The sequence below is a fragment of the Streptomyces sp. NPDC005963 genome (assembly GCF_040638655.1).
GTDB lineage: Bacteria > Actinomycetota > Actinomycetes > Streptomycetales > Streptomycetaceae > Streptomyces.
Window position 1 is genome coordinate 1 of the sequence record NZ_JBEXVD010000021.1, and the last position, 56440, is coordinate 56440.

The following is a 56440-nucleotide window of genomic DNA, read 5'->3' on the forward strand; positions in this document are numbered from 1 at the left end:
AAGATCTCATTGCACCCCTCGAGATCCTGGAAGTCCGCCAACGTCGGGTCCTGAGCCTGAAGCATCGTGCCCATAGCACCATCAGCAACAACGACTCGGGTGGCAAGTGCCTCACGGAGTGCCGCAATGCGGGTCCGGCTGTCGGCGGAGGGTACGGAGGGGGTAGGCGACGAGGCCATGGACGGGCTCCCTGGGATGCGACGGCTGTCGGCTTTGCGTCCTCGGTGGAGGGCGCACGGAGCCAGAGTAGCCGGGTGGCGGCGTCAAGGGGCGGGCCGTCCCACGGGACGGACCGCGCGGCGCGCCTGAAGCATCCGTTTTTGCACCCCGGTGGCCGCTCGGGGCAGACCACTACGGGGCAGGCCACCCCAGTAGATGCGTAACGGTACGCATCCACCGGTACGGGGCCGGCCGCCCGGCGGCGCCACAGTTCCCGCCGATCCGGTGCCCGCGAGATACTCACTCAGAGCACCAGGTCGACATCAACCGATAGCGTTCAGCATTGCCGAACAGTAGCCAGAAAGGCCGATCCAATGGCGAAGAACATCCAGTCGCTGGAGCGGGCTGCGGCCATGCTGCGGTTGCTCGCGGGCGGGGAGCGCCGGCTCGGTCTCTCGGACATCGCCTCCGCACTGGAGCTCGCCAAGGGCACCGCCCACGGCATCCTGCGCACCCTCCAGGCGGAGGGCTTCGTGGAGCAGGACCCCGCGTCCGGGCGCTACCAGCTCGGCGCGGAGCTGCTGCGCCTCGGCAACAGCTATCTCGATGTCCACGAACTGCGTGCCCGGGCCCTGGTGTGGACCGACGACCTGGCGCGTTCCAGCGGTGAAAGCGTCCATCTGGGCGTACTCCACCAGCACGGTGTCCTCATCGTCCACCATGTGTTCCGTCCGGATGACAGTCGCCAGGTGCTCGAAGTGGGTGCGATGCAGCCCCTGCATTCCACCGCCCTGGGCAAAGTGCTCGCCGCGTACGACCCGGTGGCGCACAGCGAGGCGGTGGAGGTCGTCCGGGAGCCCTTCACCCCGCGGACGGTCACGGAGCTGGCCGATTTCGAGGCGCTGCTCGACCACACGCGGGCGCGGGGGTGGGCCGCGGACGTGGAGGAGACCTGGGAGGGCGTGGCAGCGGTGGCCGCCCCCATTCACGACCGCCGCCGGATGCCGGTGGGAGCGGTCGCCATCACGGGAGCGGTCGAGCGGGTCTGTCTGAGTCAGGAAGTGCGATCAGACCTGGTCGCAGCGGTGCGGCAGTGTGCCAGGGCGGTTTCCCGCGATCTCGGCGCCGGGCGATTTTGACCACTTTGTCGCATCATCGGTAACGATCTGCTCTTCGTCGACTCCAGGTTCCGTGGTTCTCGTGGGTTGCGTCGATTTTCGGGCAGACGACGAGACAAAGCGTCTTGACGGCGTGTTGACCAGGGATAAAACTGCCGTCTAACGGTCGGCATTGTCGAACACCTACCGGCATTAGGGGTTAGAGTGTGGCAGCGCCAACGGCCGTACGCCCTCACCTGAGGGCACGGACCACCGGCGCGCCCGGGGTTCGCCTTCCCCTGGACGAAGGACAAAGGAGTCGCGGTGTCCAACTCCGACATCTTTATCGGCGAGACGATCGGAACCGCGGTTCTGATCCTCCTCGGCGGTGGCGTGGTCGCCGCCGTCACCCTGAAGAATTCCAAGGCCCGCGGTGCGGGCTGGCTCGCCATCACCTTCGGGTGGGGCTTCGCGGTCCTCACGGCCGTCTACATGACGAGCGGGCTCTCCGGTGCCCACCTCAATCCCGCCGTCACCCTCGGCATCGCCATCAAGGACGGGACCTGGTCCAACGTTCCCGTCTACCTCGCCGGCCAGATGCTGGGCGCGATGATCGGCGCGGTCCTGTTCGTGGTCGCCTACTACGGCCAGTTCATGACCCATCTGACCGACCGGGCGATCATCGGAGACCCCGCCGACAAGCCCGTCGAGGGCAGCCACAGCGCCAAGGCCGGCCCCATCCTCGGCATCTTCTCCACCGGCCCGGAGATCCGGATCGTCTGGCAGAACCTCGCCACCGAGATCCTCGGCACCGCGGTCCTGGTGCTCTCCGTCCTCACCCAAGGGCTGAACGCCGAGGGCAAGGGCCTCGGCCCACTGGGCGCCCTCATCACCGCCCTCGTCGTCGTCGGCATCGGCCTCTCACTCGGCGGGCCCACCGGCTACGCCATCAACCCGGCCCGCGACCTCGGCCCCCGCATCGTCCACGCCCTGCTGCCGCTGCCCAACAAGGGCGGCTCCGACTGGGGCTACGCCTGGATTCCCGTCGTCGGCCCGCTGGCTGGCGGAGCACTCGCCGCGGGTATCTACAACCTCGCGTTCGCTTGACCGTGCGCCCGTACGCCGTACGGGTGGAGCCACAGCCGTCTCCCCTTCGACCACCAGCAGGAGCACCCCGTGACTGACGCACACACCACCGGCGCCGCCTCACATGGGCACGGCCCGTTCATCGCGGCCATCGACCAGGGCACCACGTCCAGCCGTTGCATCGTCTTCGACAAGGACGGCCGGATCGTCTCCGTCGACCAGAAGGAGCACGAGCAGATCTTCCCCAAGCCGGGCTGGGTGGAGCACGACGCCATCGAGATCTGGACCAATGTGCAAGAGGTCGTCGCGGGCGCGATCGACAAGGCGGGCATCACCGCCGCCGATGTGAAGGCGATCGGCATCACCAACCAGCGCGAGACCACGCTGCTCTGGGACAAGAACACCGGTGAACCCGTTCACAACGCCATCGTCTGGCAGGACACCCGTACCGACGCCCTCTGCCGTGAACTCGGCCGCAACGTCGGCCAGGACCGCTTCCGCCGGGAGACGGGTCTGCCGCTCGCCAGCTACTTCGCCGGCCCCAAGGCCCGCTGGCTCCTCGACAACGTCGAAGGGCTGCGGGAGCGCGCCGAACGCGGCGAGATCCTGTTCGGCACCATGGACTCCTGGGTCATCTGGAACCTGACCGGCGGCGTCGACGGCGGGGTGCACGTCACCGACGTCACCAACGCGTCGCGCACGATGCTCATGAACCTCCACACCATGGCCTGGGACCCCAAGATCCTCAGTTCCATGCACGTGCCCGCCGAGATCCTGCCCGAGATCCGCTCCTCCGCCGAGGTGTACGGCACAGCCAAGGGCGGGGTCCTCGACGGCATCCCGGTCGCCTCCGCACTCGGTGACCAGCAGGCAGCCCTCTTCGGTCAGACGTGCTTCGCCGAGGGCGAGGCCAAGTCGACCTACGGCACCGGCACCTTCATGCTGATGAACACCGGCCACACCCCGGTCAACTCGTACAACGGGCTGCTGACGACCGTCGGCTACCGCATCGGCGAGGAGCGGGCGGTCTACGCCCTCGAAGGTTCGATCGCCGTCACCGGCTCGCTGGTGCAGTGGATGCGGGACCAGATGGGCCTCATCTCGTCCGCACCGGAGATCGAGACGCTGGCCCTGACCGTGGAGGACAACGGCGGCGCCTATGTCGTCCCCGCGTTCTCCGGACTGTTCGCCCCGTACTGGCGTCCCGACGCCCGCGGTGTGATCGCCGGTCTCACCCGGTACGTCACCAAGGCACACATCGCCCGTGCGGTTCTGGAGGCAACCGCCTGGCAGACCCGCGAGATCAGCGACGCCATGACCAAGGACTCCGGCGTGGAGTTGACCACGCTCAAGGTCGACGGCGGCATGACCTCCAACAACCTGCTGATGCAGACCCTCTCGGACTTCCTGGACGCACCCGTGGTGCGCCCCATGGTCGCCGAGACCACCTGCCTCGGCGCGGCCTACGCCGCAGGTCTGGCCGTCGGGTTCTGGCCGGACACGGACGCGCTGCGCGCCAACTGGCGACGGGCCGCCGAATGGACCCCGCGCATGGACGCCGACCAGCGCGAGCGCGAGTACAAGAACTGGCTCAAGGCCGTGCAGCGGACCATGGGCTGGCTCGAAGAGGAAGACTGACAGGAGTAATGGACATGACCACCCTGCAGAGCGTTCCGACCCTCGGTACGCACCCGGCATCCGGCTTTCTCCCGAGCCGGGCCGAGACCCGGGAGCAGCTCTCCAAAGCCTCGTACGACCTCCTGGTGATCGGCGGCGGCATCCTGGGCATCTCCACCGCCTGGCACGCCGCGCAGTCCGGACTGCGGGTGGCCCTGGTGGACGCCGGTGACTTCGCCGGCGCCACCTCGTCCGCCTCCTCCAAACTGCTGCACGGCGGTCTGCGCTACCTCCAGACCGGGGCGGTGAAGCTGGTCGCGGAGAACCACTTCGAGCGTCGCGCCCTCTCCCGCGAGGTCGCCCCCCACCTGGCGAATCCGCTCACGTTCTATCTGCCGGTCTACAAGGGCGGACCGCACGGCGCGGCCAAACTGGGTGCCGGCGTCTTCGCCTACTCGGCGCTCTCCGCCTTCGGCGACGGCGTCGGCCACGTCATCAGCCCGGCCAAGGCCCAGCGCGACGTGCCCGAGTTGCGTACGGAGAACCTCAAGGCGGTCGCCGTCTACGGGGACGACCAGATGAACGACGCCCGGATGGCGTTGATGACGGTCCGTGCGGCCGTCGACGCGGGCACGACCGTGCTCAACCACGCCGAGGTCACCGGGTTGCGCTTCACCCGGGGCCGTGTGACGGGCGCGGAGCTCAAGGACCGTACGGACGGCACGGAGTTCGGCGTGGACGCCCGGCTGGTGCTCAACGCCACCGGCCCGTGGGTGGATCATCTGCGCCGGATGGAGGACGCGGGCGCCGCGCCCTCCATCCGCCTCTCCAAGGGCGCGCACCTGGTGCTCAAGCGCACCTCTCCGTGGAAGGCGGCCCTGGCGACGCCGATCGACAAGTACCGGATCACCTTCGCCCTCCCCTGGGAGGACATGTTGCTGCTCGGAACGACCGACGAGGCGTACGAGGGAGATCCCGGCGAGGTCGCGGTGACCGAGCAGGACACCGCCCAGATCCTGGACGAAGCCGCGTTCTCCATCCGTGACCAGCAGTTGTCGCGCGATCTGATCACCTATGCGTTCGCCGGTCTGCGGGTGCTGCCCGGCGGCCCCGGGGACACCTCCCAGGCCAAACGGGAGACGGTGGTCACCGAGGGCCGTGGCGGAATGCTGTCGGTCGCCGGCGGTAAATGGACGACTTTCCGCCATATCGGTCGTACGGTCATGACCAAACTGGCGGCCCTTCCCGGGCAGCCGCTCACCGAGGACATGGAACCGATCGACCGGTTGCCCAGGAAGCTGCCGCTGCCGGGGATCGCCAATCCGAACGCGGTCGCGCACCGGTTGATGGCCGACGGGCCGGCGCCGGGCCCGCGGATGTCCGCGGACACCGCACTCCATCTGGCCACCCACTACGGCTCGCTCTCCTTCGACATCGCCCGGTTGGCCAACGACGATCCCGCACTGGCCGAACGAATCCACCCCGAGGCCCCGGAAATCTGGGCCCAGGTCGTCTACGCACGGGACCACGAGTGGGCCGAGACCGCGGACGACGTGCTGCGCCGGCGTACGACCCTCACCGTGCGCGGGCTGGCCACCGACGAGATACGGGCCGGGGTGGAAGGAATGCTCCGCCAGCGGCGCTGAGCCACGCCGGACGGCCCAGGGTGCCAGGCTCTGACGATCATGTCGAGGCCCGCCCCCGAGGATCACGCTCCAACCGCTCCCCCGGGAGATGCGGGCGTGATCGTCGGGGGTGCTGACCGTCCCGCACGGGGGAGGTACGCCAACTGGTGCCGCCCCGGCTGCGCCGCTGGTGGGAAGCAGCGCACGGCAACGCGTGCGCACGACCGCTTTCCAGCCGCTGTACACCTCATCGAAGTTCACCCGCCCGTGCACGAGGGCTGCGGCGCGGCACCTCGTAACCCGTAAGGTTGGTGCGTACGCGAGGGAACTTCGGAAGGAGGCACTGGGTGATCGAGCTCGAGGGGGTACCCGAGCTGATCGACCCGGTCATGGTGGCCGCGTTCGAAGGCTGGAACGACGCCGGCGACGCCGCCTCCACCGCGGTCGCACACCTGGACCGGGAGTGGAAGGGGGAGGTGTTCGCGGCCCTGGACGCCGAGGACTACTACGACTTCCAAGTGAACCGGCCCACGGTGTGGCTGGACGGCGGAGTACGGAAGATCACCTGGCCGACGACCCGACTGTCCGTGGTCCGCGTCGGCGGCGAGAAACCGCGCGATCTGGTGTTGGTGCGGGGCATCGAACCGTCCATGCGCTGGCGGTCGTTCTGCAATGAGATCCTCGGCTTCGCCCATGAGTTGGGCGTGGAGATGGTGGTGATCCTCGGCGCGCTGCTCGGGGACACGCCCCACACCCGGCCGGTACCGGTCAGCGGCATCACGTCCGACCCCGACCTGGCCAGGACCATGGATCTGGAGGAGACGCGTTACGAAGGCCCCACCGGGATCGTGGGCATCCTCCAGGAGGCGTGCACCCATGCGGGCGTGCCCGCGGTGAGTCTGTGGGCCGCGGTGCCGCACTACGTCTCCCAACCGCCCAATCCCAAGGCCACCCTTGCCCTGCTCAACCGGTTGGAGGATCTGATCGGTCTCCGCATTCCGCTGGGCGAACTGCCCGAGGACGCACGGGCGTGGCAACTCGGCGTGGACCAACTGGCCGCCGAGGACAGCGAGGTGGCGGAGTACGTCCAGACGTTGGAGGAGGCCAGGGACACGGCGGAATTGCCCGAGGCGTCGGGCGAGGCCATCGCCCGCGAGTTCGAACGGTATCTGCGGCGGCGGGACGGCGGGCCCGGCAGCGGTCCGGGGCTGGCGACCGACGGCGGTGACAGCGGGACCTACCTCCGTGATCCGTCCGGCGGGTTGAACCGGCCACCGAAGTCCGCCCGTCCGGAGTCGGGCACCGAAGCGAACGCCGAAGCGGAAGCAGACACCGCAGCAGATCCAGGCACCGCATCGAAACCGGACGTCACATCGGAAGCGGATACCGAAGCGGAAGCAGTTGCCGAAGCGGGCGCTGGAGACGGCGATGGGGACGGAGCGTCCGGCGAGGCTGCGGAGACGGATGCCACGGCGGCTGCCGACGACACGGTCTCGGGCCCCGACGAGGGCCGGGCGGACGGGCCGGACGCCGAGAACGCTAAGGACGCTAAGGACGCCGAGGAGGATCCTCCCGGGCGGTGAGTTGAGCGGGGCTCGCCCGTACTCCTGGGCGCGCCCCGGTACGGCGTGAGGGGCGGCGCGCGTTCGCGCGCCGCCCCTCACGTATGTACCTCGCCGTCCTTGAGCTACAGCGCCACGCCCAACAGCGCGTCGACCGTACGGGAGACGAGCCCGGGCGCCCCCTCGTCCGTACCGCCCTCGGCATGCTGGCGGGCTGCCCAGCGGTCGACGGCGAGCAGTGCGGTCGGGGCGTCCAGGTCGTCGGCGAGAGCCGCCCGAACCTCCTCGACGAGCGCCTCGGCGGACGGTCCGTCGGGACGGGAGACCGCCGCGCGCCAGTGCTCCAGGCGCTCGACCGCGTCCCGTAGGACCTGGTCGGTCCACTCCCAGTCGGCCCGGTAGTGGTGGGAGAGCAGCGCGAGGCGGATCGCGGCGGGGTCGACGCCTTCGCGGCGCAGGGTGGAGACGAAGACCAGGTTGCCCTTGGACTTCGACATCTTCTCGCCGTTCAGGGCGACCATTCCGGCGTGCACGTACGCCCGTGCGAAGGGGTGCTCGCCGGTGAGGGCGTGGGCGTGCGACGCGCCCATCTCGTGGTGGGGGAAGACGAGGTCCGAGCCGCCGCCCTGGACATCGAAGCCCATGCCGAGGTGGTCGAGGGCGATGGCGACGCACTCGATGTGCCAGCCGGGCCTGCCGCGGCCGAGGCTGCCGCCGTCCCAGCTGGGCTCGCCCTCACGGGCGGCCATCCAGAGCATGGGGTCGACGGGGTTCTTCTTGCCGGGGCGGTCGGGGTCGCCGCCGCGTTCGGCGGAGAGCAGCCGCATCGCCTCGGCGTCGAGGTGGGACACCTCGCCGAAGTGGGGGTCGGCCTCGACGGAGAAGTAGACGTCGCCTTCGAGTTCATAGGCGGCGCCTGCGTCGCGCAGCCGTTCCACCAGCGGGACGATGCCCGGTATCGCCTCGACGGCTCCGATGTAGTGCTGCGGCGGGAGCATCCGCAGTGCGGTCATGTCTTCGCGGAAGAGGGCGGTCTCGCGCTCGGCGAGCCGGGTCCAGTCCTCCCCGTCGCGGATGGCGCGCTCCAGCAGTGGATCGTCGACGTCGGTCACGTTCTGGACGTAGTGGACCTGGCGCTTGGTGTCGAGCCACACGCGCTGGACGAGGTCGAACGCGTTGTAGGTCGCCGCGTGTCCCATGTGGGTGGCGTCGTAGGGCGTGATGCCGCAGACGTAGATACGGGCGACGGGGCCGGGAGCCAGGGTGAGTGGACCGCCGGTTGCGGTGTCGTGAATCCGAAGGTCGCGGCCCGTGCCAGGCAGGGCGGGGACCTCAGAAGCGGGCCAGGCATACATGATCTGAGCCTAACCGGACGGGTGATCCGGATACGAACCGGATCACGCCGGTTGGCCGGTTGTGCACTCTTGTGAATTGTCCGCGCTCTGTGCTGGGCGCCCCATAGAGCCGTTGAATGAGCCGCGACGGGTCCATAAGTCGACACGGCGCTTCAAAGACTGGCGGCCTATCGATCCCCGATCCCATGCCCGACCCGATCCGGTCAGCCGTGCCGCTCGCCCCTCACACGGGCGGCCAGGGGATCGCCGGCCACTCGCCGGAGGGCACCGGGTGTCGGCCCGTGGCCCGTAGCGCAGCCACCCTGCTGCGGATCGCCGCCACCTCGGCCGGGGTCAGCAACTGCCCCAACCGAACGTCGAGCGGCTCGCCCACGGCCAACGCCGACGAGAGCGCCTCCAGGGCCTCCAGGGCCTCGTCGGGCAGCGGCTCGCCCGCCCACCCCCAGAGCAGGGTGCGGAGCTTGTCGTCCACGTGGAAGGTGACCCCGTGGTCGATGGCGTACAGCGCGCCCCCCTCGGCGGGCAGCAGATGGCCGCCCTTGCGGTCGCCGTTGTTGATCACCGCGTCCAGTACGGCGAGCCTGCGCAGTCGCCCGTCGTCGGCGTGGACCAGCAGAGCGGTGCGCCCCTCGCCCACCTCGGCGAAGCCGACCGGCCTCCAGCCCTCCCCCGCCTCCTCGCCCTCGACGAGCGCAAGGAGCTGAGCCGAGGCGTCGGCCTCGATCCACAGTTGGACCATGCCCTCGCCGTGCGGGCCGTCCCTCAGAACCGTCGGGGGCACCAGCCCCCAGCCCAGGGCCTCGGAAACCTCGTAGGCGGCCACTTCGCGCTGGGCCAGCGTGCCGTCGGGGAAATCCCAGAGCGGACGTTCCCCGGCGACCGGCTTGTAGACGCAGGCCGCCTCCTCGCCGTCGTGGACGACCGAGCAGACCAGGACCGCGTTGGACGCCTCGCGCACCTGGCCCCGCACCCGGAGCTCCCCCTTGGCCAGGAGGTCGAGGGCGGTCACGCTCCCCTGCGGTATCCGTTCTGGCGCGGGCACACGTGTCCTTCCGGATCGAGCGGCAGACTGCACAGCGGGCACGGGGGACGACCGGCGTTGACCACGTCCAGGGCCCGTTTGGCGAAGGCCCGGGCCTGTGCACCGGTCAGCCGCACCCGCAGCATGGGCGGGCCGTTCTCCTCGTCCCGCAGCAGCCGCTCTTCGGCGTCGGCGAGGTCCTCGTCGGACTCCGCCTCCAACTCGACCAGGGCCTGCGCCTCGACGATCATGCGCTGTTCCTCGCCGTCCCAGGCCAGGGCCATGGTGCCCACCCGGAACTCCTCCTCGACGGGGGAGTCAAGCGGGGCGGTGTCCGCGACGTCGGTCGGTGCCATCGCCGGCACGGGCGCATTGCCCCCGGTGCGGCGCACCACTTCGTCGAGGAGCTCGTCGATGCGTTCGGCGAGCGCGGACACCTGGGTCTTCTCCAGGGCCACACTGGTGACGCGTCCTCCGGCCGACGCCTGGAGGAAGAACGTACGGCGTCCAGGCAGCCCGACCGTACCGGCCACGAACCGGTCCGGCGGGTCATAGAGGAACACCTGACGGGACACGCTCTTAACTCCCTCAGAACTCGGGAACGACCTGGCATTGACCTGCAACGAGCTGTACGAACGGGCTGAAGTGCCCGGCGGTGGTGCGGGCGCACTCCAGCCCGTCCACCCTACTGCCAGGCGATCACACGGTGCCCGTGCCGCCACCGACGACGGCATCGCCGTCACCACCGGCGACGTCGGCGCTCCCGGCAGCACGGTGGTCCCGGTCGTGCGGTGCCAGTGAGCCCAGTTCACCTGTGTCCCCCAGGCGCAGAAGAAATGGCCGCGTACGGGTGTAACGGATCGCTGTCACGGAACAAGGTTCCACATGGACCCGCTGGAAGAGATCGAGATGCATGCCGAGTGCGTCCGCGACGATCGACTTGATGATGTCCCCGTGCGAGCAGATCGCATAGACCGCGTCCTCGCCGTGCTCTGCGTCGATGCGCTCGTTCCAGTCGCGTACGGCGTCGACCGCACGCGACTGCATCGCACGCATGGACTCACCACCAGGAAATACCGCCGCAGAAGGATGCTGCTGCACCACCTGCATCAGTGGTTCGTCGGCCAGTTCACGAAGCTTGCGCCCCGACCAGTCCCCGTAGTGGCATTCGCCGACCCGGTCGTCGGTCTGGAGGCGCAGTTCGGGCCGGGCGTCCAGCAGGGGTTGCACGGTCTGGAGGCAGCGTTCCAGCGGGCTGCTGACCACCGCGGCCAGCGGCAGCGCGGCGAGGCGCTCGGGCAGGGCGGCGGCCTGGGCGGCGCCGTGTTCATCGAGATGGACGCCGGGGGTCCAGCCCGCGAGTACCGCTGCGGTGTTCGCGGTGGAGCGTCCGTGGCGTACCAGGATCAACGTGGCCATGTCCGCCAGCCTAGGTCGTGTCGGTGCCGATCCGTCCCTGCGGGGCGCGGGAAGCGGCGGCCGGTGCCGGGGTGCGTCGGGCCGGCCCGCGCGGAAGAATACGCGCCGTGATCGTCGACTGCGCCATCTACCGCGACGGGCGCCGCACCGAGGGCCCTGCCGATCTCTCCGATGCGCTCGCCGAGGCCAGGGCGAGCGGCGACGCCTTCTTGTGGATCGGTATGCATGAGCCGACGGACAAGGAGTTCGACCTGGTCAAGCAGGAGTTCGGGCTGCATCCCCTGGCCGTCGAGGACGCTTTGCGGGCTCATCAGCGGCCCAAGCTGGAGGTGTACGACGACTCCCTGTTCATGGTCCTCAAGCCGGTGACGTACGAGCCCGAATCGGACACCGTCACCGCCGACGAACTGATGGTCTTCATCGGTGATTCCTTCGTGGTCACGGTCCGTCACGGCGAGAGTTCACCGCTGGCCGCCGTGCGCCAACGCTTGGAGGCGGAACCCGAGGTCCTGGCCCACGGCCCCACGGCGGTGCTGTACGCGGTCAGTGACGCGGTGGTCGACCGCTACATCGAGGTGGCCGCCGAGTTGCAGGTGGACCTGGAGGAGATGGAGGCCGAGGTCTTCGCCCCCGCCCGGAAGGAGGGCCGTCGCTCGCGGCGCTCGCGCAGGGCCGACCGGGCCGGCAGCGCGGCCGAGGCCAAGCAACCGACGGCCGGGCCGCCCACGGCCGCCAGGATCTACGTCTTCAAGCGCCAGGTGCTGGAGTTCCGTCGGGCGACCGGTCCGCTGGCCGCACCGATGGCCCGGCTGTCGAGCGCGGGGGTGCCCTTCGTCCATGAGCGTTCGCAGCCGTTCTTCCGCGACGTCAGCGACCATCTGACCCGGGCGAACGAGCAGGTGGAGGGTCTGGACCGACTGCTCTCGGACATCCTCGCCGCCCACCTCGCGCAACAGGGGGTCCGACAGAACGACGACATGCGCAAGATCTCGGCCTGGGCCGCCATGGCGGCCGTGCCGACGATGGTCGCCGGGATCTACGGGATGAACTTCGCCCACATGCCCGAGCTGGGCTGGGTGTGGTCCTATCCCGCGGTGCTGGTACTCATGGGCGGCACCGTCTACAGCCTCTTCCGGCTGTTCAAACGCCGGGGCTGGCTGTAGACGGGGCCGGCCGTACGAACGACCGGCGGCCGTACGTCCGCCCGAGCCGACGGGAGGGTCAGAAGGCGGGGGCGACGGTGGGCGGCCCGTCGAGGGCACCGCGTCGTTCCGGCATCCGCAGACTGATCATCCGGTGCCAGCCGCCGAACCTCTCGTAGCCGTACATGGCCTGGATACCGGCCGAGAGCGCTGCCGACTTCGCTCGTGGCCAGCGCAGCACCCGGCCCATTTCCGCCATCACGGCGAGGCTGACGTCGCGGTAGACCTTGATCTCGGTCAGGGCGCTCTCCCGGAGGACGGTCTGGATGGTGCGGCCGTGTCCGGCGGCTGCGAGGCGGAGCAGTTCCTCGTGGCAGTACGCGAGGTGGTTCTCCTCGTCGTTGCAGATCATCCGGATGGCCTTGCCCAGTTCCGGGTGGTGACCGAAGTGCTTGACCAGCATGTCCATCTGGTCCGCCGCACGCTGCTCGGTCACCCGGCTGTGGGCGAGGTAGACGACGATGTCCTCCTCGGTCAGGGGCTCCTCACGGCGGAGCTTGTCGTGGGGGAGCCCGATGCCGTGCTGCTCCAGGAGCATCGTGTAGTCGGTCCCCGGCGGTACGGGGACGGGTTCGAGCCCGCGCTTGTGGAGCAGTGCGTTGAAGATCCGGCCGTGCTTGTCCTCGTCCGCGCCGTGCCGGGCGATCCTGGGCGCGAGGTCGGCCATGCCGGCGGGCACCAGGGCTGCGATGCGGCCGTTCTCCCAGCCCCCCTGGGCCTCGCCGCTGGCGGCGATGGAGCAGAACAGCTGGAAGGAGTCGTCGTGGTCGATGATCTCCTGGAAAAGGCTTCGAGCCGAAAGCATCACTGCCACCTCCTGAAGGCGTCCGCGAAGGCCCGCAAGGGTCCGCAAAGAAAGAGTCAAGTGCGGTACGGGGTGCGGGGCAACACGTGCGTCGGCCAACTGCGCCGAACGGATGACATCAGGGGGCGAGGAGCCGGCCGGCCCCGGGGACACCGGGCGTACGGTGCCCCCCTGCGGGCCGGGGCGGATCAGGCGAGGCCCGAGCGCTCCAGTGCGGCGGTGCCCGCGCGCAGGGCGGCGAGGCGCTCGTCGAGGGTGAACCCGGCCGGGGCCAGGGTCAGGGTGGTCACTCCCGCCGCCGCGTACTGGTGCATCCGGTCGGCGATCCGCTCCACGGAACCCAGCAGTGTGGTGGAGTCGATCAACTCCTTCGGTACGGCCGCGGCGGCGCCGTCCTTGTCGCCGGCGAGGTAGCGGTCCTGGATCTCGTCCGCCGCCTGCTCGTACCCCATGCGCCGGGCGAGTTGGTTGTAGAAGTTCTGCTGGCGGCTGCCCATGCCGCCGACGTACAGGGCGGTGTACGGGCGGAACACGTCGGCGAGCGCATCGAGGTCGTCGCCGAGGGCGAGCGGCAGGGTGGGGCAGACGTCGAAGCCGTCCATCGACTTGCCGGCCTTCTCGCGGCCGGCCCGGAGGTGGCGGATCGCCGTCTCCTCCAGATGGTCGGCCGACGGGAAGATCAACAGGGCGCCGTCGGCGATCTCACCGGTCTGTTCGAGGTTCTTGGGGCCGATCGCGGCGATGTAGAGCGGGATGTGTGCGCGCTCGGGGTGGACGGTGAGTTTGAGCGGCTTGCCGGGACCGTCGGGGAGCGGCAGCGTCCAGTGCGCACCCTCGTAGGAGAGCCGCTCGCGGGCCATGGCCCTGCGGACGATCTCCACGTACTCGCGGGTGCGGGCGAGGGGCTTGTCGAACTTCACGCCGTACCAGCCCTCGGAGACCTGGGGGCCGGAGACCCCGAGTCCGAGACGGAACCGACCGCCGGAGAGCGAGTCGAGGGTGGCCGCGGTCATGGCCGTCATCGCGGGCTGGCGGGCGGGGATCTGGAGGATGGCGGAGCCGACGTCGATGCGCTCGGTGTGGGCGGCGACCCAGGCGAGGACGGTCGGTGCGTCGGATCCGTAGGCTTCCGCCGCCCAACAGACGTCATAGCCGAGCCGGTCGGCCTCCTGGGCGACCGCGAGGTTGTCGCCGTCCATCCCCGCGCCCCAGTAGCCGAGGTTGATGCCGAGTCGCATAACACTCCCTCTTACCGATCAGTAACTTCTCTGTTCCGGGGACTCTAGCGCCCGGAGGGACCATCCGTCAGGGGGGCGATCGGGCTGGTCGGCGACCACTCGGTTGTCCACAGGGTCTCTCGGTGTCGTCGCCCGGCCAGTAATCTCAGCGCTCATGGAGCAGAGGCATCTCGGCCGCACCGGCCTGCGCGTGTCCCGAATCGGTCTCGGCACCCTGACCTGGGGCCGGGACACCGACGAACACGACGCCGCCGACCAGTTGAAGGCGTTCTGGGAAGCCGGTGGGACGCTGGTGGACACCGCCGACGTGTACGGGGGCGGGGATGCGGAGTATCTGCTCGGGCAGTTGATCGAGCGGCTCGTGCCCCGGCGCGACCTCGTCATAGCCACCAAGGCGGGCAGCGTGCTCGACCCCGACCGCCGCTTCAACACCTCCCGCGGGCATCTGCTCGCCTCACTCGACGACTCCCTCGCCCGGCTCGGCACGGACTACGTCGATCTCTGGCAGGTCCACGCCTTCGATCCGCTGACCCCGCTGGACGAGACGTTGCAGGCCCTGGACATCGCCGTCAGCAGCGGTCGGGCGCGCTACGCGGGCGTATCCAACTTCTGCGGTTGGCAGTTGGCGAAGGCGGCGACCTGGCAACTCGCATCGCCCGGGCCGCGCACCCGGCTCGCCAGCACACAGATGGAGTACTCGCTCCTCCAGCGCGGGGTCGAGCGCGAGGTGTTGCCCGCGGCGCTCGACCTGGGCGTCGGCCTCCTGCCGTCGTCGCCGCTGGGCCGGGGCGTATTGACGGGGAAGTACCGCCACGGCACGCCGTCGGATTCGCGGGGCGCTTCCGAGGTCCTCGGCCCCTTCGTCGAGCCGTACCTCGACGAGACCGCGGACGGCATCGTGGAGGCCGTGCTCACCGCGGCGGACGGACTGGCGACCACGGCCCTACAGGTGGCACTCGCCTGGGTGCGGGACCGGCCGGGAGTGGTGGCCCCCATCGTCGGCGCGCGCAACGCGCAGCAACTCGTCGCAGCACTGTCAGTGGAGGCGCTTACGCTTCCTGACGAGATCCGACGGGCGCTCGACGACGTGTCGGCGCCCGTGCACCGCTATCCCGACCAGGACTGGAGCATGTTGTGACCGCGTCATCCCAGGAGCAGGGCCCCGGTCCCCATGCCGAGCCCACCGCCACCGACGCGCCCGCCCCGGAGCCGGCCGACGCATCCGACGCGCGAAGCGGTGACGAGTCGGCCCCCGAGCCCAAGGCCGCCGCCGAATCCACGGTCGACCCCGAGCCCGCGGCCACCGCTGCGGACGGCGCCCCCAGCGCGACCGAGCCGGGCGCCGGGAGCGGGGAGACCTCGGAGGCGGCGGCCGAACTGCTCGCCCAGCGGGAGCTGCGGGAGCGGATCGAACAGCGCAAGGCCGAGAAGGAAGGGCCCATCGCGAGCGGCGCCAAACTCAGCGGACAGGCGGCCGACCTGCTGGCCGCGGTGCGGGCGGTCGAGAGCGGGGAGTCCACGGGCCGGGCCTTCTTCCCCTCCCCCACGGACCGACCCGCCACGGATGGACCCGCCACGGCCGAGCCGGTGCGCGTCCGCGCCGGCCGGGCACCCGGGTCGACGCCGTCCGCATCGCCCCGCACCGCTCACACGAGTGCGCCCGAGACCGTTGCAGCGGTACGAGCCGTGCTCGGCGAGGGCGGTGCACCCGACGACCTCGCCGCGCAGGTGGCGGACGTACTCGGGGAGACGGCAGCGGTACTGCTCAGGGAGGACCCTTGGCAGTTGCTGACCGTGCCCGGAGTACTGCCCCAGCAGGCCGACGGATTCGCCCGAGCACTTCTCGGCGATGCGTGCGGCCCGGGGGACGAGCGCCGGACGGCAGCGCTGGTCGTCTGGCAGTTGGAGCGCTCCGCGCTGCGGGGGCACACCGCCCTGGAGTCCTCGACCCTGTGTGCGGCGCTGGCCGGGCACTCGGTGCCCGATCCACAGGAGGCCCTGCGGAGCGCCGCGGCCGACGGTGTGGTGCTGCTCTTCGACGGCTCGTCCGAGGACGGCACGCTCGAACACGACGAAACGACCGGTGGAACGACCGACGACGCAGCCGACGAGGGCGGCACCGGGAGTGCTGCCGAAGGCGTGCCGGCCGGCCCGGTGCTCTGGGGGCTGGACCGCTACGCACTGGCGGAGGAGAGCCTGGCGGACGGCCTGGCCCGCCTGGCCCGCGGGGACGCGGACGACCGTTGGGAAGCCGCACCGGGCGAGCTGGCCAGGGCGCTCGCCGTGAGCGGTCTTGTGGTCCACACCGGCGCCGAGGCGGCTCGGGACGAACCGGTCGCCCTGGCCGCCGCCGCAACCGCACAGGGGCTGCGCTGCGTCGTCGCGCTCCACAGCGAGTACGGCCGAGAGGCGCAGGGCGGCGCGGTCACCGTCGCCGGGCTGCTCTCCGGCGCCGAAGGCCCGGGGCGGGACGAGGACGGCGCACTGGCCCTGGACCTCCTGGTGGTGTTGGACGCCCCCCTGCTCGACGTGGAGACGGCGGCGGTCCTGGTGGAGTCGCTGCCGGACGGGAGCCGGCTGCTGCTCAGCGGCGACCCCGGCCAGTTGGGCTCGGCCGGTGCCGGGCGGGTCTTCGGAGACCTGCTGGCTGCTCGGGTGTGCCCCGCCGTCGCTTCCCGGACGCCGGACCCAGGCCCGCTCGGCGAACTGGTCTCCGGGATCGGTGCCGGAGAGCTCTGTTCCGTGGCAGCGCCCGACAAGGAGGTCGTCATCGTGCCCGTGCGGGATGCGGGCGAGGCCGTGCACCGCACGGTGCAGTTGGTCGCCGACTCCGTACCGCGCGCGATCGGGATCTCAACCGAACAGACCCAGGTCATCACGGTCGGCCACGGTGGTGCGGCCGGCACCAGAGTGTTGAACGCGGCACTGAAGCAGCGGCTGAATCCGGGGCCCGGCCGGTTCGGAGGCTTCGACCCGGGCGATCGGATCGCCTACGCGCCTGCGTTCGGCCGGACACTGCCGGGCACGGTCGTCTCGGCGGACGCCGAGGGTCTGCGCTTGGAGTGCGGGGGCACACGGGTGACGGTGCCCAAGGAGCGGGTCGACTCCGTCGTGCGCCACGGCTGGGCCATGACGGCCCATCAGGCGGCCGGGATGCGCTGGCCCGCTGCCGTGGTGGTACTGCCCAAGGACGCCGCCCCCGGATTGAGCCGACCCTGGGTGTACACGGCCTTCGGCCGGGCCGCACGCCATCTCTCCGTGGTCCACGGGGTGGACCAGGCACTGCCGCACGCGGTTGCGCAGATCCCCGCCCAGGACCGCACCACACGGCTGCGGCCCCTCCTCGAAGGGCTGCTCCAGCCGGAGGCCGCCGGACAGGTCGCGACCGGCTCGTAGCACCGAGGGGCACGGCAAAGGGTCCGATCCCGCTGTACGCGCACGGGATCGGACCCTCAGCGAAGAAGTGCAGCCGGTCAGATTCCGGCTTCGTCGAGGTCGTCGAGGTCCTCGCCCAGGTCGTCCTCGTCGAAGACCGCGCTGACGTCGAAGCGGATCACCACTCGCTGCGGGTCCGCCTGCTCGAAGGGGGTGCCCAGCCACTCGCCCGCCTCCGGCAGCTCGTCCAGGGCCGACACCCACAGGGTCGAGTCACCCTCTTCGAGCCCGAACTCCTTGTGCTGCGAAACGATCTCGTCCGGCTCGTACTCACCGAAGAGCACGCCCAGCGCCGCATGGACGCTGCCGGCCGCGGACCGGCCGTCCCGGGTCGGATCGTCCTCGGGATCGGCCGCGGTGATGCGCTGCGCCTGTGCGAGCAGCCGCTGGGGCTCCACCACCGCGTAGTCGCGGCGGATCAGCACACTGAGGGCGTTGGGTTCGTCCGGGCCCGTGTACGGCGGCAGTGACTCGTCGGCCCCGGGGATCTCGAAGGGTGTCACCTCGTCGTAGCGGTCGTAGAGGCGCTCGTCGTACGTCTCCGCCGCCACGGCCAGGGCGTTGAACGCGTCATAGACGGCCGGGTCGTCGTCTCCCGTGCGGTTCTCGACCGCCGCGAGGTGACGGTCCAGTGCGGCTTTGACGGCCTCGGCGGCGGCACGTACCTCGGCAGCTGTGGGCTGCGCAGCATCAGACATAGTGCAGACGCTATCCGTACCGGGCCCGTGCCCGCACAATAGATGCGATGCCGGAATACGAATTTGTCGATGTGTATGTCCCGCGCGGGGTCTCCCGACAGGAGGCGACCCGCCTGCTGACCGACCATGCCGAGTACGCACACTGGGAGTTGGACCGACTCACCCTGCACCGCGACGGCAGCCGGAGGGTGCGGTTGCGTCGCCGTATCATCCGCCAGGTGCGCGCCACCTGGTGATCAGCGCATCAGTACGGAGCAGGCCCGGCCAGCCCTGAGCCCGCTCCGCTCCACCGTCTCCATCGCTGCGCGTGCCCGGCTGCCCTCGCGGTTCGCTGCGGCTCCGCGCGGCGGCCGGGATGACTGCCGCGCGGGCCGGAGGTACGGGGCCCGCGCACAGGGCTTGTTTCCGTCGGTTCGGCGTGGCGGGGCAACGGCACTCCCCCGCGGTCTTCGCCAGGGCTGACGTCCCTCGGTGCATTGACCCGCAGGGTTTTCGCCGTGTCGCCGTGCGCTCGACGGTCACGACAGCCGGACCCGTACGGGGACTGACCCCGCCGGACGTTCCCTAAGCGGCGCGGGTGCGGCGGTAGAGCACCGCTCCGGCCAGCAGCATGGCGGCGCCGGCCGGGACGACCACTCCCAGGGTGCTCACGCCGGTCTCCGCCAAAGTGCCGGAGTCGTCGTTGTCCGCGAGGGAGTGCGTCGTGGAACGGTCGGTCCACTCCCTGGGCGCCTCGGGCTTGACCGGGGCGCCGGGGTTACCCGGGTTGCTCGGGGTCACGGGGCGGGGCTCGGCGGGCTTCGTGGGGGTGCCGGGGCGCGGATCGACGGGCCGCGGCGTGCTCGGCGTACCCGGTGTGCTCGGTGTACCGGGCTGCTGCGGATTGCCCGGCCGGCTCACGGACGAGGCATTGGTGCAGTCGTTGCCGAAGGTCGGGTTGAGGGCGCTGACCACGTTCACGGAGTTGCCGCAGACGTTGACCGGCACGTCGACCGGGGCCTGGACGTTGTTCCCCGAGAGCACGCCGGGAGAGTTGCTGGTGCCACCGCTGGCCACCGCACCGCCGCCGGTGATCGGGGCACCGCCCGGCTGTGCACCACCCGGCTGTGCACCGCCTGCTGGGGAGCCGCTGACGGGCCCGGGGCGGCCCTGGGACGAAGAGTCGTTGCGGCACGTGTTGCCGAAGGTCGGATTGAGGATGCCGACCGCGTTCACGGAGTTCCCACATGCATTGACGGGAACGTTCACGGGCACCTGGACCGAGTTCCCGGAGGCGACGCCCGGGGAGTTGGACGCTCCCCCGAAAGCCCCGGAGTCCGCGTGCGCGTATCCGCCGAGCGCCATGGCGCTGCCTGCGGCGGCCATGGTGATCAGGCCCTTGCGCGTGACCTGTCGCATAGGTTGTTTCCTTGCCTTTTCGTGGTCTGCCTCCGGGCCCGTCGCCCGAAAGCGGAAAGCCCGGGCGGTCGCGGAGCGCATGGCGAGCACTCCGGGACCGCCCGGGTTCAAACCCAGACCCTGAGGGGCCGGTTCAGCACATCACGAGTTGATGCAGGTGTTGCCGAAGGCGGGGTTGAGCAGCCCGATCACGGAGATCGTGTTGCCGCACACATTGACCGGAACGTGGACGGGAACCTGAATGACGTTGCCCGAGATCACGCCGGGGGAACCGACCGCGGCACCCTGAGCGCCGGCGTCGGCCATCGCCACACCAGCACCCGCGAGAACCAGGCCGCCGGTGGCAGCCGCAGCAGCGACGATCTTCTTGATCATTATTCCTCCTCGTTGGCAATGCGGTCCCAGCCGCGGACCGCATCACCTGTAACGAGGGGGGACGGGTGGGGCTACCAGCCGTCGTGCCCTTTCACTCTTCTCAGTCAGTCACGCACACATTGACGATTATGGGGGTGTCGTTTCAGCAGACCGCCCGGCCGGGGCACATCCCCGACCGGGCGGTCTGCCCCGGCGCTGGCCGGCGTCGATAGATCGGACACGGCCCCAAGTCGATGAACCGGTGCTGGCTCGAACCGGTGCTAGCTCGCGTCGATGAAGCGGTCGAGCACCCGCACCCCGAAGGTGAGGCCGTCGACCGGAACCCTCTCGTCCACGCCGTGGAACATCCCCGCGAAGTCCAGCTCCGGGGGGAGCTTCAGCGGTGCGAAGCCGAAGCAGCGGATGCCGAGGTCGTCGAAGGACTTGGCGTCCGTACCGCCGGAGAGCATGTACGGGACCGCCCGGGCGATCGGGTCCTCGGCCCTGAGCGCCGACTGGATCGCGTCGACGAGGTCACCGTCGAAGCCGGTCTCCAGTGCCTTGTCACCGTGGACGTCCTCCCGCTTGACGCGCGGGCCGAGCAGTCGGTCGAGGTCGGCGAGGAACTCCTCCTCGTACCCCGGCAGAAACCTGCCGTCGACGTGGGCGGTCGCCTGGCCGGGGATGACGTTCACCTTGTACCCGGCGCCGAGCATGGTGGGGGCGGCGGAATTGCGCAGAGTCGCGCCCACCATCTTGGCGATGCCGCCGAGCTTGGCGAGGGTGGCGTCCATGTCCTCGGGGTCGAGCGGGGTGCCGAGGGCGTCGGACAGCTCGTCCAGGAAGGACCGTACGGTCTTGGTCATGCGGACGGGCCACTTGTGGCGGCCCACACGGCCCACGGCCTCGCACAGTTCGGTGATGGCGTTGTCGTTGTTGGTCATGGAACCGTGGCCCGCCGTGCCGTCCACGGTCAGCCGCATCCAGTGCATTCCCTTCTGGGCCGTCTCCACCAGATACAGCCGCAGCTGTTCGTTGACGGTGAAGGAGAAGCCTCCTACCTCGCCGATCGCCTCGGTGACGCCTTCGAAGAGGTCCGGGTGCTTGTCGACGAGGTAGCGCGCTCCATAGGTCCCGCCGGCCTCCTCGTCGGCGAGGAAGGCCAGCACGATGTCACGCGGGGGCTTGCGTCCGGTGCGCAACCGGTCGCGCACCACGGCGAGCGTCATCGCGTCCATGTCCTTCATGTCGACGGCGCCGCGCCCCCAGACGCAACCGTCCGCGATCTCTCCCGAGAACGGGTGGTGGGTCCAGTCGTCGGCGTTCGCCGGTACGACGTCGGTGTGGCCGTGGATGAGCAGCGCGGGCCTGGAAGGGTCCTCGCCCTCGATCCGGGCGACGGTGGAAGCGCGCCCCGGATGGGATTCGAAGATCTTCGGTTCGAGCCCCACCTCGGCGAGCTTCTCCGCGATGTACTCGGCGGCGGCGCGCTCGCCGGGGCCCGAGTGGTCCCCGTAGTTGCTGGTGTCGATCCGGATCAGCTCACGGCAGAGGTCGACGACCTCGTCCTGGCCCGAGACGGCACGGGCCGCCGACTTGCTCACGGACTCGCTCACGCTGATTCCTCCCGCTCTCGCTGCTGGTGGTTCCTGCCCATCCTCCCGCGACGGATCGCGGTCCCCAAGGGTCGCACCCCCGGCGGTGGGGCGGCGCCGAACGACCGGCGTCCACGGCCTCGAACGGGGTGCCCGTCCGGGCCTTCGCTGCGGGCGACTGGGCGTGATCGAGCACGCCGAATGTTTGCTATGGTTTTCCACGTCGCAGCGGCCACGGGCCACGCGACAGACACCTGGTCCGGGTGGCGGAATGGCAGACGCGCTAGCTTGAGGTGCTAGTGCCCTTTATCGGGCGTGGGGGTTCAAGTCCCCCCTCGGACACTCATGAGAACCCCAGTTGATCTGGGGTTCTTCTGTTGTGTGCGTCGATTGACGGCTCGGTCCCCGGGAACGGGCCCGACGCGTTTCCGGTCGGCCGCGCTGCGGGATCACCAAAAACCACAGTGGGGAATCGGATCGTTCTCCGTCGTCGCACGGGCGGGCGGCGGTCTGCCGGCGGACGCATACAGTCTCGGGGTGAGACGGAGAAAAGCGCCCCCGCCCGCACCGCTGCCCCAGCGGGAGGGTATCGACCCCGTACGGGTCCGGTTGCCCGCGGATCCCGAGGGCGCGTGGGCGACGGTGCTGGACCACTTCCTGGCGCGGTACGCCCGGGCGATCGGGCACGAGCGGGTGCGGGCGCTCTTCGATGAGGGGCGGATCGTCGGTGTCGACGGACCCGTCACGGCCGGCGAGGCGTACGTCCCCGGTCGGTACCTCTGGTTCCACCGACACTTTGCCGCCGAGGAGCGGGTGCCCTTCGAGATCACGGTCGTCCACCGGGACGAACGGCTGTTGATCGTCGACAAACCACACTTTCTCGCCACCACCCCGCGGGGCGTGCACATCACCGAGACGGCGGTGGCGCGGCTGCGGCGGGATCTGGGGCTGCCCCTGCTCCAGCCCGCGCACCGATTGGACCGGCTGACCGCGGGGCTGGTGCTCTTCGTCGTACGGCCGGAGGACCGTGGCGCGTACCAGACGATGTTCCGCGATCGGCGGGTGCGCAAGGAGTACGAGGCGCTGGCTCCCCACGACCCGCGGCGGGTGCTGCCCACGACCGTGCGCAGTCGGATCGTCAAGGAACCGGGAGTGCTCGCCGCCCATGAGGTGGACGGCGAGCCGAACAGTGAGACCCGGATCGAGTTGGTGGAGCACCGCGGAGGGGTGGGCCGGTACCGGCTGCTGCCGACCACCGGTCGCACCCATCAACTGCGGGTCCATATGAACGGCATCGGGCTGCCCCTGCTGAACGATCCCCTGTATCCCACCGTCCGGATGCAGGAGCCCGACGCACCCGACGCCTACGACCGCCCCCTCCAGCTCCTGGCGAAGGTGCTGGAGTTCTCCGATCCGGTGACCGGTGGGGCGCGTCGTTTCGAGAGTGGGCTACGACTGGCTCAGTGGCCCCGGTGAATCCACTCCGCGAGATGCGGTGACTCGTCCGCGACGGTGGTGGAGTCGCCGTGCCCGGTGCGTACGGCGGTTCCCCCGGGCAGGGAGAGGAGCCGCTCCCGGATGGAGTCGATGATCGTCGGGAAGTGGGAGAACGAGCGCCCGGTGGCTCCGGGCCCCCCTTGGAAGAGGGTGTCGCCGGTGAAGACCGTTTCCAGGGAGGGGGCGTACAGGCAGACCGCGCCAGGGGCGTGCCCCGGGGTGTGGAGCACGGTCAACTCGACCCCGGCCACGGTGAGTACCTGACCGTCCGACAACTCGCCGTCCGGAGCGCGGTCAGGGTGGGTCTGCTTCCACAGCGGAAGGTCGTCGGGGTGCAACAGGATCGGCGCACCGGTGGCGGCGGCGAGCGCGGGTGCGGCGTCGACGTGGTCGTTGTGGGCGTGGGTGCACACGATCGCGCGGAGGGTACGGCCGTTGAGTGCGGCCTGGATGGCGGCGGCGTCATGGGCTGCGTCGATGACGATGGCCTCGGTGTCGTCGCCGACGATCCACACGTTGTTCTCGACGTCCCAGGTGCCCCCGTCGAGGGAGAAGGTGCCGGCCGTGACGAGGTGGTCGATGCGGGCGGTTCCGGCGGCCATCAGAACACCACCACCGAACGCAGGACGTCACCCTCGTGCATCCGGTCGAACGCGGCTTCCACATCGCCGAGCCCGATGGTCTCGGTGACGAAGGCGCCGAGGTCGATCCTGCCCTGCTGGTGGAGGTCGATCAGCATCGGGAAGTCCCGGGAGGGCAGGCAGTCTCCGTACCAGGACGACTTCAGCGAGCCGCCGCGGCCGAAGACGTCGATCAGCGGCAGTTCGAGCTTCATGTCGGGGGTGGGGACGCCGACGAGGACGACCGTGCCCGCCAGATCGCGTGCGTAGAAGGCCTGTTGGTAGGTCTCGGGGCGGCCGACGGCTTCGATGACCACGTCCGCGCCGTTGCCGTCCGTCAGTCCGCGGATCGCCTCGACGGGGTCCGTGGTGCGGGAGTTGACGGTGTGGGTGGCGCCCATGGTCCGGGCGGTCTCCAGCTTGCGGTCGTCGATGTCAACGGCGATGATCCGGGCCGCTCCGGCGAGCCGGGCGCCCACGATCGCCGCGTCGCCCACTCCGCCGCAGCCGATCACGGCGACCGAGTCGCCGCGCCCCACTTCACCGGTGTTGATCGCCGCGCCGATGCCGGCCATGACGCCGCAGCCGAGGAGGCCGGCCACGGATGCGGAGACCTCGGGGTCGACCTTGGTGCACTGCCCCGCCGCGACCAGGGTCTTCTCGGCGAAGGCGCCGATCCCGAGCGCGGGTGAGAGCTCGGTGCCGTCGAGGAGGGTCATCTTCTGACGGGCGTTGTGGGTGTCGAAGCAGTACCAGGGACGGCCCCGCAGACAGGAACGACACCGTCCGCAGACGGCGCGCCAGTTGAGGACGACGAAGTCGCCGGGGGAGACGTCGGTGACGTCCGGGCCGACCGACTCGACGACACCGGCCGCCTCGTGGCCGAGGAGGAACGGGAAGTCGTCGTTGATCCCGCCCTGCTTGTAGTGGAGGTCGGTGTGGCAGACGCCGCACGCCTGCACCTTCACCACGGCCTCGCCCGGGCCCGGGTCGGGGACGACGATCGTCTCCACCCGCACCGGCTCGTTCTTGCCCGGCGCAATCACGCCCAACACCTGCTGCGACATCAAAGACCTGCCTTTCTTCACGCGTCGACAGGCCACCCTACGGCCCGTCACGGCGGCGCGCCGCGATGGCTCGTATGCACGTTACACACTGGGCCATACGGGTGTTATATCGGCCAGATTGTCCGGAAGGGGCAACTCCGCCAGACCAGGACAAGTCTTGGTGTGCGGAACCGACCGCACCACCTCAGCACACACAACACACGGGCCTACGGGGGAACGTATGACCGAAGTGACCGAGACCGTAAAGGCAACACAGCCGACGCAACCGGCACGGCCCGCGCGGGCCGTACCGGACGCCATCGGCCCGGAGGGCACCGGGCCGCACCTGACGGGTGTCCCCGCCATCACCGAGAGCACCATCGAACGGGCCACGGCCCAGGGCAGCCGGGAGCTGACGCCCTATCTGGACCCGATGCCGGTGCCCCCGGTGTTGCGTCCTGACGAGCCGGACGTCCGCCGCGAGATCGAGATCGCACTGCGTCCCACCTGGGTGCGGATGCACTCCCAACTGCCGCCGACCCTGATGTGGGGTTACGAGGGAAGCGTGCCGGGGCCGACCATCGAGGTGCGGCGCGGCCAGCGCATCCGCATCGCCTGGACCAACCGCATCCCCCTGGGCAGCGAGTTCCCGGTGACCGCAGTGGAGGTGGGGCCCACACGTCCGGGGCAGCCGCTCCCCCACAACCGTCCGGGGCGCGAGGGGGTGGAACCCAGCAAGGACGTCGCAGCACTGCCGGCCTGGTCGGTGACGCATCTGCACGGCGCACAGACGGGCGGCGGCAACGACGGCTGGGCCGACAACGCCGTCGGGTTCGGTGACGCCCAACTGTCGGAGTACCCGAACGACCACGCCGCAGCACAGTGGTGGTACCACGACCATGCGATGAACATCACCCGCTGGAACGTCTACGCCGGCCTGGTCGGCACCTATCTGATCAGGGACGACGAGGAGGAGGCTTTGGGGTTGCCGTCCGGAGAGCGGGAACTGCCCCTGATCCTCGCCGACCGCAACATCGACACCGACTCCGACGGGCGGCTCAACGGACGGCTGCTCCACAAGACCTCGATCCTGGTGGCCAAGCACCCGGAGACGGGGAAGCCGGTGACGCTGCCGTTCGTGGGCCCGTACTCCACGGTGAACGGGGTGATCTGGCCGCATCTGGACGTCGATGCCGACTGGTACCGGTTCCGGCTCGTGAACGCATCGAACGCACGCGTCTACAACCTGGTGCTGGTCGACGAGGACGGCGACCCGGTGCCGGGAGTGGTGCACCAGATCGGGAGCGACGGAGGGTTGCTGCCCCGGCCGGTGACCCATGACTTCGTCGACGGCGCACCCCTGGTCGCGGCGCCCGCCGAGCGGTTCGACCTGCTGATCGACTTCCGCAAGCTGGCGGGCCGCAGGGTGCGGCTGGTCAACAAGGGACGCAATCAGCCCCCCGGGGTGCCGGACCTCGCGGACAGCATTCCCCATCCGCAGGTGATGGAGTTCCGGGTGGACAAGTGCGAGCGGCCGAGGCGGTTCTCGCTGCCCTCGGTGGTCTCGGGCTCGTTCCGCCGGTTCGACCACGACCACGTCGACCACGGCCATCGGCTGATCGTGCTGACCCCGCCGGCGACGGTCGGCGGCGGCGGGCATCCCGAGATCTGGGAGATGGCGGAGCTCAAGGATGTGGAGGCAGCCGCGATCAGGGTGCCGACGGAGGGCATCGTCCAGGTGCGCGGGTCGGACGGAAAGTTGAAGACCTATCGCCGCACTTCGCGCACCTTCAACGACGGGCTCGGGTTCACCATCGGCGAGGGCAGCTATGAGCAGTGGTCCTTCCTCAACCTGAGTGCCGTGGTGCATCCCATGCACATCCATCTGGCGGACTTCCAGGTGCTCGCCCGGGAGGCGTACGACGTCACGGGCTTCGATCCGGTCCTCGGCGGGACCCGTAGCCCCATCACGTTCGATCCGGGCCGTCCGCTGGCGGTGCCGGCCAACGAGCAGGGTTGGAAGGACGTCTTCCGGGTGACGGCGGCGGAGTCGGTGAAGGTGATGGGGCACTTCGACGGGGCGTACGGGCGCTTCATGTACCACTGCCACCTGTTGGAGCACGAGGACATGGGGATGATGCGGCCCTTCGTGGTGATGCCGCCGGAGGCGCTGAAGTTCGACCACGGCGCGGGGCACGGCGGCCACCACTCCTGAGCGGTGGCCCGGCTCCTCAACCGGTCGTACCGATGCAGACCAAGGGCCCCGCGGACGATCCGCGGGGCCCTTGGTCCTGTCTCCGACCCCCTGCCGGGGCCGTGGCTCACCCGGACGGATCGGGGGCGAGTACGTCCAACTCGGCCAGCGCGCCCACGGCGATCTGCCGGGTGATCTCCTCGGCCCGGGCCGCGTCGCCGGCGCGGACCGCCTCGGCGACCTGGACGTGCAGTGTGACCGCCGCCGGATCCGGGTCGTCGAACATCACCTGGTGGTGTGTGCGCCCGGTCAGCACCTCGGCCACCACATCGCCGAGCCGCGCGAACATCTCGTTGCCGGAGGCGTTGAGGACCACCCGGTGGAAGGCGATGTCGTGCTTGAGGTACCCGTCGAGTTGGTGCCCGCGCGAGGTCGCGACCATGCCCAGTGCACAGGCGGTGAGCTCGGCGCACTGTTCGGGAGTGGCATGGCGCGCCGCCAGCCCTGCGGCCACCGGCTCGATGGCCGAGCGCAGCACGGTCAGGGAACGCAGTTGCCGCGGACGGTCGACACCGGCCAGTCGCCAGCGGATGACGCGCGGGTCGTAGACGTTCCACTCCTCGATGGAGCGGACGGTGACCCCGACCCGACGCCGTGACTCCACCAGGCTCATCGACTCCAGTACGCGGATGACCTCGCGGACGACGGTGCGCGAGACGTCGAAGCGCTGGGCGATCTCATCGGTGCGCAGCACGCTCCCCTGCGGATACTCACCGGCCGTGATGGCCAGGCCGAGGGTGTCGAGTACGTGCGTGTGCAGGCCCTGGCCCGCCGAGGCCGTCTGGCCCGCTGTGGTCATGGGGCAAGCGTACGTGGCGCCCCTCACGTAGAAAAAGTATGACGTTTAGATCTCGACCTCTTGAATAAGTCGTACAAAATAGGTTTCAGTAGCGCGACGGACAGATGTCGACACCGGCGTCGACTGAAGACAGCGAGGCATGAGATGACCACCCCCCACGTCGTCGTGGTGATGGGCGTCGCAGGAACCGGCAAGACCACCATCGGTCCCCTGCTCGCCGATGCGCTGGGCGTTCCCTACGCCGAGGGCGACGACTTCCACCCCGCGGCGAACATCGCCAAGATGTCGGCCGGCGTGCCGCTGGACGACGCCGACCGCTGGCCCTGGCTCGACGCGATCGGAACCTGGTCCCACGGCCGGGCGGGGCTCGGCGGAGTGGTCTCCAGCTCCGCGCTCAAGCGGGCCTACCGGGACCGGCTGAGGGCGGCTGCGCCCCACGCCGTCTTCCTCCATCTGACCGGCGACCGGACGCTCATCGAACAGCGGATGGCCGAGCGCAAGGGTCACTTCATGCCGACCAGGCTCCTCGACTCCCAGTTCGCCACCCTCCAGGCGTTGGAGGGCGACGAACGCGGTGTCTCCGTCGATGTGTCCGGCACCCCCGAGGACATCACCGCCCGGGCGGTCGCCGAACTGCTTCGGCTGGACGCCTGACCGCACCACCGCCCGTACCGCTCCCTCCCCCCTTACCCGTCCTTACCCGTGCATCCTGCCCCCTTCTGTGAGGAACCACCGTGACCGGTCTCAGTGTCGAGATGCTGGCAGCGGACGCCACAGCGCCGATCACCTCGGCGGGCAACGCCCAGCTCGGCATCGCCGTCCTGACGGGCATCGCCGTCATCGTCCTGCTCATCACCAAGTTCAAGCTCCACGCCTTCTTGGCGCTGACCATCGGTTCGCTGACGCTCGGCGCCCTCGCCGGGGCGCCCCTCGGCAAGGCGATCGAGTCCTTCTCCAAGGGCCTGGGCGCGACGGTCGCCGGTGTGGGCGTGCTCATCGCGCTGGGCGCGATCCTCGGGAAGCTGCTCGCCGACTCCGGCGGCGGTGACCAGATCGTCGACACGATCCTCGCCAAGGCCAACGGGCGCACCATGCCCTGGGCCATGGTGCTGATCGCGTCCGTGATCGGACTGCCCCTCTTCTTCGAGGTCGGCATCGTCCTGCTGATCCCGGTCGTCCTGATGGTCGCCAAGCGCGGCAACTACTCCCTGATGCGGATCGGCATCCCCGCCCTGGCCGGTCTGTCGGTGATGCACGGGCTGATTCCGCCGCACCCCGGTCCGCTGGTCGCGATCGACGCGCTCGACGCCAACCTCGGTGTGACCCTGGCGCTCGGTGTGCTCGTCTCCATCCCCACCGTGATCATCGCCGGTCCGATCTTCTCCAAGTACGCGGCCCGCTGGGTGGACATCCCGGCGCCCGAGAAGATGATCCCGGCGCGCCCCTCGGAGGATCTGGACAAGCGTCCCGGTTTCGGTGCGACGGTGTTCACGGTGCTGCTGCCCGTCGTGCTGATGCTGGCCAACGCGCTCGTCGAGATCGTCGTGGACAACCCGGAGAACCCGGTCCAGAAGGTCACCGAGGTCATCGGTTCGCCGCTGATCGCCCTGCTCGCCGCCGTCCTCGTCGGTCTGTTCACGCTGGGCCGCGCTGCCGGGTTCACCAAGGACCGGATGGCGTCGACGGTGGAGAAGTCGCTCGCCCCGATCGCCGGCGTCCTGATGATCGTCGGTGCCGGCGGCGGCTTCAAGCAGACCCTGATCGACGTCGGTGTGGGCCAGATGATCCTGGACTTCTCCAAGGACTGGTCGATACCCACGCTGCTGCTGGCCTGGCTGATCGCGGTGGCGATCCGGCTGGCGACGGGTTCTGCGACGGTGGCCACGATCTCCGCCGCCGGTCTGGTGGCCCCGCTGGCGGCCGGGATGTCCACGAGCGAGTCGGCGCTGTTGGTCCTGGCGATCGGCTGCGGTTCGCTCTTCTTCAGCCATGTGAACGACGCCGGGTTCTGGCTGGTGAAGGAGTACTTCGGCATGACCGTGGGTCAGACGATCAAGACCTGGTCGGTGATGGAGACCATCATCTCGGTGGTCGGCATCGTCTTCGTCCTGCTGCTCTCGCTGGTGTTGTGACACCCGGCTGACGTGGCACGGGCCCCTCGCCCCCTTCAGGGAGAGGGGCCCGTTCTCGTTCGTCCGGAGACCGGATCCGTACCGGCCTCAGTCCACGGACCGTGCGGCGGCCCGCCCCGCCGACCGGCCCGACAGGATGCAGCCGCCGAGGAAGGTGCCCTCCAGCGCGCGGTAGCCGTGCATCCCCCCGCCGCCGAATCCGGCCGCCTCACCCGCGGCATACAGTCCCGCGAGCACGTTCCCCCGGCCGTCGAGCACCCGCGATGACAGGTCCGTCTCCAGACCGCCGAGGGACTTGCGGGTGAGGACGCTCAGTCGTACGGCGATGAGCGGCCCTGACCGGGAGTCGAGGATGCGGTGGGGGGCGGCCGTGCGGATGAGTTTGTCGCCCAGATAGCGGCGTGCGCCCCGGATGGCCATGACCTGGAGGTCCTTGGTGAAGGGGTTGGTGATCTCCCGGTCGCGGGCCGTGATCTCCCGGCGGAGTTCCTCCTCGTCGATCAGCGGTTCGTCCGTCAGGGCGTTCATCCCCCGTACCAGGGCGGGAAGGTCGTCCTCGACGACAAAGTCGACGCCGTGGTCCATGAACGCCTGCACGGGTCCCGGTACGGAGACCCTCGCCCGGTTCAGGACCCCCCGGATCGACTTGCCGGTCAGATCGGGATTCTGTTCCGACCCGGAGAGCGCGAACTCCTTTCCGATGGTCTTCCGGTCGAGGACGAACCAGGTGTGGTCGTGGCCCGAACGCATGAGGTGTTCCAGGGTGCCGAGGGTGTCGAAGCCCGGGAAGAGGGGAACGGGCAGCCGGCGGCCCCGGGCGTCGAGCCAGAGCGACGAGGGGCCGGGGAGGATCCGGATGCCGTGCCGGGCCCAGACCGGATCCCAGTTCTCGATGCCCTCGGTGTAGTGCCACATCCGGTCGCCGTTGATGTGACGGGCGCCGGCCCGTTCGGCGATGCCGAGCATCAGTCCGTCGACGTGCGCGGGGACACCGCACAGCATCCGTGCGGGCGGCGCGCCGAGCCGGCCGGGCCACTGGGCGCGGACCAGGTCGTGATTGCCTCCGATGCCACCGCTGGTGATGACGACCGCCTGCGCCCGGAGCTCGAAGGCACCCGCGACCTCACGGGAGGAGGCGGTGCCGCGCGGTGCGTCGGACGGTTCCAGGACTTCACCGCTGACGGTGTCCAGGGTGCCGCCGGTGTGACGGAGACCGGTGACGCGATGGCGGAACCGCAACTCGACCAGGCCGCGGTCGACTCCTTCGCGCACCCGCCGTTCGAAGGGGGCGAGGATGCCGGGACCGGTCCCCCAGGTGATGTGGAAGCGGGGTACCGAGTTGCCGTGGCCGCGGGCGTCGTAGCCGCCGCGCTCGGCCCAGCCGACGACGGGGAAGAACCGGATGCCCCGGGCGTGCAGCCAGGCGCGCTTCTCCCCGGAGGCGAAGTCGACGTACGCCTCGGCCCATCGGCGCGGCCAGTGGTCTTCCGGGCGGTCGAAGCCTGCGGTGCCCAGCCAGTCCTGGAGCGCGAGGTCCCGACCGTCCTTGACCCGCATCCGGCGTTGCTCGGGCGAGTCGACCAGGAAGAGTCCGCCGAACGACCAGTGCGCCTGACCGCCGAGCGACTGCTCGGGCTCCTGGTCGAGCACGATGACCTTGCGCCCTGCGGCCACGAGTTCGGCGGTGGCGACCAGTCCCGCGAGCCCCGCCCCGATCACGATCACATCAGCGTCGTACGCCATGGTTTCCGTCCTTCGTGGGCAGGGTGCGGCGGTTGGACTCCCGATCTTCGGTACGGGCCGGTAACCGCGTCAACAGCACTGGACGCCGGGACCGCACGGGGGTACGAGGGGTGCCCCGACCGAGACGGTGGTTGTATGGTGCACATGAATCCTGGTGATGAGGTGTTGGACGTCGTCGACGAGCGGGACCAGGTCATCGGCCAGGCCAAGCGCAGCGAGGTGTACGCCCGCGGGCTGCGCCACCGCTGCGTCTTCGTCCTGGCCACCGACGCCCGGGGCAGGATCTTCGTCCACCGCCGCACGGCGACCAAGCTGGTCTTCCCCTCCCTCCACGACATGTTCGTCGGCGGGGTCGTGGGAGCCGGCGAGGGCTACGACGAAGCCGCCCTGCGGGAGGCGCGCGAGGAACTGGGCGCGGTCGATCTCCCCCGACCCGAACCCCTGTTCCGCTTCCTCTACGAGGGAGAGGGCCAGAGTTGGTGGTCGGCGGTCTACGAGGTGCGCTGCGAGGGCCCGGTGAATCCGCAGGCCGAAGAAGTGGCCTGGCACTCCTTCCTCACCGAGGACGAGTTGGAGCGAAGGCTCGACGACTGGGATTGGGTACCCGACGGCTCGTTTGCGTATCAACGACTGAAGGCCCACCGAGGACGAGCGCGATGAGGCCCTGTCCGATGAGAGGTGCGGTCCAGTGAGCGACTTCGTGCGGAGCCTGCGGCTCTGGTTCGTCCCCCAACGGGTGCGGGACGAGGGCGAAACCCCGGACTACCGCTTCTCGCTCGCCAACGAGCGCACCTTCCTGGCCTGGTTGCGCACGGCACTCGCGCTGATCGGCGGCGGCTTCGCCGTGGACCAGTTCCTGCCCGACCTTCAGTGGGGCGTACGGGCCGGGCTGGCCTTCGGACTGTTGGGGGCGGGCGTGTTGTGTGCGCTGCGCGCGGTCAACCACTGGGTGCGCTGCGAGCGGGCGATGCGGCGCGGCGAGGACCTCCCGGTGTCGCGCTTTCCCGCGCTGGTGAGCCTGGTGATCGCCACGGTCGCGGTGGCGATGATCGTCGTGGTGTCCCTGGGGTGGGAGGGCGGGCAGTGAAGCCGCCCGGCCGTGAGGGTGCCCAGTCGCCGCCTCCCGATGGGGGCCGACCGTGGGGCGAGGCCCGGGACCCGGGGCTGCAACCGGAGCGCACCCGGCTCGCCTGGCGCAGGACGACGCTGGCGTGCACCGTGGCAGCCGTGCTCGCCGGACGGCAGGTGGCGAGCAGCGAGCACGGTGGGCTGGATGCCGTGGGAACGGTCGTGGTGGCGCTGAGCGTGCTGATCTGGTTGGTGTTCCTCCGGGCTGCCCATATGCGGATAAGCGTGTTGGGAAGAAGTGCCCATCCCCCGCCCCTGACGACCGGGGTGGCCCTGTTGGCCGTCGGATGCACGGTGGCCCTGGCGGCCTTCGCCAGCACGATGGTCCTGTGAGGGGATCGCTCCGGGCGCGGACCGTTCTTCGCGAACTAACCTGGAAGTGAACACAACGGAAGTGAACACCCCGGCAGAAAGAACCTAGGCAAGGGTGAGGGTCATGGCCGTACTCCACCAGCAGCACCCCGCGCACGAGCACACGCACGGACCGGCGTGCGGCCATCCGGGAGTCCTCCACGGCGATCACATCGACTACGCCCACGAGGGCCATCTCCACCGGAAGCACTCGGACCACTGGGACGAGTGCGAGCCGGGTGAGCACGTCTCACACAGCGGGCACGTCCATGAACACGGCTCGGGTTGTGGACATCCGGCCGTGGAACACGGCGATCACGTCGACTACCTCCACGACGGACACCGCCATGCCGCCCATGACGGGCACTGGGACGACCACTGAGTCGTCCAGGCCAGGCAGCAGTCGCCGCACCGACAGTTCGGTGAGGTGCTCGACCATCTGATGGGGCACGGCTCGGGCCGGCTCGTTCCCTGTGGGGCCCCAGAGCGCTAGCGTGCGTGAGCATGACAGGCATCGGCTGGGAAGGGACCTCATGAGGCTGACCAGAAGAGGACTGCTGGCCGCGGGCGGAGCGGCGGGCGCCCTGGCCGCCGCCGGCACCGGCACACCCGCAGCCGCGCACGCACTGGACCGCCGGCGTCTGCGCACCGGATTCGACCGGCTCGCCTCCGACGGGTTCGCCCTGCTGTCCGGGCAGCGGGTGGGCGTGGTCACCAATCCGACCGGCGTCACCTCCGATGTCCGGCACATCGTGGACGTGATGCACGGTGATGACCGCATCGATCTGATCGCGGTCTTCGGCCCCGAGCACGGCTTTCGAGGGACTGCCCAGGCGGGGGGCTCCGAAGGCCGCTACGACGACCCGGCGACCGGTCTGCCCGTCTACGACACCTACCAACTCAGCGGGCAGCGACTGGCGGACGTCTTCACCACATCGGGCGTGGACACCGTCGTCTTCGACATCCAGGACGCGGGTGCCCGCTTCTACACCTACATCTGGACCCTGTACGACTGCATGCAGTCGGCGGCCCTCGCGGGGAAACGATTCGTCGTGCTCGACCGGCCGAATCCGGTGAGCGGTAGGGCCGCACTTGGTCCGGTGCTGGAACCCGCTTTCGCCTCGTTCGTCGGACGCCAACGGATCGCCCAGGCGCACGGGATGACCGTGGCCGAGTTGGCCCTGCTCTTCAACGGCGAATTCCTCCGGGGCGATCCGGTGGACCTCGGGATCGTCCGCATGTCCGGCTGGCGGAGGTCGGACCACTTCGGGGACACCGGACTGCCCTGGGTGCCGCCGAGCCCCAACATGCCGACCCCGGACACCGCACTGGTCTACTCGGGAACCTGCCTCTTCGAAGGCACCAGCCTGTCGGAGGGCCGTGGTACGACCCGTCCGTTCGAACTGCTCGGCGCCCCGGGGGTCGATCGCCGCTGGGCGCAGGCCGCGCAGTCGCTGGACCTCGCCGGGGTGCACTTCCGCGAGGCGTACTTCACCCCCACGTTCAACAAGCACGTCGGCAAGACCTGCGGCGGGCTGCAACTGCACGTCCACGACCGGGACGCCTTCGATCCGGTGCGCACCGGCATCGCCCTCCTGGTGACCGCGCGGGCCTCCTGGCCGGGGTTCCAGTGGGTGAACAACCACTGGATCGACAAGCTCACCGGGTCGACGAAGGTCCGCACCCTGATCGACGCCGGCGCGGACACCGATGAGGTGGTGGGGTCGTGGCGGGACGAGCTGGCCGCGTTCCGCAGGGTCCGCAGGAGGTACTTGCGCTACTGACGGCAGGGGACAGGGAGCCAGGGGGGTGACCCCACCGACCGCCGGGGGCCTGCCGGTTCGACCCCGGACCGGCAGGTCGCCAGAGTGAATGCATGCATCGAACAGCGATCCAACGGGGTGTGCTGACCCTGCTCGCCCTGGCCTCCGTCGCCCTCGGCCTACCGGCCGCAGCCGCCGAAGCCGGACCCAGTGCCTCGCCCCGCCTGCCGCCGACCGCACCGTCCGCCGTACCCCACACCCGGCCGGAAACACGCCCGTCCGACGACCGCATCGCACACGTGCTGGCCGGCACGGCCCGCCCCCTCTCCGATCTCGGTCCGCTGCGGCGGATGATCGGCGACGCCTCGATCGTGGGCATGGGCGAAGCCACCCACGGCTCCCACGAGTTCTTCCGCACCAAGGTCCGCGTGTTCAAGGAGTTGGTCCGACGCGACGGTTTTGCCACCTTCGCCCTGGAAGCCAACTGGAACGCGGGCGTCCGGCTCAATGACCACGTGCTGCACGGCACGGGAGACCCGCGGCAGATCATGCGGGAGGAGTTCCAGAACGCCTACTTCATCTGGAACACACAGGAGTACCTGGATCTGATCCGCTGGATGCGTGACCACAACGTCCGGCATCCACAGCGGCCGGTGCACTTCATGGGCAACGACTCCGCGTACGCGGGCCCGCACCTGTTCGACCTCGTGACGGAGTACATCGGCGAACGGCACCCAGGGCTCCTGACGGAGTTCACCCGGCTCTACCGGGCGTCCCGGCCTCCGGCGTCCGCATCGGTGGACCAGACCATGAAGGCGTACCTCGCCAAGCCGCTGGCCGAACGGCGTCGGCTGGCGGCCGACGTGCAACGGGCACTGGTCCTGTTGGAACGCCAACGGCCCGGTCAGGACCGCGAACGCCATTCCTGGGCGGTGCAGCACGCCCGGGCCGTCGCCCAGGTCGGGGGCATGTACGCCTTCGACTACGCCGCTCCTGAAGGCGTGGCCGAGATGATGCGCTACCGGGACCGGATCATGGCCGAGAACACGGTGTGGTGGCAGCGCCAGACCGGGCGGCGCGTGCTGCTGTCGGCGCACAACGGGCATGTGGCGTACGAATCCAGCAACCCCGCGCAGTATCCGAAGGTCCAGGGCGCCTTCCTCCGGGACATGATCGGCGACGCGTACGTGAACGTGGGCTTCACCTTCGGTCGGGGTTCGTTCCGCGCCCTCGATCTGACCGACCCGGCCGAGCCGGTACGCACCTTCACCGTGGGACCACCCGAGCCGGGGAGCGCGGAAGTGGTGTTGGAGCGCGTGTCCCGGCGGAACTACTCCATCGACCTGCGCTCGGCTCCGTCCGCCGCACGCACCTGGCTCAACGAGGCCCGTCCGGTGCGGAGCATCGGTGCCGGGTGGCCCGATCCGCCCCAGGCGGTACGGCTGGCTCCGTCGTACGACGTACTGATCCACCTCCCGAGGATCACCCCGGCCCATCTGCTCTGACCAGGGCGAAGGGTGCCCCGTCGGCAGACGCAGCAGTTCGCCGCGGGGCACCGGCCACTTCGGCCGGGACCCGGGCCACGGCGAAGTCGAATCCCGCGGTCCGGGGTCTGGCCGTTCCCTCCCGTACGCAGGATGCTGCCTACAGAGGCAGGCAGACCCGGGGGAGGACCGCATGGCGGGGATGAGCGTTGCGCCCTATCAGAACATCACCTTCGACAAGGACGGGGACGTCAACACCGCCCAGCGCGACCAACTGCTGCGGCTGGACGTCACGGACCTCGTCCTGTTCGCACACGGGTGGAACAACTCGCCCTCGGTCGCCCAACGGCTGTACTCCTCCTTCTTCGCCCCCTTCCCGGGCCTGCTGGGACCGAAGATACGGTTGGGGTACGCGGGAGTCGTCTGGCCCTCGATGAGGTTCACCGACGAACCCGTCCCCGACTTCGACCCCTCACTGTTCGCCGCACCCGACGCGGCGGCGCACAGGATCGTGGCGACGGACCCGACGGCACTCGACGAGGCCAGCCGGACCGCGTTGAACGCGGTCTTCCCCGGGCACGAGTCCACCGTCGCCCGGCTCGCCGGCCTGCTCGACGAGCGCCCCGCATCCCGGGAGGCGTTCGCCGAGTTCGGACGGCTGGCCCGAGAGCTGACCGAGGCGCCCGCGGGCGGACTGGAGACGTGCTTCACCACGGATCTGCCCCAGGACGAGCAGGGACCACCGGCGCTGTACTTCGAGGACGCCTTCGAGCTCTGCCAACTGTTCGCCGTCGCCCGGGACGAGACGGACCCGGCCGGAATCGCCGGGCTCTCCGTCGACTCCCTGGGCGAGGGGTTCCACAAGACCTGGAAGGGCGCCAAGGAACTGCTGCGCCAGACCACGTACTACGCGATGAAACGCCGGGCCGGGGCGGTCGGCGAACTGGGGCTCGGTCCGCTCCTCGGCCAACTCGCCCGCACCCGACCCGGCGTACGGGTCCATCTCGTGGGCCACAGCCAAGGTGCCCGACTGGTGTCCTTCGCCCTGAAGGGCCTCCCCGACGGCGTGCGTTCCGTGAAGTCGGTGACCCTGCTCCAGGGCGCCTTCTCGCACTACGCCTTCGCGCCGAGCCTCCCCCACGCGGCGCACAACGCGGGGGCGCTTCGGAGCATGGAACAGCGCATCGACGGGCCGCTGGTCGCCTGCCACTCCCGGCACGACAGCGCACTCGGCGTGATCTACCCGCTGGCCTCCCGGCTCGCCGGGGACGACCGTACGGCCATGGGCCTCGATCGCCGCTGGTGGGCGGTCGGATACGACGGCCTCCAGGCCGTCCGCTCGCCCTCGACACGACTGACCCTGGCCCAAGCCCTGGCCCGTGGAGTTCCCGCGTCCGGCTGTGTGAGCGTGGACTGCGCCGAGGTGGTGCGGCGCGGAGGGCCGCCTTCGGGCGCCCACAGCGACATCTGTCACGAGGAACTGGCACGCGTGGTGGTCTCGGCCGGCCGGTTGGGCCGCTGAGACCGTGCGCCCACATCGTCGCCCACCGCTGGGCCGCTGAGACGGTACCGACGTCGGCGCTGACCGTCGCAGGGGCCCGGCAGGATCGAAACCCCTGCGCGCGGTGGTATTCGTCCGACAACCCACTCCCTTGCCGATGGGCTTTCGGGGCAGTCTTCAGGGGCAGTCTTCCCACGATGGGTTCGGGGCACGGATGGGCAGTTCGGGCTCCGAGACGGAAGGGACAACAGGACATCGGCGCAGGTGCGACCCCACCCGCCATCGTAGGAACGTTTCATTAATGGGCCCCATCGAATTTTGGATGGAGCCAGATCGGGCAGTCGTACGTCCATACACCAACGCCGATGTACCAGCGACGGAGGTGGCAGTGCATGGCCGGTTTCAGGAGTCTTGCGAGACAGGTGCGGGACGCGCGGTGTGATCTGGCGCTGCGGCGCTACTCGCTGCGCAAGTGCCTTGAGCGATTTGCCCCTTATGGGCATCGGGCGACATGGGATCACCTCTGTGCCCGGCACGGTATCGAGCCCGAGGACCGGGCTCCCGACCCGGCGCGGCTGGTGGCCGCACTGGAGGAGTTGGAGCGGGCGCGCGCGGTCTGGCTCGCGTACGAGGAGAGCTTCGCGGACCGCCGCAAGCGCGAGAAGCACGACGGACTACGGCGGCCGTCGCCCTTCGACGACTGGCACCGACGCACCTGGGGCGGTCACGGAGTGGCCCGCTGTGACACCCCGAACGTCCACCCCACCGCACCGCTCGACGAGGTGCTGCGCCGGCTGATCGAAGCGCTGGGCAGGCCCCCGGGTGAGTCCTGTCCGGCGTGCGGAGGCAGGGAGATCGAGTGGCGCAAAAACCTCACGCGGGAGCCCTGGAGCGGGCCGGTCTGCTTGGGTTGCGGAATCGTGGTGCCCCGGCCCGTACTGTCGTCCGAGGCCGTGGCCGCGGCCAAAGCGGTGGGGCGGGTGACGCTGGCTTCGGTGGCCTGAGCAGCGCCGAGCGGGCATCGCACACGCATCGCCCCCGGTACCGCGTGGACCACCGTCCGCGCCCCGTGGTGAGTGCACGGGGGCACTCACCGGCACGGAGCCCGCCATCGGCATGCCGCGCCCGGACCACATCCACCACGACCTCGTGAACGGACGGTACGGGAGGACCTACTCGGCGCTCCCGGCCTCACGGCGCACCGGCAACAGTCGGGAACCCGCCATCCGCTGACCGAAGGTGTCGTCCGGGTTGGACAGGACACAGGTCTCCAGGGAGAGACAGCCACAGCCGATGCAGTCGGTCAGATGGTCGCGCAGCCGCGCCAACTGCTTGATGCGGGTGTCCAACTCGCTGCGCCACGTCTGCGACAACCGCGCCCAGTCGTCCTGGTTGGGGGTGCGCTCCTCGGGCAGTTCGGTCAGGGCGTCCCTGATGGTGGCCAGCGGAATGCCCACCCTTTGTGCGGCGCGGACGAACGCCACCCGACGGAGGGTGTCCCTGGAGTAGCGCCGCTGGTTCCCGGTGGTGCGACGGCTCTTGATGAGCCCCTTGGATTCGTAGAAGTGGAGTGCGGACACGGCCGCCCCACTGCGCTGCGAGAGCTGGCCGACGGTCAGCTCGTGTGTGGTCTCGGAAAACTGGGGCACCCGGCGACCCTACTGGGCCTGCGGCGCACGCGGGACGGAGCGGACCACCCGATGCCCCTCGGCCGGGTAACCCTGGGGCTCGTCGGGCCCGCTCATGCAGTTCGCCCGGCGGGACACGCCCTGCACCGGCTCCGACCGGGCTGCCCGGCTGCTCGGTTCTGTACGGTTCAGTACGGTGACACCGGGGCGGCTCCCAGGGGGCCTGAACGTGAGAGGCAGGGATCAGGGCCATGGCCGAGCCGAGGACCTTCACTTCCGCAGCCGAGTTGGCCGCCGCGGTCGGCGAGCTGTTGGGGCCGGGCGACTGGCTGGAGATCGACCAGCGAAGGATCGACCGCTTCGCCGAGGCGACAGGCGATCACCAGTGGATCCATGTGGACCCCGTACGGGCGGCGGACGGTCCGTTCGGGACGACCATCGCCCACGGCTATCTCACCCTCTCCCTGCTGCCCTTGCTCGTACCCCAGGTGATGCGGGTCGAAGGAGCGAAGATGGGCCTCAACTACGGCACGGAGAAGGTGCGTTTCCCCGCGCCCGTACCGGTGGGATCGCGGCTGCGGGCGACGGTGACCGTGCAGGACGTCGTGGAAGCGGGCGGCGGGGTCCAGGTGACCGCCCGGGTGACGGTCGAGCGCGAGTCCGGTGACAAGCCGGTGTGCGTGGCCGATTCGGTCTCGCGCTACTACTTCTGAGCGGTACGCGGGTCGCCCCGCCCGAAGCGGGCCCGCGGCAGAACATCAGCGCCCGCTGTCCTCGGCGAGGGTGTGGGCGACGAGGGCGTTGGCGTGGCCATGGCCCAATCCATGCTCGGCCTTCAGCCAGGAGACGAGCTCCATGTGCTTGACCAGGGGCGATGCACGGATGAGCTCTTTCCACTCCGTCACCGGGCGCCCGTACTTCTTCTCGATGGACGGGAAGTAGCTGGCGGGTCCGTTGGCTGTGTTCGTCATATCGCTGGTTCCTCACGGGTCGATGGTGGAGAGGGTCGATGGTGGCGGTTGCACGGTCGTCGACCGACAGCCGCCGTACCGACGACGAGGAGCCCGCGCGCCGTCCGCGGGGCCGGTCCGCCGTCCGGGCTTTCCGGCAGGAGGCGTCGACGGTGTGGGTCATGGGAGCCCCTCCCGTACGCGGCGCTCGCTGCGGCACGGGCATCGCGATGGTCTTGCGGGTATGACCGCGAGGGGAGGCAAGAGTCATCGCCCCGACCAGGGTGACGCGTGTCACACGGTTCGGCGTGCGAGCGTCGAGGAACTCACCGACCGCGGCCGTGGCCCGACGGCGCCGACACCATGCGGAGCACGAGATCGGCGTAGAGCTCCCCGACCTCCTCGGGAGTGCGACGGCCCTTGGAGTTGAACCACCTGGCCACGTCGATGCAGAGGGAGAGCACCGCGACCGTGGTTCCGGGAACGTCGGGCACGTCGAAGTCCCCGGACTCCACCCCGTCGCGCAGGATGCCGCGGATGACGGCGTCACTGCGTCGCCGCAGCTCCACGATCTCCGTGCGGTGCTCGGGCGAGAGGGCTTCCAGTTCGTACTGCACCACGCGTGCGGTGTCGTGCCGACCGGCGTGCCAGCGCACGAAGGAGCTGATGGCATCGGCGAGCCGCTCCGGGGGCGTGCCCTCGCGCTCACCGGCGGTGGACAGGACCCGCAGGGCCCGGACGTGACCGATCCGGCTGATGCGGTGGAGCAGCTCTTCCTTCGTCTTGTAGTGGATGTAAAGGGCTGCGGGGCTCATGCCGGCCCGGCTGGCGATGTCCCGCGTGGTCGTGGCGTGGTAGCCGCGTTCGGCGAAGGCTTCCACCGCGGCGATGAGCAGCTTCCTCGCCGCCTCGGGCGAAACCTCGCCCCACGGCACGTCGTCGCAGGTCATCTCATCGGCCGCAGTCATCGCGCGCCCCTTCCTGTCCACTGGGCAAACCATACCCGGACCTATGAGCGAGCGCTTAGGGTCGGACGCAGGAGCGAGGGCCAGTGGTGGATCGCGGTCGCACCCGGTGGCCGCAAGGTGCGCTCGACCGCACCTTGGCCTGCGACGTCCGGCTCGGACGGCAGGCCCTACGATGTGGCGCATGGCCCGACCGCACAAGCCCCTCCTGAGCCGCGAACGCATCGTCGAGACGGCGGGTGCACTCGTCGACGCGGAGGGCGTAGAGGCGGTCTCCACCCGGCGGTTGGCCGCCGAGTTGGGCGTGAGCGGTCCTTCCCTCTACCACCACTTCCGCACCAAGGACGAAATCCTGGACGCGGTCGCCGACGCCGTCCAGGCAGAGGTGGACCTCTCGATGTTCGACGATCGGCCACCTGCCGACGACTGGGGCTGGGACACCGCGCTGCACGCCTGGGGAGTCGCCTACCGCTCGACACTGACGGCCCATCCCCACATCGTGCCGGTGCTCGCCAAGGGGCCGGGTCGCCGGCCCGCCGGGCTTCGGGTGGCCGACGCGGTGTTCGGGGCGATGGTGCGGGCGGGCTGGCCACCGGCGCAGGCGACCTCGATCGGTGCACTGATGCGCTACTTCATCACCGGGTCCGCCCTCGGCTCCTTCGCCCTGGGCTTCGTCGACGACCGGACGGCGTACGACCCTGCGGACTATCCACACCTGGGTCAGGCGCACCTGCTGGCCGAGCGACAGGAGCAGGTGGACGAAAGAGCGTTCGAGACGGGCCTGCGGGCGATCATCGACGGGTTGCGGGTTCAGTTCGAGGCCACCACAGGGCAACACGGGTGACCAATTCTCCTTGCACCCGGTAAATACAACGTTCTTTCATTTGTGGATACGGCCGAGAATCCAGACTGTGCGCCGTCCGCCGAAACCGCATCGGGACCTCCACGCACTCGCACGACAGATCCGGCCGGACGCGAATGACGTCGTGCGGTAAATGGCTAGAACTCCACCGGGTCCTTCTGCCGCTGCGGTTCGGCGAGGGTGGTGGATTCGTCACTGCAATCACACGCGCTCCCTGACGGCGGGTGATGCGACCCTCGAAATCAAGCCGTGGCGCACGTGCACGCGGAGGGAAGTTGACCGGACAAGCATGGCCGGCAATTCACATAAACGCAGACCGGGAACGAAAGGGTCTTGCGAAAGTCCCCGAGCGGAACCGCGCGAACCGTCATTCTCTGCCATGCATACCGGCCACACTCGGCCGGGGCTGACCTTGCGATCCCGGCCGGGGGCGCGGCAATCACTCGAAGCAGGACAGCGTGGGGTGCAGTGGCGACATCCGCACCCGTGACCGGCGGAGCAGGCGATGCGCCCCCGCCCGGTACAGCACTGAGGGTGCTCCTGCCCGACCACCGAGGGACGGACGGGAGCACCCTCACGGACCTTCCCTGACGTGCGGCTCACGGCCTGCACGGCTTGCGGCTTGCGGCTTGCGGCTTGCGGCTTGCGGCTGCACTCTCCGCGGGGGGTCGGCGTCCCAGCGGTGTGCCCTCCGTTTCGTACGTACGTTTCGTACCGTTCCGTTCTGTACCTATCCGCACCGTTCAGGATCGATCTGCTGCTCGTCTGGATCGATCCAATTCTCGGCAGCGCCCCCATCGTTCGGGCGGGCACGTGAGTGCGGGTCGTGGTCGTGCTGCTGGCCTTGGGTTTCCGATGCCATGGGCCCCGGCCCCGGTGGGCGCAGGGGCCCTCACCTCAGCCGTCGATGCCCAGCAGTTCCGCAGGTGCGGGACAGATGCGTCTGCCGTAGTGGTCGAACACGTAGAGCTGGGCGAGATCGACCAGCAGTGGCACTCTGGCCCCCGGCTGGAGCCACAGATTGGGACTCGCCCGGACGACGAGCGAACTGGCGGGTGCCGGGGGACGCCCCGGATCGTGCGGTCCGTATCCGACCGGAGGCCCGTACGGCTGCGGGCCCGACTCTTCCAACACGGCCGGCGGGCCGGAGACATAGGTGTTCATCCGCTCCTTCCACCTGGTCAGGAAGGTGCCGTTGTCCTTCGACCGGCCCCGGAGCCGGCGCGGGGACACAGCGGGGCGCGGCGATTCCAGATTGGGCACGAAGGCTGACCGGGAGCCGATGTTGACGTACAGCAGCGCCTCGTGACCCTGGTACTCGGTGAACTCGACCGTGCCCGTCAGCGGCACCTCACCCGGGCGGGCCTGGCTCGGCAGGGCGATCCTGGTCGCCTCGGAACGCACTCCGACGATGATCTGCCGCCCCTGCTGGATGCGCAGCAACTGATGGTCCACGCTCAGCGGTTCCGGCAGGTTCAACCGCTGTCTGCCAAGGTCGAGCGACATCCCGCCCTCCATCGGTGCGTTGACCACGGCCTGGAGCAGATTGATCCGCGGAGTGCCGATGAAGGCGGCCACGAACACGTTGTCCGGTACGGCGTAGATGTCACGCGGGCTCCCGACCTGCTGGAGGACGCCGCCGCGCATCACCCCGACCCTGTCCCCCAGCGACATGGCCTCGGCCTGGTCCTGGGTGACGTAGATGGTGGTGACGCCCAACTCCTTGGTGAGCTGGGCTATTTCCGCTCGCAGTCGGTTGCGCAGCTTGGCTTCGAGGTTGGACAGGGGCTCGTCCATCAGGAAGACGGAGGGCTGTCGCGAGATGGCCCGCCCCATGGCGACGCGCTGCCGTTCGCCACCCGAGATCTGGTACGGGTAGCGGTCGAGGACGTCTTCGATGCCCAGCATCCGGGCGGTGGCGTCGACGTGGGGGCGGCGGTCCCCACGAGGGTCGCCCACCCGGAGGGGGAAGCCGATGTTGTCGCGGTTGGTCATGTTGGGGTAGAGGGCGAAGTTCTGGAACACCATGGCCATGGAGCGGTCGCCGGGGGGCAAATGACCGGCCGGTTCTCCATCGAGGAGGAGCTCGCCGTCGGTGATCGATTCCAGTCCGGCAATCATGCGGAGAACGGTCGTTTTCCCGCAGCCCGAGGGGCCCAGGAGCACGACGAATTCGCCCGGTTTGACGTCGAGACTGAATCGGTCGACGGCGCGATCAGCTCGTCCGTAACGCTTGCTGACGCTCTGCAGGGTAATAGCGCGAGTCATATGTTCCGCCGGGGGATGTGGGGAGCGGTTGGGGGCTTGAAAATAGTCGAATACTCCCGGGCGGGGAATGACATGGACGCACATTGAAACAATGCTTTCCGTCCAGAGCTGCTGTGCGGGGCCTTGGCTGGGTGGAATCTTGAACGGCTTTGTATTCCCCGCGAGTTGGCATCCGTACACATGGTCGACGCCTTCATCGCCGCCAGGAGCACGCCAAGCGTGACAAAAGCAGACGTCGCCACCTCGGGCATCTCACCAGGCGATACGGCCGGGTGTCGCCTTGGACTAACCCCTTCACCGAGGGGACGGAGAGTAGTTCCTCGTGTACAGCGGAGCACGAATGCGTCAGGGGTGTGGGAACCGATGTGATCGAATCGGTTCCCACACCCCTGACGCCCTAGGGTTCGTGGCCTCGGCCCCTATGCGGGGGCCTCCCTTAAGTAAGGGATCCGCAGCCGTCAGATGATCCCGATGGCGACACCCGCGGCGAGGACCACGAGCGAGGTGAGCGCGGCCCATTTCACGGTGAAGCGCGTGTGGTCACCGAACTCGACCTTGGCCATGCCGACGAGTACGTAGACGGCGGGAACCAGCGGGCTCGACATGTGCAGTGCCTGGCCGACGAGAGAGGCGCGGGCGATCTCCAGCGGTGAGACGCCGTGGGCGGCCCCGGCTTCCGCGAGCACCGGCAGCACCCCGAAGTAGAAGCCGTCGTTCGACATGAAGTAGGTGAGCGGCAGGCTGAGCAGTCCGGTGACGATGGCCATGTGCGGGCCCATGCCCTCGGGGATGGCGCCCACCAGCCAGTCGGCCATGTGCTTGACCATGCCGGTGCCGGTGAGCACCCCGGTGAAGACCGCGGCGGCGAAGACCATGCCGGAGACGTTGAGGACGTTCTCCGCGTGCGCGCCGATGCGGGCGCGCTGGTCGGCCATGTTCGGGTAGTTCACGGTCAGTGCGAGGGCCGCCCCGAGGAGGAAGAGCACCGGGATGGGCAGCAGCTCCATGATCATGGCTGTGAGCAGGGTGATGGTGAGCCCGGCATTGAACCAGTAGAGGCGGGGACGGAGGGTCTCGCGGTTGGGGTCGAGTCCCTGGAATCCCTCGTCGTCGGCGTCCGCATCGGCGTCGGAAGCGGTGGAGCCGGTGGTGGGGCGTGCTGCTGAGTCCTGTCCGGCACCGGCCGAACCGGAGGTGCCGCCGTCCTTCGTGCGTCCCTTGCCCTTCGTGCCCCCCTTGGTCAGGGTGCCCGCCCCGCCGGCGCCGACCAGCACCGTGTCCGACTCGGGCGTGAGCGCCTCGTCCAGCGAGAGGTATCCGAGGCGCTTCCGCTCGCGCATCCCGAGGACGTAGGCGAGGGCGAAGACGAAAAGCAGTCCGACGGCGAGCGCGGGGATCATCGGCACGAAGATGTCGGCCGCATCGAGCTTCAGTGCCGTGGCGGCGCGTGCGGTGGGCCCGCCCCAGGGCAGGGTGTTCATCACTCCGTTGGCGGTGGCGGCGACACCGGTCATGATGACCAGGCTCATCTTCAGCCGCTTGTAGAGCGGATACATCGCCGAAACGGTGATCATGAAGGTGGTGGAGCCGTCGCCGTCGAGCGAGACGATCGCGGCGAGCAGGGCCGTTCCCACCACGACCCGCATGGGATCGGCCTTGCAGAAGCGCAGGATGCCCCGGACGATCGGGTCGAAGAGACCGACGTCGATCATCACGCCGAAGTAGACGATCGCGAACATCAGCATCGCCGCGGTGGGGGCGAGGTTGCCGACGCCTTCGATGACGTAGTCACCGAGGTGCGCGCCCTTGCCCACGAGCACACAGAACAGGGCAGGGATCAGGACCAGCGCCGCGATGGGCGACATCTTCTTCATCATGATCAGGACCAGGAAGGTCGCGATCATGGTGAAGCCGAGGATTGTCAGCATGGGGGGAACCTCACGTTCATCCTTGAACTCCCACCGATTCGGCGGTCCGGACGACGTTAGGTGGCATCAAAAGCTGTTAACAAGGTGTTGACATGCGAGCAATACGAGCAAAACAGCAGCTGAATCCCGCAGCACGGTTCAGGTGCGCTGACCTCCTCTCTTACCGTGCCGAGCGCCTCCAGTCCACCCCTGTCCACCGGATGCCCACCGCGTGCCGCGGTCGCGCGCACTCGACCCGTGCCCCACTCGAACGGCCCACGGCGCCGGGAGCGGTACGCGACCGCCGTTCTGGGGCTCGCCCCGGAGGACGAGCGCCCCTTCGGGAGCGTCCGGGCACCGGCGTCGGGCGCCTCCGGGACTGCTCGGATACCGGTCTCGTCCCAGGGAACGAACACCTCGTCCCACCATTCGGCCGGACCGCCCGAACCATCGTCCCCCTCGGCCCCGGGCGCCCCAGAAGACCTCTGGCGCATCCTGCGGCCGCGATGGCGTTGACGTAACACCCCCGTAATCCTACGGTTGCCCATAGGATTCTTTCGGCACCGGGAGCGGATGATGAACGGGATCGGGCAGACCGAGCAAACGCAGTCCGGACAGGCGGGAGCGCCACCCGCACGGGTCGAGCGAGCGCGCAAGAGCGCCGCCTCACTGACGTACTCCACCGGCTTCGGCAACGAACACAGCTCCGAGGCGGTGGCCGGAGCCCTTCCCGAAGGTCGCAACGCCCCGCAGCGCGCACCCCTCGGGCTGTACGCGGAACAGCTCAGCGGTTCCGCGTTCACCGAGCCGCGTGCCCACAACCGCCGTTCCTGGCTCTACCGCATCCGCCCGTCGGCAGCCCATCCGCCCTTCACCCGCATCGACAACGGCACGCTGCGCAGCGCGCCCTTCACCGAAACCGTGCCCGACCCCAATCGGCTGCGCTGGAGCCCCCAGCCGGACCCGGCGCCGAACACCGACTGGCTGGCCGGACTGTGGACGCTCGGCGGCAACGGCGACACCACCCAGCGCTCCGGCATGGCCGTGCACCTCTACCACGCCAACGCCCCCATGGACCGGATCTTCAGCGACGCCGACGGCGAGCTCCTGATCGTTCCCGAGGACGGCGGCCTGCTGCTCGTCACCGAACTGGGTCGACTGGCCGTCCGTCCGGGGGAAGTGGCGCTCCTCCCCCGCGGCGTCCGCTTCCGGGTGGAACTGCTGGACGCCCGGGCCCGCGGTTACGTCTGCGAGAACTACGGCCAGCCCTTCCAACTCCCCGACCTCGGCCCGATTGGCGCCAACGGGCTGGCCAACGCCCGCGACTTCCTCGCCCCCGCCGCTGCGTACGAGGACGACGTCGACCGCCCGGTGCAGGTGGTCACCAAGTTCTGCGGCAACCTCTGGGCCGCGACCTACCCCCATTCACCGCTCGATGTCGTGGCATGGCACGGCAACCACGTCCCATACGTGTACGACCTGCGGCGCTTCAATGTGATCGGCACGATCTCCTACGACCATCCCGACCCCTCGATCTTCACCGTACTGACCTCCCCGTCGGACACCCCCGGTCTCGCGGGAGTCGATTTCGTGGTCTTCGCACCGCGCTGGCTGGTCGGTGAGAACACCTTTCGGCCGCCGTACTTCCACCGCAATGTGATGAGCGAGTACATGGGTCTGATCGAAGGTGCGTACGATGCCAAGACCGCCGGCGAGGGGGGTTTCGTACCGGGCGGCGGTTCGCTCCACAACATGATGTCGGCCCACGGCCCGGACCGGGAGACCTTTGACCGGGCCAGTGCGGCCGAGCTCGAACCCCAGAAGATCGACGACGGACTTGCCTTCATGTTCGAGACCCGCTGGCCGGTGACCGCCACCGAGCAGGCGGCCAACGCCCCCCATCTCCAGAAGGGTTACGACCAGGTGTGGCAGGGTCTTGAGCGTCACTTCAGGTCCTGATACGGAGTCCCCGTGCCCTCCTCCTTCGCTCCCGACTCACTGGTCCTCAACCGCAAGCTGCCGTTGTGGTACCAGGTGTCGCAGTCGCTGCGCGCGTCCATATTGGGTCGGACGCCCGATGCCTCGCTGCGCCTGCCCACGGAAGAACAGCTCGCCGCGCACTACGGGGTGAGCGTGCTCACGATGCGGCAGGCGCTGAAGGAGTTGGAGGAGGAGGGGCTCATCAGCAGGCACCGCCGGCGGGGCACCTTCATCGAGCCGGGCGCTCGCCGGGGGGCGCCCCGGCGGCTGCTCGGTTCGATCGACGCAATCGTGGCCCAGCAGTCCGGTGAGCGGACGACGGTGCTCGACCACGGCCCCGAGCCGGTGCCCGGTGAACTCACCGAGTACTTCCCGGATCTGACCGAAGTGGTCAGCTACCGGCGGCTGCGCTGTGACGGGGAGAGCGGCGAGCCGACCAACTGGGCGCAGAACGCGGTCCGCCCGGACGTGGCCGCCCGGCTGGATGTGAAGGACCTGGAGCGCTGGCCTATGACGAAGGTGCTGCGGGACGTGGTGGGGGTGCGGATCGGCAGGATCACGGACACCGTGGAGGCGCGGCTCGCGGACCCACAGACGGCGGAGCTCCTGCAAGTGCCGCTACTGAGTCCGATCCTGCACTACACGGGCGTGACCTGCGATGTGACCGGTCAAGTGGTCGACGTGGCCCGCATCCGGTACCGGGGCGACCGCTTCTCCTTCTCGGTCACCGTCGACGCCGAGTGACCCCCCTGGGGTGATGCGCCCCGTTCGACCCGTGGAGTGCGCGGCGGAACGTCGGGGAGGATGTTCCCATGCCGATGCTCGACGACCTGATGCCCTGGGGCGTACGACCGTTGCGGACGGGCCGTTCCTGGGTGCTCGCTCCGGACCCGGGGATCCTCAAGGCCCGCTGGGACAGGCTGGTGGCGACACGGGGCGCCGAGCGGGACGCTCTCTTCGGCTGTACGAGGTCCCGGGACCCGCGCACGGCCGTGGGGCAACTCCCGGGTCAGCGCACCGCGACCGGGCGCTTCGTCCACGAGGACGGCCGGTGCCCCGAGCCGGTGCGCGTCCTGCACGGTCCTTTCGACCAGCAGTGGCTCATCCCCGACCACCGGCTCATCGACTCCGCACGGCCCGAACTGTGGCGCGTGGCGGACGAACACCAGATCTTCCTCGTCGAACAGCCGGCGGGGCCCACTGCCTCGCCGGCGGTGCTGGTGTCCGGGCTGCTGCCGGACGGTCATGCGCACACCGGCCGTGCCGGCCGCATCAGACCGCTCTACCGCCGCCCCGGCGGAGCCGAACCGAACCTCGCCCCCGGCCTCCTACAAACCCTCGGTCGACGGTACGGCCACCCCGTCGCAGCGGAGGACATGCTCGCCTGGGTGACCGCGACGAGCGAGCACTCCCCCACGGGCTGCACCGTGCCGTTGCCCGCCGATCCCGCGCTCTGGTCCCTGGGCACCGGCATCGGGCACCGGTTGCTGGAGATCCAGTTGCGGGGAGCGCACGGCAGATGGCGGCCGAGGCTGCCCGGTGGCCGTCGCCCCTACGTCCGCGCCGCGCTTCCGCCGTGGCCCGACGCGTTGAGCTATGACGGAGCCCAGGAGACGCTCGGGATCGGCACCGGCCGGATCTCTCCCGTTCCGATCGGGGCACGGGAGTTCCCACACGGTGGAGTGCGCGTCCTGGACGTCTGGTTCGACAGCCGCACCGCCCCGGCCGAAGCGGGAACGCTGGATGCTCTGCGGCCGACGGTCTGGCCGCAGGAGTGGACCTCGGAACTGCTGGAGCTGATCACGGTGTTGAGCCTGCTCGATGACGCGGGCGAGGAACGGAACGCACTGCTCGGGGCCTTGGCCGACGCTGATCTCATCGAGGTGCCGGAGGTACTGCCCGTGCCGGCGGAAGCCCGCCGCCCCGCCTCCGTGCTCGATCACTGCGAGGAAGGCCCCGAGGGACAGTTCGCCCTGCTCTGAGGCCGGTCCGAGGTGCTCTTCACCCTGCTCAAGCAGTCCGGGCGGCCGGCGGCTGCGACCACTTCCCGTAGCGGGTGGCCCCTCCCTCCGGGGGCGCGGGCGCATTATGCACCTCCGGTCCGGGATGTACCTCACACCGGGTGTCTGATGACATATGGGTGGTACACGCGATAAGCAGGTCCATGCGCACTCAGCCCCTGCCGCTCGACGGCATCACGGTGGTCGCCATCGAACAGGCCGTATCGGCCCCCTTCGCCACGCGTCAACTCGCCGACCTCGGTGCACGTGTCATCAAGATCGAGCGGTTGGACGGTGGCGACTTCGCCCGTGACTACGACACCGCGGCGCGGGGACTCGCCTCCCACTTCGTCTGGTGCAACCGGGGCAAGGAGTCACTGGCGGTGGATCTGAAGGATCCCCGTGGCCTCGCCATCGTGCAGCGGCTGGTCGCCGGGGCGGACGTGTTCGTCCAGAACCTCGCCCAGGGCTCGGCGGCCCGACTGGGCCTCGACGCCCCGACCCTCTGCGCCGCCCATCCCCGGCTGATCGCCGTGGACATCTCCGGCTACGGCGCCGGCGGACCCTACGCCCACAAGCGCGCCTACGACATGCTCGTCCAGTGCGAGGCGGGGCTGGTGTCCGTGACCGGCACCCATGCCGAACCGGCGAAGGCGGGCATCCCGGCGGCTGACATCTCAGCCGCGATGTACGCGTTCTCCGGAGTCCTCGCGGCCCTGCTCCGCCGTACCACCACGGGCCTCGGCGGCCCGGTGGAGATCTCCATGCTGGAGTCGCTCGCCGAATGGATGGGACACCCCCTGCACTACGGAATGCACGGAGGTGAGCCCCCCGCGCGCACCGGTGTCGCGCACGCCGTCATCGCGCCGTACGACGCCTACGCCACCGCCGACGGCGGACAGGTGCTGCTGTCCGTACAGAACGACCGCGAATGGCGACGGTTGGCCGAGCAGGTCCTGGACGAACCCGATCTCAGCAGCGATCCACGCTTCGCATCGAACACGGCCCGCACCGCGAACCGCGAACTCACGGACGCAACGGTCGCCAAGGCACTGGCCCGACTGGGGACCGATGAGGCGGTGGAACGGCTGGAGGCCGCAGGCATCGCCTGCGCCCGTCTCAACACCGTGAAGGACGTGGCCGGACATCCTCAACTGGCGGCGCGGGAACGATGGCGGGAAATCGACTCGCCGGTCGGCCCGCTGAGAGCGCTCCTGCCTCCGATCACCCTGCCGGGTGGCCCGGAGGCCCTGATGGGAGCGGTGCCCGCACTGGGCGAACACACCGATGCGCTGCTGGCTTCCCTGGGAATGACGATGGAGGAGACAGCAGCGCTGCATCGGGAGGGCGTGGTCGCCTGAGCGCGGGGCCGCACAGGCGGTGACACGTGACATGTGGTGCGCGCCGCAAGACGCGCCATGGCCGAGCGGAGGCCCAGGAGTCAGCGGCGGCTACCGAACAGAGTGCGGCGCAGCCTTCGCAGCGGTGCGAAGAGCGAGACCCTTCCGCTCTTGCTGGCGGTGCGGTCGTGAGCCACGTCCCGCGAGGTCAACTCGCGCATCAGTGAGGTGGCCTCGACCGTCTCCCGCTGTGGCAAGGCGGGACCGCCGAGCACCGAGAGATGTCGGTCGAGACGCGAGCTCGTCGCGCTACTCCCGCAGGTGATCGCAGGCACGCGCGGCCTGCTTCGCATTGCTATCTGTTCCATGTCACTCCCCACCCGTACGACGCACCCGGCCCGGGCAGGTTAACCCTATCGCCCCGCCGGGACACCCGTGTATCCCGTCCTGAGGATTCACCACTGCTGTACCCGAGTTGACGATCACTCTCCGAATCCATCCGATTCCAGGGCGAGTTGGACAGCTCGCCATGACTTTCCCGTACACCTTCCGCTCTCACACCCGGTGACCACTTCGCCCCTTCTCGATCCGCTTCCGGTTGTTTTCCACCACTTCCTTCAGGTGCCATCGAGTCCACCCCATGCCTTCCCCTCACCGTGCGGGCGCACTCCCGAGCATCCCGACTCATCACCACCCTCACGCAGGAGTGACCACACTCACACCAAAGAGCCCATGGGTCACGCCTTCACCACCGGAGTGGGCGCCCATGGCAGCCGTGAGGCCACTTCATGCTCAAGAGGGCTACAAAAGCGGGTGGTTGAGCTAACTTGGAAGGGTTTCCACCGAGATTCCATGAGTTGCCTTGCTGTGCATGTCGTGCAGTGCCGTGCCGAACGGATGGGGGCTCACGTGCCGGAGGACCAACTGATCGCAGGGCGCTACCGACTGCTCGGCCCGCTGGGTGAAGGCGGTATGGGAGTGGTGTGGCGCGCACGGGACGAAGTGCTCACGCGCGAGGTCGCGATCAAGGAGGTACGGGCTCCGGTCGGGCTCTCCACCACCGACGAGCGACGGCTCTACCAACGGCTGGAACGCGAGGCGTGGGCGGCGGGCCGGATCTCCCACCGCGGTGTGGTCACCGTCTACGACGTCGTCACCGACGGGGGCCGGCCCTGGATCGTGATGGAACTCGTCCGGGGCCTCGCGCTCGCCGACGTGCTGGAGGCCAACGGCCCGCTCCCCGCGCCCCGCGCCGCGCAGATCGGGGCGGAGGTCCTGGCCGCTCTCAGGGCCGCGCACGAAGCGGGAGTGCTCCACCGCGACGTCAAACCGGGCAACGTGCTCATCGCCAACGACGGCAGGGTGGTGCTCTCGGACTTCGGGATCGCGGAGGTGGCCGGCACCTCACATCTCACGATGACCGGCGAACTCATCGGCTCGCCCGAATACCTCGCCCCCGAACGGGCGCAGGGACACGCTCCCGGGCCCGCATCGGACCTGTGGTCGCTCGGCGTGCTCCTCTACACCGCGGTCGAGGGCGTCTCACCCTTTCGCCGCACGGACGCGCTGAGCACCTTACGTGCGGTCGTGGACGAAGAACCCTCGGCGCCGCACCTCGCGGGAGAACTCGCACCCGTGCTCGCGGGACTGCTGCGCAAGAACCCGGACGAGCGACTCACGGCCGCCGAGGCGGACCGGTTGCTCCGGGTGGTGGCCGCCGGTGGCAGCGCCCGCTCGACCCGGGCGTTGCCCGTCGCGCACGGCGCCCCGCAGCCGGGTGCCGGGACGGACGCGGTCCAGTCGACCGTCCCCCGCCCACCGGAAGCGGTGTCGGACGGCGCGCCCCATGCAGCCGGCGCTGCCGAGGACGGTCAGCCCCGCCGCGCGGTCGCGGTGTTGGCCGTGGGCGTGGCGCTCCTGCTCCTGGTGGTCGCCGTACTGGTGTGGGCCCTGATCGACGCCGCCCGCGACCGGGCGGCAGCGGACAGCCAACGCCCCGGTGTGACGAGCAGTCCTTCGGCGCCGGCCGACACTCAGGGACAGGGCCGCGCCACCCCCTCGGCGCGTACGGACCCCGCGACCGCCGGTCCCACGCCCCGGCAGAGCGAGAGCGTCACCCCGTCGGCGTCCACCGGGTCGCCGCCGCAAGCGCAGCGCGTCGAAGTGGCGGTGTGGGCGGTCCGGGACGACTACGCCGGCTCCTGTGCCCCCGCGCAGGGCGAGGCACCAGCCTTCCGTGCAGTGGTGGCCGTGACCCGGGCGCCGGCGACCGTCGAGTACCGGTGGACGACTGAGAGCGGACGGACGACGGCCCCCGGCTGGCAGTCGCTGCGCTTCGCCGAGAGCGGGCCACGCGAGCAGATGATCGACCACGTCGAGGGGACGCACGAGCCGCAGGACGTGCATCGCGACCGGATCCGCGTGGAGATCCGGCAGCCGACCCAGGCCCGTTCGGCATGGGTGTCGTTCTCGGTCGACTGCGCGCCCGAGACCCCGGCGGGAGGAGCTTCCTCCCCCTCCAGCACCTCGGGCGTCGCAGCCGGCGTCGTCGGGGTCAGTCGTTGGCGTTGAGGACCGGTAGGTATCCACCGGACTGTCCGGCCGCGGTCGGGTGGTAGGAGTCGGTGAGGTTCAGCAGATTGACGGAGTGGAGCCAGGACGCACCGGAGCAGATCTCGTGCCCGGTGAAGGCGGGGACCACATCGCCGAAGGCGTAGCCGTGGTCGGCGGCGCGCTTGGCGAGCGCGGTGTTCAGATGGTCCGCGGCGCCGTTGATCGCGGCCCGCTCCCCTTCGCTGAGCCCGACGATGCAGTTGCCGTTGAGCTTGTAGAAGCGGGGATAGCCGAGGACGACCACCCGCGCGGACGGGGCCTTGGCGCGGATGGCGGAGTACACGCTGTTCAGTCTGGCCGGCAGGGTGTTGTCGATGTAGGCGCGGGCCTGGTTCACCTTGTTCACACAGCTCGCTTCGGACTGGAGCACGCAGGTGGTCATGGTGTCCGCGAAGCCGGCGTCGTTGCCGCCGACCGAGATGGAGACGAGGTCGGTGGAGGCGTTCAGGGGGCTGAGTTGGTTCGCCGTGACATCACTCGTACGAGCGCCTGAGCAAGCGGTGAACGAGAACGACGAGGGTGAGTGCGCGGCTGCCCAGAGCCGGGGGTACGCCTTGGCGCTGCGCTTACAGGCGCCACTTGCGCTGTCGTAGCTACCCGCTCCGACTCCCGATGAGTAGGAGTCGCCCAGTGCTACGTAGTCAAGGGCAGCCGCGCTTTCAGCGGCCTGTGCGGTGCTCACCCCGGTGAGGGTGAGTGCGGTGCCGAGGACGAGGGAGGAGGAAAGAGCCGCGATGCGGGACAGTTTCATGACATCTCCGTTTAGCAGGTCCGCTGCCTGAACTTTCGGCGCAGACCGCATACTTCACTCGGAATGTCCATGCCAAACATGCACGGGCCAGCTTGACGGAAGTCCCCACCCTGAGCAGCATGGGGAACTGGCATTCGGGCCCTGGGAGCAAAGTCGGCCATGCAGAGCAGCAGAGACAGACCGTCAGCGGTCGGGACGGATCTGCCTCCGGTCCTCGCGGGTGCGGCCGTCGCCGTATCGGGCGTGGGGGTCGCACTCGCACTCGCCGGCGCCCAGTCACCGCTCCGGGCCCCGTTCGTGATCTTCTTCCTGTTCTCCGGTCCGGCCTGCGGGCTCTACGCCGTACTGCCCGGGCTCGACCGGGTGACGCGAGCAGCCACGGCCGCCGCCGGAGCGGCCGGAATTGATCTGGCGGTGGCCGGCGCCCTGTCGTCCCTCGACATCCCCATGACGAGCGGCGGCATCGCGATGGTCGCGGCCATCACCGCACTACTCTTCCTCTGGGCCGCCGGACGCCGGACTGGAGGGCTCCGGTTAGCCTCGGGGTTGACCGTCCCCTCCTTCGGGAGGAGCCCCCGAGGAAACGGTTCGCAAGGCGCGGGAAGATCATCCGGAACGGAACGCTCCAGGTGATCGATTCCGGGAAAAGATCAAGGTGAACCGGTCAGTACGTTCCCCGACCTGGCCGTTGAATAGGTATCAAGAATGTAAAAAGCACAACCACGATCCGGGACTTGCCATACAGTCCTAAACATCAATACCGTCGTACAACCCGCAACGGTTCATCAGCTAAGCGGCTCAAGGGGAGGGCTCAAGCGTCGCGATGATCCCGCTGCGGGGCGCGGTAGGGGGGTGCCGTGCTCGGTTTTCGTGCTCGTACCGAGCCGTAACACCGTGCGGCCAGTTCAGTAGCTCACCCAAGCCAGGTCGGAGGGTAGCTCCGCCATGGCCAGGTGAGAAGTAACCCCCCTTTCAAACCGGACACTCATCCGGATCGCCCGGGGGCGGGCGGTCCACCGGTGGAGAGGGAAAACAAACCCATGAGTTCTGTCCTGCACCCGGCCGCTCCGGGGCAAGATCCGTCGATCGCATCGGTGGAAACCAGCCGAATAGAAGGTGCCTACCGACCCATCTCCTCCCATCTGGCGATCACTCCGCCCGTGAGCGTTGTGATTCCTGCCATGAATGAGGC

The 56440-nt window shown here is 69.5% G+C and carries 51 protein-coding genes and 1 tRNA gene (1 of these 52 cut by a window edge); 31 read left to right on the forward strand and 21 right to left on the reverse strand.

Annotated elements, in window-relative coordinates:
- Positions 1–533 precede the first annotated feature (533 nt).
- From ABZ348_RS24440 to ABZ348_RS24460, 5 genes are all read left to right on the forward strand, one after another.
- The gene (locus tag ABZ348_RS24440) at positions 534–1298 is read left to right on the forward strand and encodes an IclR family transcriptional regulator (protein WP_358936429.1); all 765 of its coding nucleotides are present in this window, start codon (positions 534–536) and stop codon (positions 1296–1298) included.
- A 282-nt stretch (positions 1299–1580) separates the two neighbouring features.
- Positions 1581–2363 (forward strand): MIP/aquaporin family protein, encoded by a 783-nt coding sequence (locus tag ABZ348_RS24445; RefSeq protein WP_358936431.1) that lies wholly within the window; start codon positions 1581–1583, stop codon positions 2361–2363.
- Between the two features lie 69 nt (positions 2364–2432).
- The gene (gene glpK / locus ABZ348_RS24450) at positions 2433–3980 is read left to right on the forward strand and encodes a glycerol kinase GlpK (RefSeq protein WP_358936433.1); all 1548 of its coding nucleotides are present in this window, start codon (positions 2433–2435) and stop codon (positions 3978–3980) included.
- A gap of 14 nt (positions 3981–3994) precedes the next feature.
- Positions 3995–5605 (forward strand): glycerol-3-phosphate dehydrogenase/oxidase, encoded by a 1611-nt coding sequence (locus tag ABZ348_RS24455; protein ID WP_358936435.1) that lies wholly within the window; start codon positions 3995–3997, stop codon positions 5603–5605.
- Between the two features lie 326 nt (positions 5606–5931).
- Positions 5932–7167: a PAC2 family protein gene (locus tag ABZ348_RS24460; RefSeq protein ID WP_358936437.1), complete on the forward strand. Its 1236-nt coding sequence runs from the start codon at positions 5932–5934 to the stop codon at positions 7165–7167.
- Positions 7168–7271: 104 nt separating this feature from the next.
- On the opposite strand, the gene mshC is transcribed toward ABZ348_RS24460, so the two are convergent.
- The 4 genes from mshC to ABZ348_RS24480 form a co-directional block, all read right to left on the reverse strand.
- Positions 7272–8501 (reverse strand): cysteine--1-D-myo-inosityl 2-amino-2-deoxy-alpha-D-glucopyranoside ligase, encoded by a 1230-nt coding sequence (gene mshC, locus ABZ348_RS24465; protein ID WP_358936439.1) that lies wholly within the window; start codon positions 8499–8501, stop codon positions 7272–7274.
- Positions 8502–8724: 223 nt separating this feature from the next.
- On the reverse strand, positions 8725–9510 hold the full coding sequence (locus ABZ348_RS24470) for an SCO1664 family protein (RefSeq protein WP_358936441.1): 786 nt from the start codon (positions 9508–9510) through the stop codon (positions 8725–8727).
- Entirely contained in the window at positions 9507–10097 is a 591-nt protein-coding gene (locus ABZ348_RS24475; protein WP_358936443.1) for a DUF3090 domain-containing protein, read from the reverse strand. The genes ABZ348_RS24470 and ABZ348_RS24475 overlap by 4 nt, the downstream gene beginning before the upstream one ends.
- A gap of 124 nt (positions 10098–10221) precedes the next feature.
- Positions 10222–10941 carry a histidine phosphatase family protein gene (locus ABZ348_RS24480; RefSeq protein WP_358936445.1) on the reverse strand — a complete coding sequence of 240 codons (720 nt, stop codon included), beginning with the start codon at positions 10939–10941 and terminating at the stop codon, positions 10222–10224.
- Between the two features lie 98 nt (positions 10942–11039).
- On the opposite strand from ABZ348_RS24480, the gene ABZ348_RS24485 reads away from it, so the two are divergent.
- On the forward strand, positions 11040–12104 hold the full coding sequence (locus tag ABZ348_RS24485; protein ID WP_358936649.1) for a magnesium and cobalt transport protein CorA: 1065 nt from the start codon (positions 11040–11042) through the stop codon (positions 12102–12104).
- Positions 12105–12162: 58 nt separating this feature from the next.
- Here the strand turns inward: ABZ348_RS24485 and ABZ348_RS24490 are convergent, their stop codons facing one another.
- A complete protein-coding gene (locus ABZ348_RS24490; RefSeq protein WP_358936447.1) occupies positions 12163–12948 on the reverse strand; it encodes a ferritin-like domain-containing protein in 786 nt (261 codons plus the stop codon).
- A 188-nt stretch (positions 12949–13136) separates the two neighbouring features.
- A complete protein-coding gene (locus ABZ348_RS24495; RefSeq protein WP_358936449.1) occupies positions 13137–14186 on the reverse strand; it encodes an LLM class F420-dependent oxidoreductase in 1050 nt (349 codons plus the stop codon).
- Positions 14187–14340: 154 nt separating this feature from the next.
- Here ABZ348_RS24495 and ABZ348_RS24500 point away from each other — a divergent pair, with 154 nt between their 5' ends.
- Together ABZ348_RS24500 and ABZ348_RS24505 are read left to right on the forward strand one after the other, a co-directional pair.
- A complete protein-coding gene (locus tag ABZ348_RS24500; protein WP_329016423.1) occupies positions 14341–15324 on the forward strand; it encodes an aldo/keto reductase in 984 nt (327 codons plus the stop codon).
- Positions 15321–17582 carry a helix-hairpin-helix domain-containing protein gene (locus ABZ348_RS24505; RefSeq protein ID WP_358936451.1) on the forward strand — a complete coding sequence of 754 codons (2262 nt, stop codon included), beginning with the start codon at positions 15321–15323 and terminating at the stop codon, positions 17580–17582. Before ABZ348_RS24500 ends, ABZ348_RS24505 begins: the two co-directional genes overlap by 4 nt.
- 77 nt (positions 17583–17659) lie before the next feature.
- Here ABZ348_RS24505 and ABZ348_RS24510 read toward each other — a convergent pair whose 3' ends face one another.
- Complete coding sequence (locus tag ABZ348_RS24510) at positions 17660–18319, reverse strand: hypothetical protein (RefSeq protein ID WP_358936452.1); 660 nt, start codon at positions 18317–18319, stop codon at positions 17660–17662.
- A gap of 47 nt (positions 18320–18366) precedes the next feature.
- On the opposite strand from ABZ348_RS24510, the gene ABZ348_RS24515 reads away from it, so the two are divergent.
- Complete coding sequence (locus ABZ348_RS24515) at positions 18367–18555, forward strand: DUF5703 family protein (protein WP_329016431.1); 189 nt, start codon at positions 18367–18369, stop codon at positions 18553–18555.
- Positions 18556–18883: 328 nt separating this feature from the next.
- Here ABZ348_RS24515 and ABZ348_RS24520 read toward each other — a convergent pair whose 3' ends face one another.
- The 3 genes from ABZ348_RS24520 to ABZ348_RS24530 all read right to left on the reverse strand — a co-directional run bounded on the left by ABZ348_RS24520 (position 18884) and on the right by ABZ348_RS24530 (position 21687).
- Positions 18884–19717, reverse strand: coding sequence for a chaplin family protein (locus ABZ348_RS24520; RefSeq protein ID WP_358936453.1), 834 nt, complete (start codon positions 19715–19717; stop codon positions 18884–18886).
- 141 nt (positions 19718–19858) lie between these two features.
- The gene (chpH, locus tag ABZ348_RS24525; protein ID WP_358936454.1) at positions 19859–20092 is read right to left on the reverse strand and encodes a chaplin ChpH; all 234 of its coding nucleotides are present in this window, start codon (positions 20090–20092) and stop codon (positions 19859–19861) included.
- Between the two features lie 260 nt (positions 20093–20352).
- On the reverse strand, positions 20353–21687 hold the full coding sequence (locus ABZ348_RS24530; RefSeq protein ID WP_358936456.1) for a M20/M25/M40 family metallo-hydrolase: 1335 nt from the start codon (positions 21685–21687) through the stop codon (positions 20353–20355).
- A gap of 236 nt (positions 21688–21923) precedes the next feature.
- Between ABZ348_RS24530 and ABZ348_RS24535 the strand changes: the two genes are divergently transcribed.
- Together ABZ348_RS24535 and ABZ348_RS24540 are read left to right on the forward strand one after the other, a co-directional pair.
- Positions 21924–22008: transfer RNA gene (locus ABZ348_RS24535), tRNA-Leu, on the forward strand.
- 195 nt (positions 22009–22203) lie between these two features.
- The gene (locus ABZ348_RS24540; RefSeq protein ID WP_358936458.1) at positions 22204–23142 is read left to right on the forward strand and encodes a pseudouridine synthase; all 939 of its coding nucleotides are present in this window, start codon (positions 22204–22206) and stop codon (positions 23140–23142) included.
- Here ABZ348_RS24540 and ABZ348_RS24545 read toward each other — a convergent pair.
- The gene (locus tag ABZ348_RS24545; protein WP_358936460.1) at positions 23127–23765 is read right to left on the reverse strand and encodes an MBL fold metallo-hydrolase; all 639 of its coding nucleotides are present in this window, start codon (positions 23763–23765) and stop codon (positions 23127–23129) included. The genes ABZ348_RS24540 and ABZ348_RS24545 overlap by 16 nt on opposite strands.
- Positions 23765–24850: an S-(hydroxymethyl)mycothiol dehydrogenase gene (locus ABZ348_RS24550; RefSeq protein WP_358936462.1), complete on the reverse strand. Its 1086-nt coding sequence runs from the start codon at positions 24848–24850 to the stop codon at positions 23765–23767. Before ABZ348_RS24550 ends, ABZ348_RS24545 begins: the two co-directional genes overlap by 1 nt.
- Before the next feature lie 220 nt (positions 24851–25070).
- On the opposite strand from ABZ348_RS24550, the gene phsA reads away from it, so the two are divergent.
- Positions 25071–27044 (forward strand): O-aminophenol oxidase PhsA, encoded by a 1974-nt coding sequence (gene phsA, locus ABZ348_RS24555; protein ID WP_358936464.1) that lies wholly within the window; start codon positions 25071–25073, stop codon positions 27042–27044.
- Between the two features lie 106 nt (positions 27045–27150).
- Here the strand turns inward: phsA and ABZ348_RS24560 are convergent, their stop codons facing one another.
- Complete coding sequence (locus ABZ348_RS24560) at positions 27151–27882, reverse strand: FadR/GntR family transcriptional regulator (protein ID WP_358936466.1); 732 nt, start codon at positions 27880–27882, stop codon at positions 27151–27153.
- A 144-nt stretch (positions 27883–28026) separates the two neighbouring features.
- Between ABZ348_RS24560 and ABZ348_RS24565 the strand changes: the two genes are divergently transcribed.
- Complete coding sequence (locus ABZ348_RS24565) at positions 28027–28536, forward strand: gluconokinase (protein WP_358936468.1); 510 nt, start codon at positions 28027–28029, stop codon at positions 28534–28536.
- An 80-nt stretch (positions 28537–28616) separates the two neighbouring features.
- Positions 28617–30014, forward strand: coding sequence for a gluconate:H+ symporter (locus ABZ348_RS24570; protein ID WP_358936470.1), 1398 nt, complete (start codon positions 28617–28619; stop codon positions 30012–30014).
- Positions 30015–30101: 87 nt separating this feature from the next.
- Here ABZ348_RS24570 and ABZ348_RS24575 read toward each other — a convergent pair whose 3' ends face one another.
- Positions 30102–31757, reverse strand: coding sequence for an FAD-binding dehydrogenase (locus tag ABZ348_RS24575; RefSeq protein ID WP_358936472.1), 1656 nt, complete (start codon positions 31755–31757; stop codon positions 30102–30104).
- 144 nt (positions 31758–31901) lie between these two features.
- Between ABZ348_RS24575 and ABZ348_RS24580 the strand changes: the two genes are divergently transcribed.
- The 8 genes from ABZ348_RS24580 to ABZ348_RS24615 all read left to right on the forward strand — a co-directional run bounded on the left by ABZ348_RS24580 (position 31902) and on the right by ABZ348_RS24615 (position 38988).
- A complete protein-coding gene (locus tag ABZ348_RS24580; RefSeq protein WP_358936474.1) occupies positions 31902–32417 on the forward strand; it encodes an NUDIX domain-containing protein in 516 nt (171 codons plus the stop codon).
- 28 nt (positions 32418–32445) lie between these two features.
- Positions 32446–32844, forward strand: a complete 399-nt coding sequence (locus ABZ348_RS24585; RefSeq protein ID WP_358936476.1) for a DUF202 domain-containing protein — start codon at positions 32446–32448, stop codon at positions 32842–32844.
- 77 nt (positions 32845–32921) lie between these two features.
- Positions 32922–33218, forward strand: coding sequence for a DUF202 domain-containing protein (locus ABZ348_RS24590; RefSeq protein ID WP_358936651.1), 297 nt, complete (start codon positions 32922–32924; stop codon positions 33216–33218).
- 103 nt (positions 33219–33321) lie between these two features.
- Complete coding sequence (locus tag ABZ348_RS24595) at positions 33322–33618, forward strand: hypothetical protein (RefSeq protein WP_358936478.1); 297 nt, start codon at positions 33322–33324, stop codon at positions 33616–33618.
- Positions 33619–33769: 151 nt separating this feature from the next.
- Positions 33770–35020 carry a DUF1343 domain-containing protein gene (locus ABZ348_RS24600; RefSeq protein WP_358936480.1) on the forward strand — a complete coding sequence of 417 codons (1251 nt, stop codon included), beginning with the start codon at positions 33770–33772 and terminating at the stop codon, positions 35018–35020.
- A gap of 92 nt (positions 35021–35112) precedes the next feature.
- Complete coding sequence (locus ABZ348_RS24605; protein WP_358936482.1) at positions 35113–36504, forward strand: erythromycin esterase family protein; 1392 nt, start codon at positions 35113–35115, stop codon at positions 36502–36504.
- A 181-nt stretch (positions 36505–36685) separates the two neighbouring features.
- Positions 36686–38005 (forward strand): serine-threonine protein kinase, encoded by a 1320-nt coding sequence (locus ABZ348_RS24610; RefSeq protein WP_358936653.1) that lies wholly within the window; start codon positions 36686–36688, stop codon positions 38003–38005.
- A gap of 371 nt (positions 38006–38376) precedes the next feature.
- On the forward strand, positions 38377–38988 hold the full coding sequence (locus tag ABZ348_RS24615) for a hypothetical protein (protein ID WP_358936484.1): 612 nt from the start codon (positions 38377–38379) through the stop codon (positions 38986–38988).
- 168 nt (positions 38989–39156) lie between these two features.
- Here ABZ348_RS24615 and soxR read toward each other — a convergent pair whose 3' ends face one another.
- Entirely contained in the window at positions 39157–39633 is a 477-nt protein-coding gene (gene soxR / locus ABZ348_RS24620; protein WP_358936486.1) for a redox-sensitive transcriptional activator SoxR, read from the reverse strand.
- Between the two features lie 230 nt (positions 39634–39863).
- Between soxR and ABZ348_RS24625 the strand changes: the two genes are divergently transcribed.
- Positions 39864–40325, forward strand: coding sequence for a MaoC family dehydratase (locus ABZ348_RS24625; protein WP_358936488.1), 462 nt, complete (start codon positions 39864–39866; stop codon positions 40323–40325).
- A gap of 45 nt (positions 40326–40370) precedes the next feature.
- Here ABZ348_RS24625 and ABZ348_RS24630 read toward each other — a convergent pair whose 3' ends face one another.
- Positions 40371–40583 (reverse strand): DUF4287 domain-containing protein, encoded by a 213-nt coding sequence (locus ABZ348_RS24630; RefSeq protein WP_358936490.1) that lies wholly within the window; start codon positions 40581–40583, stop codon positions 40371–40373.
- Between the two features lie 305 nt (positions 40584–40888).
- A complete protein-coding gene (locus ABZ348_RS24635) occupies positions 40889–41530 on the reverse strand; it encodes a TetR/AcrR family transcriptional regulator (protein WP_358936492.1) in 642 nt (213 codons plus the stop codon).
- Between the two features lie 181 nt (positions 41531–41711).
- On the opposite strand from ABZ348_RS24635, the gene ABZ348_RS24640 reads away from it, so the two are divergent.
- A complete protein-coding gene (locus ABZ348_RS24640) occupies positions 41712–42371 on the forward strand; it encodes a TetR/AcrR family transcriptional regulator (RefSeq protein WP_358936494.1) in 660 nt (219 codons plus the stop codon).
- Positions 42372–43286: 915 nt separating this feature from the next.
- Here ABZ348_RS24640 and ABZ348_RS24645 read toward each other — a convergent pair.
- Both ABZ348_RS24645 and ABZ348_RS24650 read right to left on the reverse strand, forming a co-directional pair.
- A complete protein-coding gene (locus ABZ348_RS24645; protein ID WP_358936496.1) occupies positions 43287–44657 on the reverse strand; it encodes an ABC transporter ATP-binding protein in 1371 nt (456 codons plus the stop codon).
- A 458-nt stretch (positions 44658–45115) separates the two neighbouring features.
- Positions 45116–46585, reverse strand: coding sequence for a citrate:proton symporter (locus tag ABZ348_RS24650; protein ID WP_358936498.1), 1470 nt, complete (start codon positions 46583–46585; stop codon positions 45116–45118).
- A gap of 552 nt (positions 46586–47137) precedes the next feature.
- Here ABZ348_RS24650 and hmgA point away from each other — a divergent pair.
- The 4 genes from hmgA (at position 47138) to ABZ348_RS24670 (ending at position 51905) form a co-directional block, all read left to right on the forward strand.
- Complete coding sequence (gene hmgA / locus ABZ348_RS24655) at positions 47138–48523, forward strand: homogentisate 1,2-dioxygenase (RefSeq protein ID WP_358936500.1); 1386 nt, start codon at positions 47138–47140, stop codon at positions 48521–48523.
- 12 nt (positions 48524–48535) lie between these two features.
- On the forward strand, positions 48536–49288 hold the full coding sequence (locus ABZ348_RS24660; RefSeq protein WP_358936502.1) for a GntR family transcriptional regulator: 753 nt from the start codon (positions 48536–48538) through the stop codon (positions 49286–49288).
- A gap of 68 nt (positions 49289–49356) precedes the next feature.
- Entirely contained in the window at positions 49357–50526 is a 1170-nt protein-coding gene (locus tag ABZ348_RS24665; protein ID WP_358936504.1) for a type ISP restriction/modification enzyme, read from the forward strand.
- 182 nt (positions 50527–50708) lie between these two features.
- A complete protein-coding gene (locus tag ABZ348_RS24670; protein WP_358936506.1) occupies positions 50709–51905 on the forward strand; it encodes a CaiB/BaiF CoA-transferase family protein in 1197 nt (398 codons plus the stop codon).
- A gap of 80 nt (positions 51906–51985) precedes the next feature.
- Here the strand turns inward: ABZ348_RS24670 and ABZ348_RS24675 are convergent, their stop codons facing one another.
- Positions 51986–52252, reverse strand: a complete 267-nt coding sequence (locus ABZ348_RS24675) for a hypothetical protein (RefSeq protein ID WP_358936508.1) — start codon at positions 52250–52252, stop codon at positions 51986–51988.
- A gap of 541 nt (positions 52253–52793) precedes the next feature.
- Here ABZ348_RS24675 and ABZ348_RS24680 point away from each other — a divergent pair.
- Positions 52794–54455 carry a protein kinase gene (locus ABZ348_RS24680; protein WP_358936510.1) on the forward strand — a complete coding sequence of 554 codons (1662 nt, stop codon included), beginning with the start codon at positions 52794–52796 and terminating at the stop codon, positions 54453–54455.
- On the opposite strand, the gene ABZ348_RS24685 is transcribed toward ABZ348_RS24680, so the two are convergent.
- Positions 54439–55248: an SGNH/GDSL hydrolase family protein gene (locus ABZ348_RS24685; RefSeq protein ID WP_358936512.1), complete on the reverse strand. Its 810-nt coding sequence runs from the start codon at positions 55246–55248 to the stop codon at positions 54439–54441. The genes ABZ348_RS24680 and ABZ348_RS24685 overlap by 17 nt on opposite strands.
- A 159-nt stretch (positions 55249–55407) precedes the next feature.
- Here ABZ348_RS24685 and ABZ348_RS24690 point away from each other — a divergent pair, with 159 nt between their 5' ends.
- Both ABZ348_RS24690 and ABZ348_RS24695 read left to right on the forward strand, forming a co-directional pair.
- Positions 55408–55881, forward strand: coding sequence for a hypothetical protein (locus ABZ348_RS24690; RefSeq protein ID WP_358936514.1), 474 nt, complete (start codon positions 55408–55410; stop codon positions 55879–55881).
- A 407-nt stretch (positions 55882–56288) separates the two neighbouring features.
- Positions 56289–56440 carry the beginning of a glycosyltransferase family 2 protein gene (locus ABZ348_RS24695; protein ID WP_358936516.1) on the forward strand. Its footprint extends 694 nt past the window's final position, so the window shows 152 of its 846 coding nt (coding positions 1–152); the start codon lies at positions 56289–56291; the stop codon falls past the right edge of the window.

What these genes read in the sequence shown, in the direction of transcription:
- ABZ348_RS24640 (WP_358936494.1), top strand. Translation starts at nt 41,712, where the DNA reads ATGGCCCGACCGCACAAGCCCCTCCTGAGCCGCGAACGCATCGTCGAG.
- ABZ348_RS24580 (WP_358936474.1), top strand. Translation starts at nt 31,902, where the DNA reads ATGAATCCTGGTGATGAGGTGTTGGACGTCGTCGACGAGCGGGACCAG.
- ABZ348_RS24690 (WP_358936514.1), top strand. Translation starts at nt 55,408, where the DNA reads ATGCAGAGCAGCAGAGACAGACCGTCAGCGGTCGGGACGGATCTGCCT.
- ABZ348_RS24670 (WP_358936506.1), top strand. Translation starts at nt 50,709, where the DNA reads ATGCGCACTCAGCCCCTGCCGCTCGACGGCATCACGGTGGTCGCCATC.
- ABZ348_RS24455 (WP_358936435.1), top strand. Translation starts at nt 3,995, where the DNA reads ATGACCACCCTGCAGAGCGTTCCGACCCTCGGTACGCACCCGGCATCC.
- ABZ348_RS24565 (WP_358936468.1), top strand. Translation starts at nt 28,027, where the DNA reads ATGACCACCCCCCACGTCGTCGTGGTGATGGGCGTCGCAGGAACCGGC.
- ABZ348_RS24650 (WP_358936498.1), bottom strand. Translation starts at nt 46,585, where the DNA reads ATGCTGACAATCCTCGGCTTCACCATGATCGCGACCTTCCTGGTCCTG.
- ABZ348_RS24635 (WP_358936492.1), bottom strand. Translation starts at nt 41,530, where the DNA reads ATGACTGCGGCCGATGAGATGACCTGCGACGACGTGCCGTGGGGCGAG.
- ABZ348_RS24490 (WP_358936447.1), bottom strand. Translation starts at nt 12,948, where the DNA reads ATGCTTTCGGCTCGAAGCCTTTTCCAGGAGATCATCGACCACGACGAC.
- ABZ348_RS24625 (WP_358936488.1), top strand. Translation starts at nt 39,864, where the DNA reads ATGGCCGAGCCGAGGACCTTCACTTCCGCAGCCGAGTTGGCCGCCGCG.
- hmgA (WP_358936500.1), top strand. Translation starts at nt 47,138, where the DNA reads ATGATGAACGGGATCGGGCAGACCGAGCAAACGCAGTCCGGACAGGCG.
- mshC (WP_358936439.1), bottom strand. Translation starts at nt 8,501, where the DNA reads ATGTATGCCTGGCCCGCTTCTGAGGTCCCCGCCCTGCCTGGCACGGGC.
- ABZ348_RS24515 (WP_329016431.1), top strand. Translation starts at nt 18,367, where the DNA reads ATGCCGGAATACGAATTTGTCGATGTGTATGTCCCGCGCGGGGTCTCC.
- ABZ348_RS24595 (WP_358936478.1), top strand. Translation starts at nt 33,322, where the DNA reads ATGGCCGTACTCCACCAGCAGCACCCCGCGCACGAGCACACGCACGGA.
- ABZ348_RS24615 (WP_358936484.1), top strand. Translation starts at nt 38,377, where the DNA reads ATGGCCGGTTTCAGGAGTCTTGCGAGACAGGTGCGGGACGCGCGGTGT.
- ABZ348_RS24550 (WP_358936462.1), bottom strand. Translation starts at nt 24,850, where the DNA reads ATGTCGCAGCAGGTGTTGGGCGTGATTGCGCCGGGCAAGAACGAGCCG.
- ABZ348_RS24665 (WP_358936504.1), top strand. Translation starts at nt 49,357, where the DNA reads ATGCCGATGCTCGACGACCTGATGCCCTGGGGCGTACGACCGTTGCGG.
- ABZ348_RS24675 (WP_358936508.1), bottom strand. Translation starts at nt 52,252, where the DNA reads ATGGAACAGATAGCAATGCGAAGCAGGCCGCGCGTGCCTGCGATCACC.
- ABZ348_RS24560 (WP_358936466.1), bottom strand. Translation starts at nt 27,882, where the DNA reads ATGACCACAGCGGGCCAGACGGCCTCGGCGGGCCAGGGCCTGCACACG.
- chpH (WP_358936454.1), bottom strand. Translation starts at nt 20,092, where the DNA reads ATGATCAAGAAGATCGTCGCTGCTGCGGCTGCCACCGGCGGCCTGGTT.
- ABZ348_RS24575 (WP_358936472.1), bottom strand. Translation starts at nt 31,757, where the DNA reads ATGGCGTACGACGCTGATGTGATCGTGATCGGGGCGGGGCTCGCGGGA.
- ABZ348_RS24440 (WP_358936429.1), top strand. Translation starts at nt 534, where the DNA reads ATGGCGAAGAACATCCAGTCGCTGGAGCGGGCTGCGGCCATGCTGCGG.
- ABZ348_RS24630 (WP_358936490.1), bottom strand. Translation starts at nt 40,583, where the DNA reads ATGACGAACACAGCCAACGGACCCGCCAGCTACTTCCCGTCCATCGAG.
- ABZ348_RS24600 (WP_358936480.1), top strand. Translation starts at nt 33,770, where the DNA reads ATGAGGCTGACCAGAAGAGGACTGCTGGCCGCGGGCGGAGCGGCGGGC.
- ABZ348_RS24520 (WP_358936453.1), bottom strand. Translation starts at nt 19,717, where the DNA reads ATGCGACAGGTCACGCGCAAGGGCCTGATCACCATGGCCGCCGCAGGC.
- ABZ348_RS24480 (WP_358936445.1), bottom strand. Translation starts at nt 10,941, where the DNA reads ATGGCCACGTTGATCCTGGTACGCCACGGACGCTCCACCGCGAACACC.
- ABZ348_RS24685 (WP_358936512.1), bottom strand. Translation starts at nt 55,248, where the DNA reads ATGAAACTGTCCCGCATCGCGGCTCTTTCCTCCTCCCTCGTCCTCGGC.
- phsA (WP_358936464.1), top strand. Translation starts at nt 25,071, where the DNA reads ATGACCGAAGTGACCGAGACCGTAAAGGCAACACAGCCGACGCAACCG.
- ABZ348_RS24545 (WP_358936460.1), bottom strand. Translation starts at nt 23,765, where the DNA reads ATGGCCGCCGGAACCGCCCGCATCGACCACCTCGTCACGGCCGGCACC.
- ABZ348_RS24500 (WP_329016423.1), top strand. Translation starts at nt 14,341, where the DNA reads ATGGAGCAGAGGCATCTCGGCCGCACCGGCCTGCGCGTGTCCCGAATC.
- ABZ348_RS24610 (WP_358936653.1), top strand. Translation starts at nt 36,686, where the DNA reads ATGAGCGTTGCGCCCTATCAGAACATCACCTTCGACAAGGACGGGGAC.
- ABZ348_RS24495 (WP_358936449.1), bottom strand. Translation starts at nt 14,186, where the DNA reads ATGCGACTCGGCATCAACCTCGGCTACTGGGGCGCGGGGATGGACGGC.
- ABZ348_RS24605 (WP_358936482.1), top strand. Translation starts at nt 35,113, where the DNA reads ATGCATCGAACAGCGATCCAACGGGGTGTGCTGACCCTGCTCGCCCTG.
- ABZ348_RS24510 (WP_358936452.1), bottom strand. Translation starts at nt 18,319, where the DNA reads ATGTCTGATGCTGCGCAGCCCACAGCTGCCGAGGTACGTGCCGCCGCC.
- ABZ348_RS24645 (WP_358936496.1), bottom strand. Translation starts at nt 44,657, where the DNA reads ATGACTCGCGCTATTACCCTGCAGAGCGTCAGCAAGCGTTACGGACGA.